Here is a 54038-nt window from a genome sequence, read left to right on the forward strand (position 1 = left end):
TGCGGGTCAAGGCCCGGCGGGCGCAGATGGAAGCGCGCAACGCCCGTATGCGACTCACCGTTCCGGTGGTGGCCCACAGCGAGTTCGACAACATCTTCCACTGCACCGTCCGCAAGACCGGCAGCCAGTGGATCAAGGCGTTGTTCAGCGACCCGGCCGTCTACCGCTACAGCGGGCTGCTGCCCTACGACCCGCGCTTCTACTCCGGCGGCGCGACCGCCCCGGTGCCGGCCGGCCGCATCGGCCTGGCGATCTTCCTCTCCCACAAGCGGTTCGAGGCGGTGCCCAAGGCCGGCGGCTACCGCGCGTTCTTCGTGATCCGCGACCCGCGCGACGTGGTCGTGTCCAGCTACTTCTCGCTGCGCAACTCACACGCCCCGATGGGCGACATCCCGCAGGCGCGCAAGGCCCTCCAGGAACTGCCGAAGAAGGAGGGCATGCTCTACGTCATCGACCGCCTGCGCGACAAGAAGCAGTTCGGGCAGATGCGGTCCTGGGCGGTCGCGCCGAGCGACGAGACGTTCCGGCTGTTCCGCTACGAGGACCTGACCGGCGAGCGGCAGGCCGACGAGGTCGACCAGCTCCTGCGGCACTGCGGCATCACGCTGCCCCCGGCCGAGCTGGAGGCCCTGCTGGCCCGCTACAGCTTCACCAGGATGAAGAAGTCGAAGGAGACGCCCGGGCGGATCTCCCACTACCGCAAGGGCGCGTCCGGCGACTGGCGCAACCACTTCGACGACGACATCTACGCCGCGTACACGAAGGCGGCCGGTGACCTCGCGGAGATCCTCGGCTACCCCGCCCGGGACGACGAGCGGAACGGGCAGGAATCCGCCGCACGGTAGAGCGGTGACGGCGGTACGGTGTTCGTCCCGCTCGGAAGGGGACGCATCACGAGCCTGCCTGCCCGAACCACAGATCGTGGACAGACTGCAAGCCGTCGTGCGTCGAGTCGGTCACTCGGAAGAACTTCCACGCATAGCCGAAGGGGTCCTCGAACTCGACGTACCTCTCTCCCCACGGTGCGTTCGCCGGACCGGCACTGATGACGCAGCCGGCAGCTTCACACCGCAGGGCGGCTTCGTCGATGTCGTCTACCTCGAGCCCGATGACAACGCCGAGCCCGCGCGGGCCGGTCTTCGTCTGACGTTCCCGGGCGCTGTCCGGGAACGGGATGCCAACCAGCGCGTCGACCAGCAACTGCAACGGACCCCGCCGGAGGATTGCCATGGCGAGACCACCGTCAGCGCCAGGCACCGTGCCCACCGGGACGAAACCAAAACTCTGATACAACGTCGAGGCCGCCGTTACGTCATTGACCCGCAGCGCGACCCGTACCGGTGGCTCGTCGGTCATCCCGCGACGGTAGCGATTCGGCACACTGCGCGCAACGCTCACCCAACCGGTCCATTCCACCTCCGTATCTCGACGGTCCTTTCCGGAACGCGAAGGATCGTGCGAGGCGGTGAGCGAATGATCCCCACCTGGACCGCCGTATGCTCTTGCCGTGGAGCTGCGGTTCACCACCCGGACGTCCGACTCGGACTGGATCGACACCGTGTGGACCTGCACCAGCGATCGGGTCGACGAGATGACGTCGGTGGCGACCCCGTGCTGGGGACTCGTGTTCTGGCAGCGCGACGGGCGCTCGTACGCGGCCGTCTCCGGCCCCGAGACCGCGACCGGCACCGCGCCGGTGCCCGAGGGCGCCACGTTCGTCGGCATCGAGTTCGCGGTGGGCACCTCCCTGCGGCTCGTACCCACGCCCGCGCTGGTCGACGGCGGCGCCGAGCTGCCCGACGTGAGCCGCAGCACGTTCCGGCTCGACGGCGGCCGGTGGCCCACACCCGGCCCGGACGACGCCGAGGCCCTGGTGGACCGGCTGGTCCGTGCCGGTGCGGTGGTCCGCGACCCGCTCGTCACCGAGACCCTGCGCGGCGGCCGCCCACCGGCCTCACCCCGTACCCTCGAACGCCGGTTCCGCGCCGCGACCGGCCTGACCCGGGGCGCGGTGCGGCAGATCGACCGCGCGCGCCGCGCCGCCGTGCTGCTGGCCGCCGGCGGCCCGCCCGCCGACGCGGTCACCACCTTCGGGTACGTGGACGAACCGCACCTGGCCCGCGCGCTGCGCCGGTACGTCGGACGGACGGCCGGTGAGCTGCGTGCGGGCGCCGGTGGTGCGATAGCGCTGGACCCGGCTCAGCGGGTCACGTCGTAGATCAGCTTGACCACGCCGTTGGGGTAGGCGGCGGAGTCGCGCAGACGCAGCGTCTGCCGGTCCCGGTCGGCCTGGCTGAACAGGCTCTTGCCGGCGCTGAGCAGCACCGGGAAGACGAGCAGGTGGTACCTGTCGATCAGGTCCGCCTCGGCGAGACGGCGGGCGAGTTCCGCGCTGCCGTGGATGAAGACGTCGCCGCCGTCGCCCTGCTTGAGCGCGGCCACGCCGGCGGTGCTCCGCAGGACCGTCGTCGGCCCCCAGCCGTCGACCAGGGCGTCCTCGGGTAGACTGGACGACACCACGTACTTCGGCAGGTCCCGGTAGGCGGCGTGGTCCTCGGAGTCGCGCCAGGTCGGCGCGAACGCTTCGTAGCTGCGCCGGCCGAACATCAGCGCCGTGGTCTGCGCCAGTTCCTCGCCCTTGAGCGAGAACGCCTCCGGCAGGAACTCGACGTCCTTGACGACCCAGCCGCCGCTGCGGTGCTCCTCGCCCGGGCCGCCGCCGGGGGAGTCCACGACGCCGTCGAGCGACATGAATCCGGTGTACACGAGATCACGCATGCGGGCCATGCTAGGAACGGCCGCCATCTGCCGTCTTGTACGGAACCGACACGCCTCAGCAGCCGCACGAGACGCCGGCCGGGGCGGTGAGGTCGTCGGCGGGCCGCCGGACGAGCCCCGCCCCGGTGCGCACCGGGAAACCCTCCCGCACCCAGTACTCGTACCCGCCGATCATCTCCTTGACCGGCCGGCCGAGCCGGGCGAACTCCAGCGCCGCGCGGGTGGCGCCGTTGCAGCCCGGCCCCCAGCAGTAGGTGACCACCGTGGCGTCCGGCGGGACCAGCTCGCCCGCCCGGGCGGCGATCTCGGCGGTGGGCAGGTGCACGGCGCCGGGGATGTGCCCCTGCCGCCACGCCGGAAGGGAGCGCGAGTCGACCACGACCAGGCCGGGGACGCCCGCCTCCAGGTCGGCGTGCACGTCGCTCACGTCGGCCTCGAACGAGAGGCGGGCCGCGAAGTGGGCGAGGGCGTCGGCGGGTCGGGCGGCGGGAATGCGCAGGACGTTCGACATGGCACCCATCGTGGTGGCCGCCGTCCGGCCGCTCCAGTGGCGCCAGCGACGCCCTTCGCTAAGATCCCGCCATGAACCGCGCCACCGTGTCGGTGCTGGCGTACGAGGGCATGTCGGTGTTCGAGACCGGCATCGTCACCGAGGTCTTCGGCCTGCCCCGCCCCGAGTTCGACGTGCCCTGGTACGAACTGACCGTCTGCGCGGAGACCCCCGGCACGGTGCGGCTGGTCGGCGGCGCCACCCTGCACACCGGCCATGGCCTCGACGCGTTCGCCGCCGCCGGCACGCTGATCGTGCCCGGGGTCGCCGACGTGCACGCCGACCCGACACCGGCGCTCACCGGCGCGCTCCGTGCGGCCCACCGGCGCGGCGCCCGGATCGTGTCGATCTGCTCGGGGGCGTTCGCGCTGGCCGGCGCGGGCCTGCTCGACGGCCGCCGGGCCACCACCCACTGGCGGTACGCCGACCTGCTCGCCCGGCGCCACCCGGCGGTACACGTCGACCCGGACGTGCTCTACGTGGACGACGGCGACATCCTCACCGGCGCGGGCAGCGCGGCGGGTCTCGACCTCTGCGTCCACCTGGTACGCCGCGACCACGGCCCGACGATCGCCAACGCGGTCGCCCGCCGGCTGGTCGTACCGCCGCACCGGGAGGGCGGCCAGGCGCAGTTCATCGAGGCGCCGGTGCCCGGCGACCCGGAGGACGACCGGCTCGCCGCGAGCATGTCCTGGGCGCTGGCGAACCTCGACACCCCGATCACCGTCGACCGGCTGGCCCGGCAGGCCCACATGTCGGCGCGTACCTACCTGCGGCACTTCGCGCGGGCCACCGGCACCACCCCGATCCGGTGGCTGATCGACCGGCGCGTCCAGGCCAGCCTGCCGCTGCTGGAGACGACCACCGCGCCGATCGAGGAGGTCGCCACGACCGTCGGGTTCGAGACGGCGGTGACGTTCCGGCACCACTTCACCGCCGCGATGCGGACCTCGCCGTCGGCGTACCGCCGGGCCTTCACCCGGCCCGGCGGGCGCCGCGCTCACGACCCGGCGGACCCCAGCGGTACGACGTAGGAGTCGACGCGGGCGATCAGCCCGTCGCGGAACGTGAACAGGTCGTTGAAGGCGAACCGGAACGGCCCGTGCTCGACGCTGACGCCCCGGCCCTCGCCCGTCACCACGACGACCGGCCCGTCCTCGTGCACGCGCTCGACGTCGAGCCGCGGGCTGCCGCTGAACGCCGGGTTCTCGATCTCGCCGTCGAACTCCGCCCGGCCCCGCGTGGTGCGGTGGCCGTGGATGACCCACTCGACATCGTCGGTGAGCGTGGCGAGGATGCGCTCGTGATCGCTCGCCCGGAAGCCGTCGAAGTACTCGGCGACCAGGTCACGCTGGGTTGCTCGGGTCACTGTCGTCTCCATCGTCGTGGTGTCGGAGGTGGGCGGCGAGGGCGTCGAGGATCGAGGCGAGCCCGTCGGCCGCCTGGTCGGTGCGCAGCTCGGGCGGGAGCTTGCGCTGGTGCACGGTGAGGTCGGTGCCGTCCCCGGCGGGCCGCAGCGTGACTGTGGTGCGCAGGCCGGTGACCGGCTCGTCGAACACCAGCTCACGCAGCGGGTCGACGCGTACGTAGACGAACCGCAGCCGTCCGGTCCGGCCGTCCGGCGCGCGCGTGTCGAGGGCGAACTCGCCGCCCGGTCGCAGGTCGACAGTCACCGACGTCCGCGGCACCGTGGCGTGCGAGCCGCCCCAGAACGCCGCGATGCCCGCCGGTGAGGTGAAGGCGGTCCACACCCGGTCCGGCCCGGCCGGCAGGTGGCGCCGGGCGATCAACTCGTCGCCGTGCCGTTCGGTGCGGGCCCTCACCGGGTCGCCTCGGGTTCGGCGAGGTGGGTCTCGAGCGCGTCGAGACGGTCGTCCCAGGCGCGGCGCTGCTCGTCGATCCACGCACTCAACCGGTTGAGCCGGTCGACGCGGAGCCGGCACGGTCGCCGCGTGCCCTCCCGTCGCTGCTCGACCAGGCCGCACCGGCGCAGGACGCCGACGTGGTGGGAGATGGCCTGCGGGGTCAGGTCGAACGGCTCGCCCAGCTCGCCGACTGTGGCCTCACCGCGGGCGAGGCGGGTCACCAGGGCGCGGCGGACCGGGTCGCCGAGGGCGGCGAACGCGAGGTCGAGGTCCGGATCGGAGCGCATGCCCCTCACGCTATCGCAAACATCCGTTTGCGCAAGTGACCCTTTGCGAATCCCTGGCAGGCGGGTGGGCTCCGCGCCGGAACGCGGCCGGGGGTGCGGGCGTTGGGGAAGCAGGGGGAGTGGCGGTGCCGTTTCGTGCGGCGTGGCATCGGGAACGTCGTCGGGACGGACACGGGACGGAGGGTCGACGTGAGGACACCGAGTCGCCGTAGGCGGATGCTTGGCGTACCCCTGCTCGTCACCGCGCTGCTGGCCGGCGCTTGTGGCGACGGCGGTGAGAACGACGGCGGCACCGCGGGGACCACCTCGCCGCCGGCCCCCGGCTCGACCGCAGCGACGCCGTCGGCGTCGCAGTCGTCCGGCGGGCGCGTGACGATCCCGACGTCCGCCTTCGCCGACCTGCCGCCGGAACTACACAAGTCCGACGCGCAACCGATGGAGGTCACCGACGCGCTGCCCGGGTTGTGCGACCAGGAGTTCCGCAGCGGCGGACGGTCGGTCACCGCGAGCGCCGCCATGATGAGCGCCTACAAGCAGCCGAAGGACCCGCCGGAGAACGTCCCCTACGGCACGCTGCACCAGACCGTCTTCGCCTTCGAGGGCACCGGCGCGGCCGACTACCTGCGCCGGGTCCGCGGCGCGGTGGCGGACTGCCGGTCGTTCCAGGCCTCGGGCGGCACCGTCACCGTCCGGTCCCAGCCGATGGCCGGGACCGGGGACGAGGCCCTGCTGGTCACCGTGAGCCGGCCGGCGACCGGTCTGGACGGCAGCCCGGCCGAGGGCCGGACCACCAGCCAGATCCTCGTGATCCGGGTCGCCGACGCGGTCACGGTCGTGCACGACCAGGGCTGGGAGGGCACCAGCAACGACCCCGGCCTGGCCGACGACATCGCCCGGTCCGCGGTCCGCGGCCTCGACTCCTGGCAGCGCTAGCGTCGGCGGCGCGCCATCCGGCGTACGAGCAGGAACGCGACGCCCCCGGCCAGCAACCAGGGCGCGGCGACCACGACCGGGTCGAGCGGGTGGTGCACGCGGTCGACCCGGTTGCCGCGTCGGGACGACAACCCGTGGTGGGTGAACTCGCTGCGCACGCCCGTCTCGGCCACCGGGTTGTCCGGGTTGCGGCGCAACAGCGACCCCAGCCTGCTCTCCGCGGTGTCGACGCGGTCGGCGGCGAGCAGCAGCAGCCAGTGCGCCGCGCGGCCCTCGCTGAACCGGCGGTACGAGTAGCGGCGGATCACGCCGGAGAGCCCCTTGGGCGGGCACGAGGTGCCGAAGACCGGGGTGAGGAACTTGTGCTCGATCGACCGCTCGCGCGGCCACTTCTCCGGCTGCCGCTCGGGGAACTCCCAGTGCGCTCCGGTGATCTCCGGGGCGAAGCGTTCCTTCGGCACGGAGGGCCGGTCCGCCGGGTCGAGGTCCGCGCCCCACCCGGGGATGCGGGCACGCAGCTCGTCCGGGGACTCGGCGAGTTTCGGTTTGTCCGGCGTGTACGGCATGGTGGGCTCCCGGTCCTCTCAGGCGGCGTTCGGGACGATGAGCGGCTTGATGCAGCCGTCGAGCTTGGCGGAGAAGATGTGGTACGCCTCGGCGACGTGCTCCAGCGGGATCCGGTGCGTCACGATGTCGCTGGGCTTGAGGTAGCCGTTGCGGATGTGCTCGAACAGGCGCGGCCACTGCCGCTTCACCGGGCACTGGTTCGTCCGCAGGGTGAGCCCCTTGTTCATCGCGTCGCCGAACTTCACCGCGCTGAACATCGGCCCGTACGCGCCCATCACGGAGATCGTGCCGCCCTTGCGTACCGAGTCGATGGCCCAGTTCAGCGCCACCGGCGAGCCGCCCTGCAACTTCAGCTTCGCCGCGGTGACGTGCTGGAGCAGGTTGCCGTCCGCCTCCGCGCCGACCGCGTCGATCGCCACGTCCGCGCCCAGGTGGTCGGTGATCTTCTTCATGTGCACGACGATGTCGTCGTACTCGGCGAAGTTGTACGTCTCGGCGTGGGCGAAGGAGGCGGCCTTCTCCAGCCGGTAGTCGAGGTGGTCGATGACGATGACCCGGCCGGCGCCCATCAGCCACGCCGACTTGGCGGCGTAGAGGCCGACCGGGCCGGCGCCGAAGACCACCACCACGTCACCCTCGGCGATGTCGCCGAGCTGCGCGCCGAAGTAGCCGGTGGCGAGCGCGTCGGTGAGCAGCACGGCGTCGTCGTCGTCCATCCACTCCGGAATCGGACTCGGCCCGACGTCGGCGAACGGCACCCGGACGTACTCGGCCTGGCCGCCGTCGTAGCCGCCGCAGGTGTGCGAGTAGCCGTAGATGCCGCCCACGGCGGTGGCGTTCGGGTTGACGTTGTGGCAGTTGCTGTAGAGGCCCCGGGCGCAGAAGAAGCACGACCCGCAGTACACGTTGAAGGGCACCATCACCCGGTCGCCGGGCTTGAGGTTGCGCACGGACGGCCCGACCTCGTCGACCACGCCGACGAACTCGTGACCGAACGTCATCCCGACCCGGGTGTCCGGCATCATTCCGTGGTAGAGGTGCAGGTCGGAGCCGCAGACGGCGGCCCGCGTCACCCGCACGATCGCGTCGTTGGGGTGCTCCACGACGGGCCGGTCCTTCTCCTGCACCCGCACCCGGTACGGACCGCGGTAGACCATTGCTCGCACTCGACGCCTCCCGGATGCCCGTGCCCCTGTACGACCCACCCCGGATCCTCCGGAGCACTGGAAGGGCTACCCGCGGAGATGCGGGACAAACGGGAGCGGGATCACCGGGCAGAATGGGCGGGCGACCACAGCCGTGACGCGATGGGAGCCCGCCATGGCCGCACGTCCGGACGTCGTCGTCCTCGGAGCCGGGGTCAGCGGCCTCAGCACCGGCATCCGGCTGGCCGAGAGCGGCGCCCGGGTGCTCGTCCGCACCGCGGCGCCGCCCGCGCACACGACGTCGGCGCTGGCCGGGGCGATGGTCGGCCCGAACCTGTCCCCACCCGGCGACCCGCAGCGCGCCTGGACCGACGAGACGCTGCGGGTGCTCGGCGCCGAGCCGCTGCCGGGCGTGGCGTGGCGTGGCGGCACGCTCGCCGCCCGGCCGGAAGGGGCGACGCCCCCGTTCGCCGACCAGACGCCGGGCTTCCGGCAGCTGGGCGACGACGAGCGCCCGGCCGGCTTCGGCACCGCGTTCACCGTCCGGCTGCCACTGGTCGACATGCCGGTCTACCTCGCATACCTCCTCGAGCGCTTGCGCGACGCCGGCGGCGAGGTGCGGGTCGCGCCGGTGGGCTCGCTCGACGAGGCGGCGACGTCGGCCCCGGTGGTGGTCAACTGCGCCGGGCTGGCGGCGCGGACGCTGACCGGGGACACCGGCCTGCACCCGGTGCGCGGCCCCCGGATCGTGGTGCGCAACCCCGGCCTGGACCGGTTCTTCATGGAGGCGCCGATGGCGCCGGCATGGGCGTCGATCTTCCCGCACGGCGACCACGTGGTGCTCGGCGGCGGGCAGCGGCGCAGCGACGACACGACTCCCGACCCGGCCGAGGAGGCCGACGTGATCGCCCGGTGCGCCGCGATCGAACCGTCCCTGGCCGGCTCCGAGGTCCTCGACCACCGCGTCGGGCTGCGCCCCGGCCGGTCGGCGCCCCGCGTGGACGCCGAGCGGCGTGGTGACGCGCTCGTCGTGCACAACTACGGCCACGCGGGCAACGGCGTCATGCTGTCCTGGGGCTGCGCCCGCGACGCCGCGGCGCTCGCCCTCGGGGCTGCGCCGCCGACCTGACGGGCGCCGGCCCGACGGCACGGTCAGGAGACGGCGGCCCGCACCAGCTCGGTGATCCTCTTCTCCACCTCCGGGCTCCACTTCACCAGCGCGAACGACGCCGGCCACATGTCGCCGTCGTCGAGGTTGGCCGCGTCCTGGAAGCCCAGCGTCGAGTAGCGGTAGTTGAACTTCCCCGAGTCCTGGAAGAAGACGACGATCTTTCCGGCCGCGTTGGCGTACGCCGGCATGCCGTACCAGGTCTTCGGCGACAGATCCGGCGCGGCGGACGTGATCGTCATGTGCACGCGCTCGGCCAGCTCGCGGTCGGCCGGCGCCATCTGCGCGATCCGGTCGAGCACCGCCTGGGGGTCGTCGGCCTTCTTCGCGCCCTTGCGCCCCTCGGCGCGCAGCTCGGCGGCGCGCTCCTTCATCGCGGCGCGTTCCTCGGCGCTGAAACCGTCGGACATCTCGATCCCCCTCGTGGCTCGCGGTCCGCGTGGTGCCGACCGCCCGGGGACAACGCTATGGCGCGGTGGTGACGGTGCGCTTCTCGATTCCTGATCACCTGCCGGGACCACGGCGACCGGGTGCGGCACCTACCATCGCCGGCATGGCAACCCGGCTCGTACAGATCAACATGAAGGCGCACGACGAGGTCGCGCTCGGTGACTTCTGGGCGAAGGTGCTCGACTGGGAGATCTCCAGCGAGGCACCCGGCGTGACGAACCTCGAACCCGAGGGCTTCAGCTACCCGGACCCCAGCGCGGTCTGCATCGACCTCGTCGTCTCCTCCGAACCGAAGACGGTGAAGAACCGCGTCCACGTCGACCTCGCGACCACGTCGGCCGCGCACCACGCGGAGGTGGTCGCGCGCCTGACCGCGCTCGGCGCCACCCCCGCCGACGTGGGCCAGGGCGACGTGCCGTGGACGGTCCTGGCGGATCCGGAGGGCAACGAGCTCTGCGTACGGGAGCCGAACCCGCGGCACGCGGACACCGGGCCGATCGCCGAGGTGGTGGTCGACTGCGCCGACCCGCGCGCCATGGCCGGCTTCTGGAGCCGGGCCACCGACTGGACCGTGCACGAGGTGACCGACCAGGAGGCGGTGCTGCGCTCCGCCAAGGGCGTCGGGCCGTACCTGCGGTTCGCCCGCACGGCCGACGCGAAGACCGGCTGGAACCGCGTCCACCTCGACGTCCGCCCGTACGCGTCGGACGACCTGGACGCCGAGACCGCGCGCCTGCGGACGCTGGGCGCCACCGACGCGGACCTGGGTGGGGCCGACATTCCGTGGCGGGTGCTGGTCGACCCGGAGGGCAACGAGTTCTGCGTCCTCACCCCGGGCTGACCGGCCACGGCGCCGGGCGGGCGGTCGCACCCGCCCGGCGCCGGTCAGGCCGTCCGTTCCGGCCGGAACTCGTGGACCACCTCGATCGGACCGACGATGTGCCTGTTGAACTCGTCCAGCTCCTCGGCCGGCACCCACAGCTCCAGGATGTCCCGGCCACCCACCTGCCGGACCGGGTAGCGGGCGGCGAACGTGCTGTCCACGTGGAAGCGCGTCACGTAGCCGACGCCGGAGGCCGGCACGTTCCAGTCCCGGGCGATCATGACGGCGTACTGCTCGTTGAGCACCGGATAGAAGATCGGCTGGTCCGGCAGCCGCGGCGGCCAGGCCCGCCAGCCGGAGGCGCGGACGAGGTCCAGCTCCCGCGGGCCGGTCGGGCGCCACAGCGTCGTCGTCTCCGTCATCACGTACCCCCTTCTGCCACGGTCGTGGCACCGTACCGGCGGCGCGCCGCGACCGGCCATCGGGTTTCGGCCGCAGAATCGACATCGGGTGCGATGAGTTCGCGAAGCCTCGGCGGTCCACCCGTCGACATCCCCAGACAGACAGGTAGGGAGCACCGTGATGGCCACTGTCATCTCCACGCTGTTCATCTCGGCCGACGGTGTCGCCGAGATCGACCCCGACTGGCACTTCCCGTACTTCGACGACAACATGGGCCGCGCCGTCGGTGAGGACTACGACACCTCCGACGTGCTGCTGATCGGCCGGGAGACGTACGACAGCTTCGCCGGCGCCTGGCCGGACCGGGAGGCCGCCGGCGGCGAGGACGCGCCGTTCGCCAAGCAGCTCGGCGACATGCGCAAGGTCGTCGTCTCCCGCCAGCCGCTGGAGTTCTCCTGGCGCAACTCCGAGCTGATCCAGGGCGACCTGGTGGACGCCGTGCGCGCGCTCAAGGCCGACGCCGGCATCAAGGGCATCCTCATCCCCGGATCGATCTCGGTGGTGCAGCAACTGCTCGCCGCGGGCCTGGTGGACGAACTGCGGCTGCTGGTGCACCCGGTCGCCGCCCGCAAGGGCCGCCGGCTGTTCGACGAGGGCGACGCGCCGTACCACCTGCGGGTGACCGCGACCGAGGCGTACCCGACCGGCGTGATCCGGGTGATCTACACCCCGGCGCCGGCGCCGGGCGCGGTCGGCTACGACGACGTCAAGGAGCAGGTGCCGGCCGGAAGCTGACGATCACGGGCCGCGGCGGGCCGGTGCGTCGTGAAAGGATCCGCCGGTGCGTCGCGCTCCGCTGCTGCTGATCCTCGCGGCGGTGTCCGCCGTCGCCCATGTCGCCGGTGTCCTGGTGGCCGCCCCGCTCTGGCGCGGCGCCGAGGTGCTGAGCCTGGCGCTGCTGCTCGGCTACGCCGTCGCCGCCGGGCTGCCGGCCCCGCGCTGGGCGGTACCGGCGGCACTCGTACCGCTGGTCGTGGCCGCGGTCCGGACCATGCCGGCCGAGCCGGGCGCCGGGGACTTCGGCTGGACGGTGTACGGCAGCGGCGACAGCGGCTTCGACGTCACCGCCAGCTTCGACGCGGCGTTCGCCGCAAGCTGGGCGGCGCTGATCGCGGTGGCGGTGCTGCTGGTCGCGTTCCGAGGGCGCGGACGGCGCCGGCACCTGATCGCCGCGGCGGTCGCCGCCGCGCCCGTCGTCGGGTACGCGGCGGTCCGGGTCACCGACGTCGGCGCCGCGGCCGCCGCGAGCACCCGGGTCGTGGAGGTGCGCACCGAGACCACGCTGACCCGGGTCGGCGGCCCCGGGTACGACCAGGCCGACGTCGTGCCCGCGCTCGTCCTCGCGGTGCTGCCGCCGCTGGCGCTCGCACTCGCCGCGCTGGCGCTCGCCGTGCTGCTGGCCGGGCGGGGCCGGCGGCTCGCCGCGACCGGCGCCGCACTGCTGGCGGTGCTCGCGTTGCCGCTGCTCGACGCGGGCATGGAGGCCGTCCCGCTGCCCTACTCGGCCGACGGCACCGCCCTGTTCGCCTGGTACGCGATCACGCCCACGGCGGCCGTGCCGCAACCGATGGCGGCGCTGACGGCGGTGGTGGAGCTGGCCGCGTACCTGCTGCTCGTCACCGGGCTGACCGGGTCGGACCGTGCCGAACCGGCGGCGCTCGCCCCGGCGGGGGCCGGATGACGTCAGGCGGTCGACTCCAGCTCGTCGAAGGCCATGTTCCACCACGACTCCGGATCCGCGAACGCGGCCGGGTCGACCGGGAGCAGGTCGTCGCGGATCGCCGCCGCCCGCGCGGCCCGTTCCCGCCCGCCCGGGTCGGTGGCGATGAGCTGCCCGAGCCGGTAGAGGAACTCCACGAACGCGGCGAACGTGCTGTTCACCGTCTCCAGGTTCGGTGTCTCCAGGTCCAGCAGGATCACCGCGCCGGTGCCGGCGTCCAGGCAGAACAGCAGCGCCGGGTCCTCCGGGGAGGCGCCCAGCACGACGTACGGGCGGGGGCCCTGGTCGCCCAGCTCGATCGACAGCGTGGAGAACAGTTCGACGTCCGGGACCGAGACGTCGACGGTGAACAGGATCGGCACCTCGACCGGCAGCGCCCCGTCGGGCGGGAACACCTCCGGCCCGAGCGGCCCGAGGATCGCGTCGAAGCGCTGGTCGGGGAAGTAGATGACGCCCCGCTCACCCCAGAGGGCGGTGAGCTGCTCCCGGGTGACGGTCACGGCTGCGCCTCGTCCTCGTCGTCCGGCTCGTCCTCGTCCGCCTCGTCGAGCAGGCCCTGCCGGTCCAGGAACGCGTACCACCCGTCGTCGTCGGTGACCAGCTCGGCGTAGCCGGGGCCGAGCACGTAGTAGTGCACGAACGAGTCGAGGTCGGGCGCCAGTTCCTCGAACGCGTCGCCCATGAACCACTCGGTGCCGGTCGGCGGGAAGTACCAGACCGCGCCGGTCGCCCGCTCCAGGAAGATCGGCTCGTCGCTGCGGGTGCCGACGACGAGCCAGCCGGTCTTGTCCTGCCGGACGGGGGAGAAGTCGGGCGCGTAGTCGAGGAAGTACTGCATCCCGGCGAGCCGGCCGGCCGAGGCCAGCTCGAACGCGCCGGCCCGCAGGCCGTCGGCGGCGAGCAGCAGATCACGCAGGCCGGCCGGCAGCTCCGCCGGCACGTCACCGGCGTCGGCCGGGTCGCCGATCTGCGCGTACGCGAGACTGGCCGGCTCGTCCGCGGCGAGGTCCGCGCGGAGTTCGCCGAGAAGCTGCGCGAGATCGGAAGTCAATCCACTACCTCTATTCGGATCGGGGTTCCGTCCGGCAGACTCTGGATCTGCCCCCAGATCTGGGAGCCGATGTCCGTGTTGGTTCTACCATGCAGCAGCTTGAGGTTGTCGACGGTGTCCGGCCCGCCGAGCTGGAGTTCCCACACGTGGTCGGGGTGGTAGTCGCTGAGCCGTTGACTGAGCCGGTTGGCGAGGTCCTTGTCGTGCGGCCAGTACTTGTCCCAGATCTTCTGCCGGATCCGGTCCTTGTACCCGTCGGTGATGCTCTTGTCGCGCTGCACCGGGTTGGTGGCCTTGTAGAGCTTGCCCTCGTCGCTGAGCTTCTTCAGTGCGGCCATCTTGCGCCGGAACTGGGCGGTGGCGTGGAAGTCCCGGCGCTCGACCCGGACGACCTTGGTGGGCAGGCTGCGGTTGGGCCCGGTGACCCGGACGATCGGCTTCTCCAGCTTCTCGACCGCCTTGCGGACGATCTTGCCGGCCGCCGGTTTCGCGGCGGCGCCCCGGCCGCGCCTCGGGCTAGGCATCGAGCAGTCTCCCGATGACCTGGTCGATCAGCGCGCCGACGATCTCCCGGGTGATGATCTGGAAGATCGGGATCTCGGCCAGCGAGGCGCCGAACGTGACCACGGCCGTGGCGATGGCCTGGGCGACCTGGAACGCGAGGATGGCGAGCTGCACGATCACCGCGATCTTCAGCGCCAGCACGATCGCCGCGCAGATGATCAGCCCGGCGCCGAGCAGCACGGCCGCGGGCATGCTGTCGTGCAGCACCAGCGGCCCGTTCTGCTCGCCGCCCCACCACTTCTGGAACGCGGCGATCGCCGGGCCGACGTTCTGCGTCCAGACCTGGGCGGCCGCCGCGTCCGCCTCGCCGACCGCCGCCCCGATCCGGCCGCCGAACTCCAGCCACGCCTGGCCCATCTCGAAGAGCTTCTCCTCGTCGGCCTGCGGCCAGGTGTAGCCGATCCAGCCGAGCGCGGTGACCAGCTCACTGGGTAGTTGCAGTCCCACGGCTCACCCCAGCCCGCCGGCGAGCGAGCGCATCGTGCCCGCGCCGTCCTCGTCGACCCGCTCGTACGCGTCGGCCATCCCGGCGATGTCGGCGCCCGCCGAGGTGAACTCGTCGGCGGCCATGCCGACGCAGTCGAAGATGTAGTTCGCCACCTCGGTGTACGCGATGCCGATGAGCGACCCGATGTCGTCGGCGCCCCACGGTTCGCCGTAGCCCTGCATCCGCGCCTCGAACGCCTCCAGCTCGCCGGTGAACCGCTTGGCGAGGTCGGTGACGCCGCGCCCGGCGGCCCGGATCAGCGGCGGGTGCACCTCGAAGCCGTCGCCGCTCATCGCTGCCCGCCGCGCGCCAGCCGCTCCTGCGCCTCGGTGAGCGCGTCGAGGAACGACCCGAGCCGGGGTACGGCGGTGTCCCGCACCTCCTGCAACTGCTCCCGCAACTGCGACATGTCCGCGACCTGCGGCGCCGGGCCGGTCCGCAGCCCGTCGATCGCGGCGTTCACCGCGTTGACGATGTGCGCGGTCAGCTCCTCGGAGCCGAGCCGCATCAGCCGCGGCTCGACGTGCAGCGACTGGAGCTTGCCGTCGCGCCCCATCTCGGCGCGTACCTGCCCGTCGGCGGCTTCGCCCACCGCGGGCGTCTCCGCCTCGCCCTCCGGCGGCGGACCGACCGTCCGAAGTGCCGCCATCGTCGCGTCGAGCATGCGGGTGAAGTCGCCGCTCATCGAAGGATCCGCAGTCATGAGCCCTCCCCAAGGCCAAACGCCACGAGCGTAACCGAGACGGACAAAGCGATTCCGCCCCGTACGACGGCACGGTCCACGACGGACCCGCCGACCGGCCTACCGTCGCGGGCGTGAACCGTCCGGACGCGAGCAGCGGACAACAGGTGACACGTTCCCACTCGCCGAAAGGCCGCGCATGAGAAGACTGAGACGGGCGAAGGATGTCGACGTCGGCGCGCTCACCGACGCCGAGGTCGTCGCCCGGTCCGTGCGGGTGCCGGAGACCTTCGCCGCGATCTTCGACCGGCACGCGCCGCACATCCACCGCTACCTGGCGCGTCGCCTCGGCTCCGCGGCCGCCGACGACCTGGTCGCGGAGACGTTCCTCGCCGCGTTCCGGCGCCGGGACCGGTACGACACCGGCCGCCCGAACGCCCGCCCCTGGCTGTACGGGATCGCCACCAACCTCGTCGCCCAGCAGCGGCGGACCGAGGAACGGGAGTACCGGCTGCGGCAGGCGTACCACCCGGCGACGTCCGAGGCGTCCCCCGCCGACCGGGTCGCCGCCGAGGTGACCGCGCGATCGCTGCGCCGGCACCTGCTGGACGCGCTGGCCGGGCTCGCCGACGGCGACCGCGACGTGCTGCTGCTCGTCGCCTGGGAGGACCTGACGTACGAGGAGGTCGCCGCCGCGCTGGCCATCCCGGTCGGCACCGTGCGGTCCCGGCTGAACCGGGCGCGTCGGCTGCTGCGGGAACGGCTCGGCGGCGAACCGGCCGACACCATCGAGGAGGTACTGAGCAATGGATGAGATGAGACTGCTCCAGCGGCTCGGCGACGAGACCGAGCTGCCGGCCGACGAACGACTCGGCGCCGCGCGTACCCGGCTGGTCGGCGCGCTGACCGCGACGGAGGCCGCGCCGGTTCGGCGGGCGCGACGGCCGGCCTGGCGGCTGGTCCTCGCCGGCGTCGCGACGGCGTCGGTGGCGGCGTCGCTCGCGGCGGTGCTGGTGCTGGCGCCGGACCGGATCGGCGGCAGCGCGCCGGCCGCCCGGGCCGACGCCCGGCAGGTGCTGCGCGACGCGGCGGCGGCGGCGTTGCGGCTGCCGGACGTCGAGCCCCGGCCCGACCAGTTCGTCTACACGCGCTCGCAGGGCGGCCCGGAGCTGCGGGAGAGCTGGGCGTCGGTGGACGGGACCAGGGACGGCCTGGTCGTCGAGTACCCGCCGGGCGGCCGACAGGAATACGTGCTCCCCGGCTGCCGGGACGGCCGCGCGAAGATGTACAAGGGTCAGCAGCTCATGCCGGGCACCGAGCCGTGCGTGCCGGAGCCCGCCTACGATCCCGCCGTGCCCACCGACGCCACCGCGATGCGCGCCTACCTGGACAAGCACCGCAGCGGCGAGCCCGGTGACGTCAACGCCGCCGCCAAGGACATGCTGTTCCTGCTCAACGACTCGTACCTGAGGCCACGGTCGCGGGCCGCGCTGTTCGAGGCCGCCGCCGCGACGCCGGGCCTGAAGGTGGTGGAGAAGGCCACCGACGGTGCGGGCCGCTCCGGTGTGGGCGTCAGCTGGTCCTCCCCGGGGAACCCGGCCCTGATGGTGCTGGTGTTCGACCCGCGGACGTACGCGTTCCTCGGCGTGGGCGGGCAGGCGGGCACGTCCGCGGTGCTGTCCGTCGCGGTCGTGGACCGGGTCGGCCAGAAGGGCTGAAGCCCGCCGGGCGGGTCGCCTCCCTGGGCGGCCCGCCCGCTCCGGTCGTGCGTCCGGGGCCTGCGCCATCATGGGCGTCATGACGAAGGCGGACGTGGTGGTGGTCGGCGGCGGAGTGATCGGCATGACGACCGCGCTCACGCTCCAGCGGCGGGGCGCACACGTCACCGTGCTGACCGCCCACGACCCGGCCGACACGGTGTCGACGGTGGCCGCCGCGGTCTGGTATCCCAGCCACACCGAGGAGGATCCCCGGGTGCTGCGCTGGGCCCGGGACACCCACGCCGAGCTGCGCCGCCAGGCGGCCGACGGCGTGCCGGGGGTGGTCGACCGGCCCACCCGGATGTGGCTGCGCCACCGCTACGCCGAGCCGCCCTGGTGGGCCGACGCCTGCGGCGACCTGGTGGCCGAGGCGGCGGAGCCGCCGTACACCGCGCTGCTGCGGTTCACCGCCCCGTCGGTGGAGATGACCAGCTATCTCACCTGGCTGCGGCAGCGCCTGGAGGCGGGCGGGGGCCGGATCGTCCGCCGCGCGGTGGGCACGCTCGCCGAGGCGTACGAGTTCGCACCGGTCGTGGTGAACGCGACCGGCCTGGCCGCCGGCCGCCTCGCCGCCGACCCGGCCGTGTACCCGGCGCGCGGGCACGTCCTGCTGGTGGCGAACCCGGGCCTGACCGTGTCGGTACGCGACGAGGACGACCCGGCCGGCATCACGTACGTGCACCCGCGCCGCCACGACGTGGTGCTCGGCGGCACCTACCAGGCGGGAGTCGGGCACACCCGTCCCGACCCGGAGGAGGCGGCGGCGATCCGGCGCCGGTGCGTGGCCCTCGTGCCGCAGCTCGCGGACGCGCCGGTGCTGGGGGAGCGGATCGGGCTGCGACCGGCCCGGCACGGCGGCCCCCGGGTCGAGGTGGACGCGGCGGACCGGCGGCTGGTGCACGCGTACGGACACGGCGGAGCGGGGGTGACGCTGTCCTGGGGCTGCGCCGCCGAGGTGGCGGATCTGGCGCTGAGCATCTGACCGCCCCGGCGTGGGCGCTCCGGCGGCCCCCCGCCGGAGCGCGCGGGCGGTAGCCTCTGCCCGGTGTCCGCCCGCCGCGCCGCACTGTCCGCCCTCGTCGCCCTGATCGCCGTACACATCGGGTGCGCCCTGGTCGCGCTCGCGGCCTACAGCCACCGGATCGGCCTGGTGACCCACGACGGCGCCAGCATCCCGGTGGAGCTGCTCGACGCCGTGGTGCCCCTCCGCGACCTGCTGCCCGCCGTGCTCTGGCTGCTGCCGGTCACGCTGCTCGTCACGGTCGCGGCCCTCGGCTGCTGGGCCGCCCGGCGGACCGCCCGTCCCGGCGACGAGCGGCTACCGAGGGCGGCCTGGACCGCCGGCATCGCCGCGGTGCTGCTCAACCCGCTCGCGGCCGTGCGCTACGCGTCCGCGACCGCGAACGGCGGCGAGTACATGCGTACGGTGCAGGTGGAGACCACCCTCCTGGTGCTCGCCGCTGCCGTGGCCACCACGATGAGCGCGCTCGCCGTCGCCCGGGTCGTCCGGCAACGATGACGGGGGCCGACCGGTCAGGAATCGAGAAGCAGCGGGCGGGTGGGCGGACCTAGCGTTTCCGGCACGGGCCTCCCACGGGGGCGGCCACCGGGGAAAGGTCGTCGACCCATGGACACGCGCATCCGTCAGCTGCACCGCTGGTTCTCCATCGCCTTCACCGTGACCGTCGTGGTCACGTTCGTGGCGCTGGCCCAGAAGGACCCGATCGTGTGGGTTTCCTACGTGCCGCTGCTCCCGCTCGCCCTGCTCCTGATCAGCGGCCTCTACCTGTTCGCGCTGCCGTACCTGCGGCGTCGCCGCGCCGCCGCGCGTACGCGCTGACCTGGGGGATTACCGGGGCCGGTCAGCGGGCAACACTGGCGGATGGACCAGAAGGTGATGGTGTTCGCCCCGGCCCCGCTGCTGACAGTGACCATCGAGCAGCAGGGGGAGGCGACCGAGCTGCATCTGCACCCGGGCGGGCAGGGGGTGTGGCAGACCCGGATGATCGCCGCGCTCGGCGTACCGGTGACCATGTGCGTGGGCCTCGGCGGCGAGGTCGGCGACGCGGTCCGCAAGCTGCTCGACGACGAGGACGTCACGGTACGGGTGGTGCGGCGGGAGTCCGGCACCGGCTGGTACGTGCACGACCGGCGCGACGGTGAGCGGACCGAGATCGCCGAGCACCCGGGCGCGCCGATGGTGCGGCACGACATCGACGAGCTGTACACGGTGACGCTCACCGAAGGGCTGCGCGCCCCGGTCAGCGTGCTCAGCGGACCGGCCGACCCGTGTGTGGTGGATCCGGACATCTACCGCCGGCTCGCCACCGACCTGAGCGCCAACGGCGGGACGGTGGTGGCCGACCTGTCCGGGCCGTACCTGGAAGCGGTGCTCGACGGCGGCGTGAGCGTGCTGAAGGTCAGCCACGAGGAGCTGCTCGACGACGGCCTGGCCAAGGACGACAGCGTCGAGGCGCTGCGCGACGCCGGCCGCCGCTGCCAGGAGCGGGGTGCGCGGACGGTGCTGATCAGCCGGGCCGGGGAGCCGGCGCTGGCGCTGCCGGAGGACGGCGAGGCGCTGCTGGTGCACGCCCCGCCGCTGGAGCTGGCCGACCACCGGGGCGCCGGTGACTCGATGACCGCCGGGGTGGCAGCGGTGCTGGCGCGGGGCGGGGACATGCGGGAGGCGCTGCACGTCGGCGCCGCCGCCGGTGCGCTGAACGTGACCCGGCACGGGCTCGGCACCGGCCGGGCCGAGGCGGTACGCGAACTGGCCGGCCGGGTGCGGCTGACCCCGCTGGACGGTGGCGATCATGACGGCTGACCGGCCGTCCCGGGTGCTGGTGACCAACGACGACGGCGTGCACGCCCCCGGCATCCGCGCGTTGGCCCGGGCCGCGTACGAGCGCGGGCTGGACGTGGTGGTCGCCGCGCCGGAGGCCGAGGCGAGCGGGATGAGCGCGGCGCTGTCCGCGGTGACCGAGGACGGGCGGCTGGTGTTCCGCGAGACCGAGCTGGACGGGCTGCCCGGCGTCCCCGCGTACGCGGTGGCCGCCTCCCCGGCCTACATCGCGGTGCTGGCCGGGCTTGGCGTGTTCGGGCCGGTACCGGACCTGTTGCTCTCCGGCATCAACCGGGGCGCGAACGCGGGCCACGCGGTCCTGCACTCCGGCACCGTGGGGGCGGCGCTGACCGCCGGAAACAACGGCATCCGCGCGCTCGCCGTGTCGCTCGACGTGCTCACCGCGGCGGCGGCGAGCGCCGGCAGCGGTGGCGCGGCGATCGCGGTGCTGGACAGCGTGGACGACGAGTCCCGCCACTGGTCGAGCGCCGCCGAGCTGGCCGCGACGCTGCTGCCGTGGCTGGCCGAGGCGGACCCGGGCACCGTGCTCAACCTCAACGTGCCCGACCTGCCGGCCGACCAGGTGGCCGGGCTGCGCCGGGCGACGCTGGCGCCGTTCGGTCAGGTGCAGGTGTCGATCGCCGAGCGCGGTGAGGGCTTCGTGCGGACGGCGGTCGAGGAGAACGCGGTCCGCGCGGTACCCGGCACCGACATCGCCTGGCTGGCCGACGGGTACGCCGCCGTGACCGCGATCCGGGCGCTGGGCCACCTGCCCGACGTCGAGCTGCCGGTCGAGGGCTGAGGACGGCTCCGCCCCGCCACCGTGGTACGGGTGGCGGGGCGGAACCGGTCGTTCACTCGCCGGCGGCGCGCCTGCGGTCGGCCTCGGCGTCGGCGGCGCCCACCGGGGTGCCGTCGCTGTCCCGGTCGGCCCCGGACAGGTCCACGTCGGCGCCGGCCCGGGCGGCGTCGGCAGCGGCGTCGTCGGCGCCGACGACCTCACCGCCGCCGGTCTGCCCGTCGTCGGGGACCAACTGCCCGGCGGCGGCCAGCCCGATCGGTGCGTACCTGGGGTCCGTCATCTCGTCCTCCTCACCGGTGCTCCTGTGCAAGCGGTACCCCGGGGCGGGACGCGGCACACGCGCCGGGGTCAGCGGCCCCGGTCGAGGAAGTCCAGGGTGACCGCGGCGAACAGCGGCGACTGATCGATGTCGTAGTGGGTCAGGCCGGGCAGGATCGCCAGCGCGTGCCCGCCCGCCGGTCGGCCCTCGCCCGTCCAGCCGCCGTCGCGCCGCCCGCCGTCGAGCAGCCCGAACACCTCGACGAAGTGGCTCGGCGGGGCCATGTCGGCGTCGGCGGCGACCACGAGTGTCGGCACCCGCAGGGCGCGTACCTGCTCGGTGAAGTCGAAGTCCTTCCGCATCGCCTCGCCGATCTTGTCGAGCAGCCGGGGGAAGTCCTCCGGACGCGGCGCGACCCGCTGGTACAGCTCGTACATCGGCGTGTCCTTCATGTATTCGGCCGCTGCGGCATTGACCTGGCCCTGCTGCGCCAGCAACTCCGGGTAGACGGCGTCGCGGCGGATGTGCGCGGACGCGGCGACCAGCCGGCCCACCTTCTCCGGGTGCCGGAAACCGGTGTGCAGGGCGACGCCGCCGCCGAGGGAGAAGCCGACCACGTCCGGCCGGTCCAGCCCGAGGTGGTCGATCAGCGCGGCGACGTCGTCGGCCATCAGCGCCATGTCGAGCGGCCGGTCCACGTCGGCGGTGCGGCCGTGTCCCTGGAGGTCCACCAGGATCACCCGGTGCTTCGCGGTCAGCGCGGGCAGGATCGGCGCGAACATCTCACCCGAGGTGAGGCCGCCGTGCAGCAGGATCATCGGCCGGCCCTCGCCGTGCGTCTCGTAGTAGAGATGCACGCCGTTGACGTCGGCGTACCGCCCCGGGGCGTGGGTCTCGTCGCGCTGCGCTGTGGTCATCGGTGCTCCTCGGACGTGGTGACCTGACGACGGTTGGACCGCGCGGGCCGGGCGAACTCATCGGCACGGGCTCGAACGTGCTCGCGTTCACGCAGCATGTGGGCTAGTTTCAGCCAGGTGAGCGAGGTGGCGAGCGTCCCCGTCGAGGCGCAACTCGAGGCGTACCGGTCGGAGCTGACCGGCTACTGCTACCGGATGCTGGGTTCGGCCTTCGAGGCCGAGGACGCGGTCCAGGACACGTTCGTCCGGGCCTGGCGCAACTTCGACAAGTTCGAGGGGCGGTCCGCGCTGCGGACCTGGCTCTACCGGATCGCGACGAACGTCTGCCTCACCATGTCCACCAGCGCGCAGCGCCGGGTCCGGCCGATGGACCTCGGCCCGGCCGGCGTCGGCACCGCCACCCACCCCGGCGAGCCGCGCCCGGAGCAGATCTGGCTCGGCCCGGCGCCCGACGACCGGGTGCTGCCGGAGGTCGCCGACCCGGCCGAGGTGGTCGCCGGCCGGGAGTCGGTCCGGCTGGCGTTCGTCGCGGCGTTGCAGCACCTGCCGCCGAAGCAGCGGGCCGTGCTGATCCTGCGCGAGGTGCTGGCCTGGTCGGCCCAGGAGGTCGCCGACCTGCTCGACACGTCGGTGGCGAGCGTCAACAGCGCGCTGCAACGGGCGCGCGCCACGATCGCCTCGGCCGACACCGGGGCCGACGTGCGCCGGCCGCTGGACACCGAGCAGCAGGCGCTGCTCGCCCGCTACGTGCGCGCCTTCGAGGCGTACGACCTGGCGGCGCTCACCGCGCTGCTGCACGAGGACGCGACGCTGTCGATGCCGCCGCTGCCGCTGTGGCTGCGCGGCCCCGAGCACATCGCGGCGTGGATGGCCGGCACCGGCAGCGGCTGCCGCGGCTCCCGCCTGGTGCCGACCGCCGCCAACGGGATGCCGGCGTTCGGGCACTACCGGCGCGACCCCGACGGCTCAGGGCACGTGCCCTGGGCGCTGATCGTGCTCGGCGTCTCCGGCGGCCGGATCACGTCGCTCAACAACTTCCTCGACGTCGACCGCCTGTTCCCGCTGTTCGGGCTGCCCGCCCGGCTGGAGGAGGGCGCCGGCCAGCCCGAGCAGTCCGGCCAGCTCGCGTAGGTCGTCGCCCGCGCCGCGTACCTCCATCCGCCAGCCGAACCGCCGGGCGGTCAGGCGCATCCGCGCCAGGACCTCGACCGTGACGAGGTCGGGCGCGGTCACCGCGGACACGTCGCACACCACCACGCCCCGGTCGCGGCCGCGCAGCGCCTCGGCCAGTTCGGCGCAGCGGGCCGCGATGTCCGCGCGGGTCGGCGTCCCGTCGGCCAGGCAGAGCAGGTGCGTGATCACACGCATTGGACCGCCGTACCTCCCGGCTCTCATCGGTACGCGCGCGGCCCGCGCAACTTGCCTCGAACACCTTGTTGCTAGCAATTACATCGACGTTAACTGCTATACCAATCATCGGTGCTCGGCTATATGATCCCGGTAGTTCACCCCGAAGCCTCACGAAACCGCAGCTCCCGCACCCCTCGGGTCGAACTCCGCAAGCCAGGTGCCTCCGCAACGTCGTGCCTGGCTACCGCCCGGCGTTGTGGTTCGGCCTGCCGGAAAGGTGGGAACGGATGACAGGGCTCCCGTCCTTGGTCATCGGCATCGCGTCATCGTCGGCCGAGCGCCGGCAGCTCGCCCAACTGCTCGGCGGCACCGAGTCGTTCCTGATCGTCTCCAGCGCCCACCAGGCCCGTCGCTTCCTCGACCTGGTACGCCGGCCCGCGCTCGCCCCGCCGCCGCATCCGCCCGCGAGTGACGGGGCGCCGGCCGAGCCGCCCGGGCGGGAGTTGGCCGTCGACTCCGACCGGCGGGTGCTGCGCTGGCGGGAGCGGGAGATCGGTTTGACGCCGCTGGAGCACGACCTGCTCGTCTGCCTGACCGGCACGCCCGGCCAGGTGTGGACGTACGCCCGGCTGCACCGCGCGGTCTGGGGCAACGATCATCTCGGGCGGGGCTCGGACATGCACTCGGTGGTACGCCGCCTCCGCCGCAAGCTGGGCCGCCTCGACGCCCCCGCCACGATCCACGCCGTAAGAGGCGTGGGCTTCCGCCTGACCCCCTGACCCCCCTTTTGCCGCTGATCTTGCAGTTGCGGCCTTTCGGATGGGGCTTTTGTGTGCCCTTGCCGGGGCGGAAAGTGCAAGATCGCCGAGAAAGTGGGGCGGCCCGCCCGGTGCGGTTGCGCCGGGCGGGCCGTCCTCGTCGGATGCTGGGTCAGCAGCGGGTGGGGGAGAGGGTGAAGTCCTCAACGGTGGGCGTGCTGCTGTTGATCTTCGTCTGGCGCGTCTGGGGCTTCCAGCCGTCCTTCGCGACGATCAGCGTCAGCGGGTTGTTGCGCCGGTCCATCCAGTAGGCGTACCGGCCCTCGGCGTCGGTGGTGAACGTGTACGAGTTCGCCCAGGAGTCGACCTGCACGGTCACACCCGCCAGCGGCGCGGTGGCGCCCTGGCAGCTCTTGCCGGAGACCGTGCCGGACAGCTTGCCCCAGGTGGTCGGCGGCTGCGCGATCATGGTGACCGCCACCGGCTCCACCGTGTACGGGGTGTTCTCCTTGATCACCACGGACGCGGAGTACGTGCCGGGCTGGTCGACGTTCGCGGTCATGCCGACCGTGACGGTGACCTTCTCACCCGGCGCCAGCGTGACCTTCGACTTGTCGACGGTCAGCCAGCTCACGTCGGCCGCGCCCTCGGCGCACTCGCCGAACCCGGGCAGGACCTCGCTGTCCTTGGTGGCCGTGAAGCCGCCCGACGAACCGCCGACCTTGTAGAACCCGCAGGCCGCGCCACCCCGGTAGCGGGGGGCGTTGGCGTTGGGCAGGTTGGCCCACGAGCTGGTGGCCGGGTCGAAGGCGAAGCCGGCGTTGGTGATGGCGCCGCCCTGCGACCCGCCGACGACCAGGAGCTTGCCGTTGGCCACCGCGTACGAGGCGGCCCAGCTGTCGGCCGGCGCGTCCGGGATGGCGGTCCAGGCGCCTGCACTCGGGTCGAAGGCGTAACCGGCCTTCTGCGACGTGGTGCCGTCGTTGCCGCCGGTGCAGTAGACGGTGCCGTCGATCCCGCCGCAGGACAGGAACGCCACCGACTTCGGGTACGCCGGCAGCGTCTCCCAGGCGTCGGCGCCCGGGTCGTACCGGACCACCGAGTTGGCCATGGGCGTGCAGCTCGCGGTGGTGCAGCCGCCGATCGCGTACAGCTTGCCGTCCGCGACCGCCTGGCCGGCCGCCGCGCGCGGCGCCGGGTTGTCGGCCTTGCGGGTCCACGTGTTCGCCGCCGGGTCGTACGAGAAGGTGGCGGCGTCCGGACCGGCGGCGCCCCAGCCACCGGTGGCGATGATCTTGCCGTCGATCACGCCGACCGTCATGGCGTTGCGCGCGCCGGGCAGGTCGGCGATACCGGTCCACGTCTGGGTGATCGGGTCGTACTTGTAGTTCTTGGCGCTCGACGCGGTGCCGTCACCACCGGCGATGGAGTAGACGGTGCCGTCGACGTTGACGACCCGGTTGTCCATCACGTTCGCCGGGTAGCCCGGGATGGTGGTCCAGGGGTCCGCCTGGGGTGCGGCGGCGGCGATCGCGTTCGACGACTTGCCGGACGAGCGGGCCGCGAACGACGTGGCGGCGGTCAGCCGCTGGACCGGCGCGCCGGTGGAGCCGAGCAGGGCCTGCTCGGACAGCCGGGAGCCGTCGGCCCGTTGCAGCACGAACCCGCCGTCACGTTCGCTGAACTCGGCGGTGACCGGGGCCCCGCCGGTGTTCGTCACCGTGAAGGTCTTGCTGACCTTCCCGCTGGGCATCCGGACCGTGCCGGTGATCGAGGTCGGCTTCACCGACAGCCGGCCGGCGGCGAGCTGGAAGTTGGCCGTGGTGGCCCAGTCCTCCTCGACCGCCACCTGCTTGGTCTGGCTCACGTAGTTGCCGGCGGCGGCGGTGAACGGGTGCGTCCCGGTCAGCGACGAGAACATCCAGTAGAAGCCGTCGGGCAGCTCGGTGTCGTCCGGCGTGGCCACGGTGGTGGCCTTCTCCGCCGGGCGGTCCTTGCTGGTCACCGTGGCGCCGTTGACGTAGCCGTTGTCGTTCTTGTCGCGGACGTGGCCGAGGACCAGGCCGCCCTTGACCGGCTTGCAGACGAGCTTGCTGCCGATGAGGACGTTGTCGACCTGCCACCACCATTCCCAGCTCGCCTCGTAGTAGTGGAAGCGCACCCGCACCTGCGACTGGCCGGCCGCCTGCGGGATCGCCACCTCGGTCACCCGCGGGCCGCGCACGTCGGCGGCCTGCCGGAGCACGTTGCTCCACGTGGTGCCGCCGTCCAGGCTCAGGTCGACGTCCGCGCGGTCGCTGTTGAGCCAGTTGTAGTCCTGGTTGAACCGGATCACCGGCGCGGTCACGCCGGTCAGATCGACCACGGGGCTGACCAGCGACGTGTCCTGCCGCCCGCCGCTGCCGTAGTTGTCGCTGTCGATGATGGCGAAGTTGCCGCTGCCGCCGGTCAGGTTGCCGCGCTCACCGGCGTCGGTGAACTCCCAGACCTGGCCGGTGCCGGCGTTGTCCACCACGGTCCAGCCGTCCGGGACACCGGTGCCGTCGAACGTCTCGTACTCGCCGTCGGAGCTGACGGTGTAGCCGGGGGCGGTGGTGCACGCCTCCGGGTTCGCCTGCACCGCGATGTTGGCGGTCACGTTGGCCGTGCCGACGGTGATCTCCTTGGTGGTGGTCAGGTAGCCGGCGTACTGCGGCTCGACCGTGAGCCGGTACGTCGCCCCGGACGGCAGCGACAGGCTGTAGCGGCCGGTCGACGGCGTCGTGTAGTCGGAGATCGGCGTGCCCTCGACGCTCACCTTCGCGTACAGCGGCCAGCCGTGCCCGGACCCGTCGGTGACCTGCCCGCTGACCGTGACGCTCGCTACCGCGCTGAGCGCGACGTCGAGCGTGGTGGTCGTGTTCGCGGTGATCGTCGCCGACAGCGTGCGGGTCGCGTACCCGAACGCCGAGACGACCACCTGGTAGTCGCCGGCCGGCAGGAGCGAGGAGTACGTCCCGTCCGCGCCGGTGGTCAGCGTGCGGTCCGCCGGGCCGGTCAGGGTGACCGTCGCGCCGGCGATCCCGGCACCGGTGGCGGCGTCGGTGACCTTGCCGGCCAGCGTGCCGTTGTCGCCGATCGGGGCGGCGGCGAGCAGCGCGAGCGCGTCCAGGCGGCCCTCACCGTAGACGTTGTTGTCGTCGGTGGTGCCGCCGCACTGCGAGTCGCCCTTGTCGATCGCCGTGTCGTCGAGCAGCGCGCGGGTCGCCGTGACGTCGCCGACCAGTGTTGGCGCCGCCGACCAGAGCAGCGCGATCGCGCCGGCCAGGTGCGGCGCCGCCATCGAGGTGCCGCTGATGCTGGCGTACGAGTTGGTCGGCACGCTGGAGCGCACGTTCACACCCGGCGCCGAGATGTTCGGCTTGATCTCGCCGTTCTGCCCGGTGCCCCGGGACGAGAAGCTGGCGATGTTGTTGTTGACGTCGTACGCGCCGGCCGAGTAGTTGCTCGCCAGGCTGCCCGGTGAGCCGCTGGTCTGACAGGACGGGCCGTTGTTGCCGTTGGACCAGACGCCGAAGATGCCGGAGGCGGTCCAGGCGTCGGTGACGTCCTCCATGAACGGCTCGTTGGACGGCGCCGTGGTGCCCCACGAGTTGTTGATGATGTTCGGCCGCTTGCTGGCGTCCGGGTTCTGCCCGCTGAGGTCGGTGGGCTCCAGCATCCACTGCCCGGAGGAGATCAGCGCGGCGTCGGACGGGCAGCACCCGTTCGCGGCGATCCACTTGACCTCGGGGGCGACGCCGATCTGGTTGGCCCCGTCGGCGCCGGCCATGGTGCCCATGGTGTGCGTGCCGTGGCCGTCGGTGTCGCACGGCGCGGTGGCGCACTCGCCGGCCGCGTCGAACCAGTTGTAGTCGTGGTCGAAGGTGCCGTCACCGTTGTTTCCGCGGTAGGCGTTCACCAGCGCCGGGTGGTTGAACTGGACGCCGCTGTCGATGCTCGCCACGGTGATCCCGGCGCCCTTGACGCCGTACTGGGACCAGACGTCGTCGGCGTTGATGTTGGCGATGCCCCACTCCAGGGCGTTCGCCGACTTCTCGTCGGTGCCCGGGGTGGTCTCCGGCAGCTTGTACTCCACCGGCGCGTACAGGCCGTCCACCTCTGAGTGGGCGGCGAAGTTCTGCGCCATGGTCAGCGACCCGTCGGTGACCTTGATGGCGTTCGTCGCCCAGAAGGTCTGGTACTTCGTGCCCGAGCGGTCCAGCTCGGCGCGGATCTTCGACTGGCTGTCGGCGGCGGTCTTCTTCAGCGCCGCGGCGACGGCGGCACCGCGCTCGTTCCAGTCCTTGATCGCGGCGGCCTTGCTCAGGTCCGCCTTGGCGGCGAAGTGGATCCAGAAGTCGCCCTCGCTTTTGCCCTGGAGCTGACGGGTGAGTTCGGGGCGGATCTTGTCGCCGGCCGACGCGCCCGCGCCCGTCTCGGCCTGTGCCGCCGTGCCGGTCGCGGCCAGCGCGGTGGCGGCGAGCACCAGGGCGGCCCCCGCGCTCACCAGCCGCCGGGCCGGGCCCCATCTGTGTGGACGTCTCAGCATCGGTGCTGCCTCCTGTTCCGATGACCCGCTGATGATCGAGCCATGGCAGAAGGGCCAGGAGACGTGCTCTCCCGACTGCTACACCGGTGTGAAAAGAACCCCCCAGGCCCCCTAGGCGCCGTGCGGGTCTGCGCCGGACGCCTGAGTGGACACTATGATCGACAGTAAGGAACGATCAATAACCGTACGTGAGCAACATGTCACCAACAGGCCCCCGGATCGGGCGGCCTGTTGACAGTTTTTGTCACGGTGGGGCGCGGTGACGACTGACGGCACGAACGCGGCGAACTCCGGCACCGACCCGTCGGAGCGCCCCTTCTCGCTCGTCATCGGGGTGACGTCGTCCCCGTCCGAGCGGCTCCGGCTGACCGAGTTGCTGGACGGCGTCGCGCCCCTTCTGATGGTCGCCGATCTGGACGAGCTGCGCGAGTTGATCACCGAAGCGCCGGCCACTGCCGACGCGCCGACCCGGCCCGTACCCCGGGACAGGCCCGCGCCGGACGGCGCGCTGGTGATCGACGCGGCCCGGTCGACCGCCCGGTGGGGCAACCGGGAGACCGCCCTGACCCGGCTGGAGCGTGACCTGCTGACCTGCCTGACCGCCGAGCCGGTACGGGTCTGGAGCTACGCCGAACTGCACCACGCGGTCTGGCACGACGCGCCGACGCACGGCCGGGCCGACGTGCAGTCCCTGGTCAAGCGATTGCGCCGCAAGCTCGACGAGCTGGGCACCGGCGTGACGATAGCGGCGGTACGCGGGGTCGGCCTGCGGCTCACCGACCACCGCCACCCCCGGGTACGCGGCGACTGACCCACCCTGGTTCCGCTGTGGAGGACCACACGTCGGCCCGGGCGTCGCGCACGGCCGGACGGCGACAGCCGGTGACCCGATCGGTGGAGCCGCGCTGCCGGTGTGGCCGAAATTGATGGCGACCGGTCGATTACCGGTGCGGCGCGTATCGCGAGAAGTCTTTGCCTCCTACGGTGGCGTCCGGCACGCGGACGGAGGGGACTCGGGAATCACCCGAGGGGGCCGTCCCGGCGGACAGGGAGAGTTGTCTCGATGCGAGTTTGGCTTCGCGCGGCGGCGGTGCTCGCCGCCGGCGCGGTCGTGGTGGCGGGAGTGCCGGCGCTCGCCGCCACCGTCACCGTGCGGGACGCCGGCGTGGCCGGCCAGACCGGCGCACAGGCGACGGGAAGCAGCGCCGCGCTGGGCGCCGCGCGTACCACCGCGACCCGTGCGCTGGTCACCCCCGGGGACACCCGGCTGATGCCGACCACGCCCCGCACCGACACGCCGCGGATCAACAACGGCGAGATCACCGACATCGAGGTGATCGGCAACCGCGTCTTCATCGCCGGCACGTTCACCTCGATCGCGAACGTCGGCGGGTCCACGATCGCGCAGAAGTCCCTGGCGTCGTACAACCTGGACACCGGCAAGGTGGACACCGGCTTCAAGCCGGTCGTCGACGGCGCGGTCGCCGCGGTGGAGGCGTCGCCGGACGGCTCGTCGCTCTACATCGCCGGCTCGTTCAACACGATCAACGGCGTCACCAAGCGCAAGATCGCCCGGCTGAACCCGGCCACCGGCGCGCCGGTCGCCGCGTTCACCGCCACCGCGAACGCGCGCGCCACCGCGCTCGCAGTCAGCGGCAACGCCGTCTACGTCGGCGGCCAGTTCGCCACCGTCAACGGCGTCAGCCGCAGCGGCCTGGCCGCGCTCAACCCCACCACCGGCGCCGTCGACACCGGCTTCAACCTGCCCCTCACCGGCGGCATCGGCGTCGGCGGCATGCTCACCGTGCAGCAGCTCAAGCTCACCCACGACCGCAGCAAGCTGCTGGTCGTGCACACCGGCCGCCAGATCGCCGGCCAGGACCGCTACGGCGTGGCCCTCATCGGTACGGCGAGCAAGGCGCTGCTGCCCTGGCGTACCCGGCTGTGGGAGGACAACCTCTCCTTCGTCGGCGGCATCCAGCGGGTCTTCGCCGGTGACATCGCGCCGGACGACTCGTACTTCGTCGTCACCAGCGGCTCCGGCGGCGACCGTCCGCCGATCAACGACACCGCCATCGCGTACCCGCTGACCGGGAACGACCACGTCGAGCCGCTCTGGATCTCCCGGCACTTCGACAGCATCTACTCGGTCGCGATCACCGACACCGCCGTCTACGTCGGCGGCCACTTCAGCTGGCAGGAGTCGCCCACGTCGAACGTGCCGTGGCCCGGCCTGGACAACGTCGGATACGGCACCGGCCAGGGGCTCAGCGGCTACGGCCTCGGCGACCAGGTGGTCCGCCGCGACCACCTCGGCGCGCTGGACCCGCTCACCGGCACCGCGCTGGAGTGGAACCCCGGCTCCAACTCGTACGAGGGCGAGAAGGCGATGCTCGCCACCTCGCGCGGCCTGCTCGTCGGCGGCGACGGCAACGTCAAGGGCGGCAAGACCACCGGCCGGGTCGCCTTCTTCGACCTCTCCTCCCAGCCCGCACCCGCGCCGCTGGACACCACGATCACCACGCCGATCGAGGGCGCGGTGAAGCCGGCCGGCGAGTCGTTCACGATCAGCGGCCAGGCGCTCGCCCCGGCCGGCGTGGCCCGCGTCCAGCTGGAGATCCAGGACCGCAACAGCGGCAAGTACCTCCAGGCCGACCTGACCACCTGGGGCGCGTTCAAGGCGATCAACACCACGCTCGCCGCGCCGAACGCCACCTCCACCACGTGGAGCCTGCCGGTGCCGCTGCCGGCCGGCGTCTACCAGTTGCAGGCCAAGGCGTTCGACCGCAACGGGGCCGGCGACACCACCAAGGCGGTCAAGAAGATCGAGGCGTTCCGCTTCGACGACCTGCCGCCGACGACCCGGATCAGCTCGCCGTCGGCCGGCCTGCTCGCCACGCAGACGTTCGTGGCCTCCGGCACCGCCACCGACGACAAGGGCGTCAACTCGCTCATCTACTCGTTCCGCACGTCGGACAACCGGTACCTCCAGGACGACGGCACCGTCGCCGCGGTCTACAACACCTTCCGCGGCGAGCCGGACGTGATCGGCGCGACGTCCACCTCCTGGCAGTACGAGGTCACGCTGCCCGTCGAGGGGCAGTGGAAGATGACCGCCACCGCCGTCGACACGACCGGGCAGAGCGACCTGCGCGGCGACACCCGCGACTGGACCGTCTCGGCCAACGGCGTACCGCCGACCGTGGCGATCACCTCGCCGGTGGCGATGACCCCGCCGGGCAACCCGGCGCCGTTCACCGTCGCGCCCGGCGGCGCGGTGACGTTCGCCGGTACGGCGAACGACGACGACGCCCTGAAGTCCGTCGAGATCTACCTGCGCAACAACACCACCCGCGAGGCGCTCGCCAGCGACGGCACGTGGGGCGCCGACTCGGTCGCCGGCTACCACCGGATCTCCCCGACCAACCTCGACGCCGCGACGTTCGACTGGTCGTTCACCACGGTGCCGCTCACCCCGGGCGTCTACGACTTCCGGGTACGGGCGACCGACAAGCTCGGCCTGACCACGTCCAGCACCAACATGGGCCGGCTCACCGTCACCGCCCAGGTGCCCGGCGACGCCTTCCCGAACGGGCTGCTCAGCTTCACCGGCACCAACCAGGACATCGACCAGCTGCACCTGGACCTGGCCGGCACCGCCACCGACGACAAGGGGGTCCGGGCGGTCCGGATCGCGCTGCGCGACCTCGACACCGGCCGGTACGTGCAGCCCAACGGCACCATGGCCGCCGCGTTCGCCACAGTCGACGCGACGCTCGCCACGCCCGGCGCGACCAGCACCGCGTTCACGCTCTCGATCGACCTGCCCACCCGGGGCACGTACAGCGTCGAGGCGTGGGCCGTGGACACCGCCGGTCAGCAGGACAACTCCACCAGCGGCGCGACCGCCCGCTACCTGGTCTACCCGGGCGACACCGACCCGACGCTGGAGCCGAGCATCACGCCGGTCGAGGGGCAGGCGTACACCGGTGGCCGGATCGTGATCACCGGCCGGGCGGTGGACGACGGCGGGATGCAGAAGGTCGAGGTGCAGATCGGCAACAGCGCCGGGCAGGGCATGAACTCCGCCGGCACGTTCGGCCGCGCGGGTGCGCCCACCAGCTGGCCGTGGATCGCCACGTTCCTCACCAGCCCGGGCTCGCCGGGGTCGAACTTCGCGTACACGTCGCCGGTGATCCCGGCGGGCACGTACACGGTGACGATCCGCGGCATGGACAACCGGGGGCAGTACCAGCAGCCGCCCCGTACCGTCACGGTGACCGTCACCGACTGACCGGACGGCCTCGCGGGCCGGTCCGCGCCGGGTCTCCGGCGCCGGACCGGCCCGTGCCGGTTCAGGGACGGATCAGGCACATCCCGGCGGTGGCCGGCCGGTCCATTGTGGCCAGCGCGCCGGGCGCGGCGTCCAGGTCGACGGTGCGGGTGACCAGGTCGGCCGGGCGCAGCACCCCGGCGGTGACCAGCCGCAGCATCTCCGGGTACGCGTGCGCCGGCATGCCGTGGCTGCCCCGCAGCTCCAGCTCGTACGCGATCACCAGGTCCATCGGCAGCGCGGGCCGGCCCTGCGCGGCGGGCAGCAGCCCGACCTGCACGTGCCGGCCACGCCGGCGCAGGCCCTCGATCGACGCCACGCAGGTGGCATGGCTGCCGAGCGCGTCCAGCGACAGGTGGGCGCCCCCGCCGGTGGCCTCCCGGATCGCGGCGGCCACCTCGCCGGGACCGCTCAGCGCGCTCGCGTCCACGCACACCGCGGCGCCGCTGCGGCGGGCCAGCTCCAGCGCGCCGGGCGACACGTCCACGGCCACCACGCGCGCACCGCTCGCCGCCGCGACCATGACCGCGGACAGGCCGACACCGCCGCAGCCGTGCACGACCGCCCACTCGCCCGCCGCCACCCGGCCCTGCGCGACGACGGCCCGGAACGCGGTGGCGAACCGGCAGCCGAGCGCGGCTGCCGCCACCTCGTCCAGCTCGTCCGGCAGCCGGACCAGGTTGACGTCGGCGTGCCGCACCGCGACCAGCTCGGCGAACGAGCCCCACCCGGTGAAGCCCGGCTGGGTCTGCCGCTCGCAGACCTGCTGGTCGCCCGCGAGACACGAGGGGCACCGCCCGCAGGCGCAGACGAACGGCGCGGTCACCCGGTCGCCGGGCCGCCACCCGCGTACGTCCGCGCCGACTGCCACGACGACACCGGCGAACTCGTGCCCCGGCACGTGTGGGAGGCGGATGTCCGGGTCGTGGCCCTGCCAGCCGTGCCAGTCGCTGCGGCACAGGCCGGTCGCGCCGACCCGGACGACCACCCCGTCCGGCGCCGGCACCGGATCGTCCACCTCCCGGACCTCCGGCCGCACCCCGAACCGCTCGAACACCACCGCACGCATGCCCCGATCCTCACACCCCCACCCCGCGCCGCCCTCCGCGCCCCCGCCCCCGCCCGCTCCCGCTCCCGCTCCCGCTCCCGCTCCCGCTCCCCGCGATCTTGCACTTGCGGCCCTGTCGATGTCGCAGATGCCGCATCTGACCGGGCAGAAAGTGCAAGATCGCCGGCGAGGGCCGGTCCCGCCGCGTCATGTCCCATCACCCGAGATCCGTGGTCCGCTCCCGGGAGCAGCCGTAGATCTTGGTACGAGAGCGCCCTCATGGGGGCCGTTCCCTACCAAGATCTACGGGCGGCTCGGGGTCGGCGAATCTAGCAGTCAGAGGGCGGGGATCCGCTCTCACGCCTCGACCCCCTGACCCCGGTGATCAAGGAGTTTGTGTCCTCATCAGGGCCGTGTCAGTCCGCAAACTCCTTGATCACCCGGGGAGGGGGACGGGAGAGGGAGGGAGAAGGAGCGGGCTACAGGCGGCGGCCCTGGGGGTCTCGGGCGGTGATGCCGTCGAGCGGGGTTCCCGGAGCGAGGGTCGCCGGGTCGAACCAGAAGATCACCACCTGTCGGTCCTCGCTCCACCTGGCCAGCTTTGCCTCGACCTGCCGGCCGTCGACTGTCCCGACGATGCGTGCCGCCGGGCCGACGAAGTAGCCGAAGGTCGGTACCGACGTGTCGGTGGGCACCCGCTGCTGGTCGTACCCGATCTCGTGGAACCCCGGCCGGCGGTCGCTGCCGGACACGTCGTTGACCAGGAAGTCGGAGGTCAGGTGGCCGTCCGGCGCGCGCCGCCCGGCGACCAGGCCGATCGTCACACGCGGCAGTTCCGGCACGTCGACCGGGACCATGAAGAACACGCGCGCGTCGGCGCCGTACCGGATGCCGCTGTCCACCACGGTCCCGAGCGGCCGCAGCGGCGACTCGGTCGGGGCCGGCGCGGCGGTCGGCGCGGGTGGGGGAGCGCCGGTGGACGCGGTGGCGACCGGCTCCCCGGCCGGAAGATCCGGCGGGCCGGGCCGCGTCGCCACGGCGTCGACCCCGACCGCCACCGCGATCGTCGCGACCGCCGCCGCGACCCCGGCGCCGACCCGTCGGCGGCGGCGCAGCCGGCGTCCCCGGCGCATGATGTCCGCGATGTCCAGGCCGTCGGCCCGTTCGGTCTCCCGCATCGCGCGGCGCAGCTCGTCCATCTCGGTCACCGGCACGTCTCCTGCGGTCGGGGCGCGGACAGACCGGCGGTCCGCAGCTTCTCCAGCGCCCGGGACGAGGTGCTCTTGACGGTGCCGACGGACACGTCGAGTTCGCGGGCCACCTGGGCCTCCGGCAGGTCGAAGTAGTGGCGCAGGACGACGACGGCGCGTTCGCGCGCGGTGAGCGTGCCGAGCGCGGTGACCAGCCACCGCCGCGTCGCCACCTCCTCGGCCACGTCGCCGCCGCGCCGCTCCGGGAGGTCGTCGCTCGGGTACTCGCGGATCGGCCGCCGCCAGGTGTCGACGAGGTGGTTCACCAGCACCGAACGGGCGTAGCCGTACGGGTCGCCGTTGCGGATCCGCGACCAGGACGCGTACGTGCGCACGAGCGCGGTCTGGGCGGCGTCCTCGGCGTGGTGGTGGTTGCCGGTCATGAGGAAGGCGGCGTGCGTCAGCCGCGCGGAGGACGCCTGCGCGAACTCGACGAACTCCGCGTCACCCCGGGCCATGCCGGTCCTCTGCACCTCTCACCCCGGTAGGGACGTGCGGGACGCGGAAAAGGTTGAGTCCCCGCCGGACCAACTTTCGCGACGGGTCACCCGTCCTCATCCCCGCGCCCCCGACCGGGCGCAGAGGGGAGACGAGATGACCGGGACCGTGGACCGGACACGCAGCGGCGCGGCGGTGGTCGCGCTGGCGGTGTCGCTGGCCGGCTGCACACCGGCAGTGGCCGACCAGCCCGCAGCCACGCCGGACCGGCCGGCCGGGACGTCCGCCGCCGGACCGGCCGGACCGTCCGTCGCTGCGCCGGCCGCGCCGGCCGCGTCGGCGCCGGTCCGGTCCCGGCCGGCGCGGATCGGCTATCCCGCCGACGGCGGCAACCGATGGCGGTTCGCCGCCGCCGAGCCGGCCACCGCAAGGGGTACGGGCCGGCTGCTGCGCTACCGGGTGGCGGTGGAGCGCGACATCACCGGTCTGCCCCCGGCCGAGTTCGCGGCGCAGGTCACCGGCATCCTCGCCGGTCCGGGTGGCTGGACGACCGATGGGCAGATCGCCCTGCGCCGCGTCGGCGCCGGCGGGCCCGCCGACTTCACCGTCTACCTCGCCACCCCCGGTACGCGCGACGACCTGTGCGGGGACGGGCCGGACCGGTACACGTCCTGCCGGCGCGGGGACCGGGTGGTGGTGAACGTGGCCCGCTGGGTGCGCGGCGCGCCCGCCTACGGCAGCGACCTCGCCGCCTACCGCCGGTACGTGGTCAACCACGAGGTCGGCCACCGCCTGGGTCACGGGCACGAGCGCTGTCCGGGGCGGGGGCGTCCGGCGCCGGTGATGCAGCAGCAGACGCTCGGCCTGCACGGCTGCACACCGAACCCGCTGCCGTTCCTGCGCGGCGAGCGGTACGCGGGCCGGTCCGGCGCGTACGACGACCGCCTGCCCCCGCCCGAGGGCGGCCGGCCGGGCTGAGGCCCGATCCGGCATCAGGTCCGTGCGGCCTGGCTGCGCGGCCGGGCTGAGCGGGCCGCCCGGCCGAGCACGCTTGTGCCGGGCCGGCACCGGCGATCCCCCCGGCGCTCAGAACAGCGTGGCCGGGCCGACCGGCTCCGGCTCGGGCAGCGGCGCGAGCCCGGGCACCCGCTCGCGGACCTGGTCGTGGAAGCGGCGGGCCAGCTCGGGTGCGTCCGCGTTGTCCGGCGTGTGCACGAACATCGTCGGCGACCGGCCCTCCCGCAGCCAGACGGTGACCACGTCCAGCCACGGCTGCCAGCCCTCGGCGGTGCGGGCCGGGTCGTCCCGGCCCAGGTAGCGCACGATCGGCCGGTCCGTCAGCGCCCGGGTACGCAGCGGCAGGCGCGGCTTGCGCGTCCACGCCTCCCGCTCCGCGTCGCTCGTCGGCGGTGTCCGGAAGAACGCTGTGGTGTCGAACGGGATCCACTCGGCGCCGGCCCGGCCGAGCGTCGCCTCCAGCGCGCGTGCCGCACCGGCCTCGGTGAAGAAGGCGGGGTGGCGGACCTCGACGGCGTACCGGTGACCGGCGGGCAGCGTGCGCAGGAACCGGTCGAGGTCGGGCACGTCACCGGGGCCGAACGAGCCGGGCAACTGGATCCAGAGCGCGTCCGCCCGGGGGCCGAGCGGCTCCATCGCGTGCAGGAACGCCCGCAGTTCCGCCTCGCCGCCGGTGAGCCGGCGCTCGTGCGTGACCACCTTCGGCAGCTTCGGCAGGAAACGGAAGCCCGGATCGGTCTGCTCGGCCCAGGACGCCACCGTCTCCCGGGCCGGGGTCGCGTAGAACGTGGTGTTGCCCTCCACGGCGTCGCACCACCCGGCGTACGCGCGCAGCCGTTCGTGTGCGGGCAGCGGGTGCGGCAGGAAGCGGCCGGACCAGGACTTGTGCGTCCACATCGCACATCCCACGTGCAGGCGCAGCCCGGTCACCGGTAGGGCCAGCTCGTCGAGCGGGTTCACCGGACGCGGTCCATGTCGCAGGCGCCGTCGGTGACGAACGTGACGACGCCGTCGCCGTCGTAGTCCCCGACCGACAGATCGCTCACGCCCCGGGGGAACTGCCCGGTCTCCTGCTTGACGGACACGGCCTCGCGCATCGCGTCGCGGAGGTAGGTCTCGGGATCGGTGCCGGCGTCCCCGCCGCCGCGGGAGGCGAGCGAGAGCACCAGCGTCGCCGGACCGGTCCTTCTCCGTCGCATCCGTCCCTCCTCACGCGCGCTACGTCGGCGGGCCGGGGCCGCCCGTCCGCCGCGCCCACGGTAGCCGGGGCGGTCACGGACGACGGACCGGGTCGCGGCCGCCGGGGCGTCACCGCGACGGACCGGGCCGCGACCGCTGGGCCGTCGGCGCGACGGACCGGGCCGCGACCGCCGGGGCGTCACCGCGGCGGATTGGGCCGCGACCGCCGGGGCAAGAGGAGGCCGGAGGTGGTGACGATGACCGACGGACCGGGTCTGCGGCTGTGCCAGGTGGTGCTGGACTGCACCGACGCGCGTGCCCTGGCCGAGTTCTACCGCGCGCTGCTGGGCCTGGTCTACCGGCCCGGTGACGAGCCCTCGGCGGCCGGGGAACCGGACGAGCGCGGCCGGGACTGGCTGGTGCTGCGGACCGCGGAGGGCGTGCCGCAACTGGCCTTCCAGCAGGTCGACCGGCTGCCGGAGGCGACCTGGCCGGAGGGCGTGGTGCCGCAGCAACTGCACCTCGACCTGACCGTGCCGTCCGTGGCCGAGCTGGACCGGCAGCACGAGCGGGTGCTCGCGCTCGGAGGGCGGCTGTTGCGGGACCGGTCCGACGACCCGGACGAGCCGCTACGGGTGTACGCCGACCCGGCCGGTCACCCGTTCTGCGTCTTCGTCGCGTGAGGCGGGGCGGACACGTTACGGCCGCTCCACCCGTACCGGGTCGCCGCGGACCAGCTCGTCGTGGACCCACCAGCGGGCGTCGACACCCGCGCGGCGGGCCGCCTCGTCGTCGGCGGCGATCCGCTGCCGCAGCAGCTCGACCGCGATACGGCGGTTGAGGTGCAGGTGCCGTTCGGTGTCGACCACCACGGTCCGGCCCGACGGCCGGTGCGTGGCCCGGACGGCGGTGCTGGCCTTGTTGCGGTGCTGGCCGCCCGGCCCGCCGGTGCGGCACGGCACGAACTCGACGTCGGTCTCGTGGAACGGCGTGACCGCCACGTCGGTCCGGCACGTCCGCGCGGCGACGTACCAGTTCTTCCGTCCGTGGCCCGTCCGGTACGGGCTGGGCGCCTGCCAGCAGAGCGTGCCGGTCCACCCGGCCGCGAAGCCCTCCGCCCCGGCGCCGGTGATCCGGACCAGCACCGACCGGTAGGTGCCCGCCCGGTCGCCGGGCACCGCCTCGACCCGGTCGGTACGCAGGCCACGCCGGGCCGCCTCGCCCTCCAGGCGGGACAGCAGCCGGGCCAGCGCCCACGCGCACTCGGCCGGTCCGCGCCCGGCGGACAGCAGCAGCTCGGTCACCGCCGGCCCCTCCGCCGCTCGTCGCGACGACCCACGTCCGGCGTCTTGTAGGTGACCAGCGGAACCGTCGTGGTGACCGGGGTGGCGAGGTCGTGCGCCACCAGGTCGCCGACGACCTGCTCGATGCGCTTGTACGCGGTGGGCGCCTCCTCGAACAGCAGCTGCCGGTCGCCGCACACCACGATCGAGCCGACCGGCGTACGCCGCAGCTCCTCGACGGTGTGCTTGGCCCGGCCCCGGCGCAGCGCGTCGGCGCGGGACATCTTGCGCCCGGCGCCGTGCGCCACCGAGTAGCCGGCCTCCGGCCCGGCGTGCGCTGCCACCAGGTAGGATGGCGTGCCACGGGTGCCGGCGATCAGCACGTCCCGGCCGTCGCCCGGCGCCGCGCCCTTGCGGTGCAGGTAGCGCCCGTCGCGGATCTCGACCAGGTTGTGGCACTGGTCGACGACCGGTTCGGTGGGTTCGGCGCCGAGCGCGTACGCGACCCGCGCGGCCAGCAGCCGCCGGTTGAGCGAACCCCACCGCACCGCCGCGTCGTGCCGGGCCAGGTAGGCGTCCGGGTCGGGCGCGGGACCGGCGCCGTGCGCCTCGGTGTGCTCGCGCAGGATCCGTTCGCCCAGCCCGCGCGACCCGGAGTGCACCACGAGCACCAGGTCGCCGGCGTCCAGCCCGAGCCGCGCGGCGTGCTCCGCCGCGAGGACCGGCCCGACGCGGGCCAGCTCGACGAAGTGGTTGCCGCGCCCGACCGTCCCGAGCCCGTCGAGGTGACCGGCCGGGATCTCGCCGTCCAGCACCGACCACGCCGGGTCGTCGGCGTCCGGGTCGAGCGCCCGGTCCAGGTCGGGGAACCGGGCCGCGAGCCGTTCGGGTACGACCCGGCGCAGCGCGATCGGGAAGACCGCGATGCCGCAGCCGATGTCGGAGCCGACCAGGAACGGGTAGAGCACCGTCGAGGACATCGCGGCGCCGATCGGTGCGCCCTTGCCGGGGTGCAGGTCCGGCATGGCGGCGACGTGCGTCATGCCGTCCAGGGCGGCGACCTGGCGGCACTGGTCGAGCGCGGCGGACTCGATCCAGCTGCCGGGGGAGGAGAAGACGGAGACGGTGGCGGGCACGACGGCCCGCCCGGAGGGGTACGCGGACACAGACGCTCGTTTCTGGGGAAGAACGCGGAGAACGGCGGACGGCAGGCGGCGAGGAGGGCCTGCGGGCTGGGGTGCGATCCGTCAGAACGTCATGCCGCTCAGCCTCCCGGAGGCGGCCCCGGGGCGGCAACCGACTTTCGGCCCGCGGGGCGTGCGCGTCGACATCGGGTCACCCGGTCCATAGACTCCGGTCGTTCTGGTACCACGAGTCCAGGGAGGACCACCGTGTCGAGCGAGACCCGAACGCACGCCGCCTTACCCCTGCTGGCCCGCCTCGCCGGGGTCAGCGTGGCCGCCGCGACGATCGTCGCCGCCGCAGGTGTCGCCGCGACCGCGGCACCCGCCGCCGATCCCGCGCCGACCAAGGGGCCGTGCGCGTACACGCCCACGCCGGACGAGCCGGCCGCCCGTCCGGTGCCGCTGCCGCCGGATCCGCGCCGGACGCCGGACCGGGGCACGGTGCGGGTCACGCTGCGCACCAACCAGGGGCCGATCGGGCTGACGCTGGACCGCGAGCAGGCGCCGTGCACCGTGCAGAGCTTCCTGCACCTGGTCCGGAAGCGCTTCTACGACCGGACGCCCTGCCACCGGCTCACCGCGTACCCGACGCTGACGGTCCTCCAGTGCGGCGACCCGTCCGGCACCGGCGAGGGCGGCCCGGGCTACCGCTACCGCGACGAGCTGCCCACCGACCTGCCGCCCGCGCCGACCGACCCGACCGGCGTGCGCCGCCTGTACGCGCGCGGCACGCTGGCCATGGCCAACGCCGGCCCGGACACCAACGGCAGCCAGTTCTTCCTGGTCCAGGCCGACTCGGCGCTGCGCCCGAACTACACGGTCTTCGGCCAGGTCGACGCGGCCGGGCTGGCCACACTGGACCGGATCTCGGCCGGCGGCATCGCGCCCACCCCCGAGGATCCGGCCCCGGTCGACGGCGCCCCGGCGGTGCCGGTGGAGATCTGCCGCGCCAAGCAGGGACGCTGACGCGACGGCCCGGCGGGACGGCCGTCCGGGCCGCCCGCCGGGCCCGCGCCGCCGCCGGTAGCCTGCGGCGATGACGCATGAGCGGGAGATCACCGAGCCGGTCGACCTGTGCCGGCCGGACGGGCGGCTGAACCCGGACGCGGTCGGCTGGAGCCGCCGGCCGCTGCACCGGGCGAACCTGCGCGGCTGGGGCCGGGCCAAGCGGTGGGAGCACTGGGGCGTGGTCACGCCGACGCACATCCTCGGTCTGGTCGCGTCGTCGCTCGACTACGCCGGAGTGCAGAGCCTCTACCTGCTCGACCGGCGTACCGGCCGGGAGACCACGGCGGAGGCGGTGGTGCCGTTCGCCCGGGGCACCGTGCTGCCGCCGGTCAGCGGCGCCGGTCCGGCCCGCGCCCGGGGCGGGAAGCTGACCGTCGCGGTGGACCAGGGCCCGGACGGCAGTACGCTGCGGGCCTCCGCGCCCGGCGTCGAGGTGGACCTGACCGTGCCGCTGCCGCCGGGGCACGAGTCGCTCGGCGTGGTGGTGCCGTGGAGCACCCGCAGGTTCCAGTACACGGTCAAGGACATCGGCCGGCCGGTGCACGGCACCCTCACCGTGGACGGCACGGCGTACCCGGTGGGGGAGGGTTCGTACGCGGCGCTCGACCACGGCCGGGGCAAGTGGCGGTACGCGGTGCGGTGGAACTGGGCGGCCGGCAGCGGACCGGGCCGGGCGATCCAGCTCGGCGGCAGGTGGACCGACGGCACCGGCTCGACCGAGAACGCGGTGTTCGTCGACGGACGGCTGCACAAGATCGGCGCGGACCTGACCTGGGAGTACGACCGCGCCGACTGGCTGCGGCCGTGGCGGATCACCGGCGACCGGGTGGACGTGACGTTCCACCCGTTCCACGAGCGGGTGGCGCGTACCAACCTGCTCGTGCTGGCCGGGGAGACGCACCAGTGCTTCGGGCACTTCACCGGCTGGGCGGCGACCGACGACGGTGAGCGCGTGGACCTGGACGGCCTGGTCGGCTGGGCCGAGGAGGCCCGCAACCGCTGGTGAGGCCGGTCCCCGCCGAGCCGGGCGGCCCGGCGGGGGAGCCGCGGTCAGGCCGGCAGCCGCCAGACCTGGTTGGCGCCGCCGAAGCAGTCCCAGATCTGCAACCGGGTGCCGTTTGCGGAGCTGTTGCCGGTGGCGTCCAGGCACCGGCCCGACGCCGGGTTGCGCAGGGTGCCGTTGCTCTGCGCCTGCCAGACCTGAGCGCCGGTGCCGTTGCAGTCCCAGAGCTGGATCTTGGTGCCGTTCGCGGTGCCGGCGCTCGTCACGTCCAGGCACTTGCCCAACGCCCGCAGCGTGCCGTCGCCGCCGACGGTCCAGCTCTGCGCGGTGGTGCCGTTGCAGCCGTAGAGCTGGATCGCGGTGCCGTTGGCGGTGCTCGCGGCCGCCACGTCCACGCAGGCGCCGCCGATGCCGGTGATCGGCCCGGTACGCCCGGACGGCGGCGGGTTGCCACCGCCGGTGACGGTGTCGTAGATCGCGCTGACCAGCGAGGTCGAACCGGTGGTGTCCTGCGACAGCTCCCAGTTCATCATCCCGCCGGCGTTCGCCATGGCCCACTGCGTCTTGCGCTTGACGGTCGGTACGCCGTTGTAGCACTGCTGCGCGCCGCCGACCGTGGTGCAGTCCCGGTTGGCGTTCGCCGGGTCCATGCCGACCAGCGCCGAGTAGGTGTAGTAGCCGGGCCGGCTGTAGAAGGGCACGCCGAGCACCGCCTTGGCGGCGGGCAGGCCGCGCGACTTCCACCTGTTGACGCTGGCGATCGACCAGTCGTAGTTGGCGTGCGGGCTGCCGCCGTCGTACGCCATGATGTTCAGCCAGTCCACCGAGCCGAAGACGGCTGTGGGCACCCCGTCGACGTGGTAGCCCTCGGAGACCACGGCGGCGGTGAGCAGTTTGCCCCGGCTGTGCAGGGCGCTGCCGAGCTGCTGCATGAGCAGCGTGTAGTTGTTCGCCGAGGCGCCCGGGTCGGGGTACTCCCAGTCCATGTCGTCGCCGTCGAGGTTGTACTGGTTGACGAAGGCGATCAGGTTGTTGACGAACGCGCTGCGCGAGCCGGAGTTGGCGGCGAGCGCCTCGAACGCGGAGTCGTCGCCGTCGTTCCAGCCGCCCACGGCGATGGAGACCTTGACGTTGTTGGCGTGCCCGAGCGACACGAGCGAGGAGAGCTTCGCCGGGTTCTCCACCGGGCGCAGGCTGCCGTCGCCGTTGGGGAGCACGAACGCGTAGTTGATGTGGGTGAGCTTGCCGTACTGGACGGTGTTGACGTTGCCGCTCCAGGACGGCATGTAGCCGACGCTCTTGAAGTTGTTCGGCAGCGCCGCGGCCTCGGCGGCGGCCGGGGCGAGGGTGAGCGTCGCGGCGGTGGTGGTGGCCAGTGCGAGCGCACCGGCGGCCAGGCGCCTCCGGAGGTGAGGTCTGGGCATCGAGGGCCTTCCCGGAGGGCGGGGGCGGATGGGGGTCTTCCTCGAGGTGGCCCAAATATTAAAGAGTATTAACTAAGGCGTCAACGACATACTTCGATACGTGACCCGGCGTTCGCCCTCGGTCAGCGCAGCAGCACCGGCCCGGCGCCGATCGGCACCCGGAACAGCGCGTACGGCTTGCGCCGCAGATCCCGTCCGCCCTGGTAGGTCGCCTGCCGATGCAGCTGGTTCGCGGTGACGTAGAGGTGGCCGTCGACGGCGACCGACATGGTGTCCGGCCAGAGCAGGCGCGGATCGTGCGCCACTGTCTCGAACTCGCCGTCCGGGCGGCGTCGCAGCACCGCGTCGTGCTCGTACGCGGTCAGGTAGAGCGCTCCGGAGTCGTCGGTCTCCAGACCGTCGGAGCCGGTGCCCTTGTCGCCCTCGTCCACCACCGTGGCGGCGACCTGGTCGTCGCCGAGCGACCGGTCGGCGAGCGCGTCGGTGGCCACGCTGTACCAGCGGCGTGAGGCGAGCGGGCAGTAGTACAGCCGGGTGCCGTCGGCGGAGATCGCGATGCCGTCCGAGCCCATCGACACCGGCTTCGCCGGCCCGTCGGCCGGGCGTTGCAGGAACGGCCGCCCCTCCACCACCGGCCGGAACGCCGACAGCGGTTCGGCCTTGGTGGACGGGTGCTCGTGCAGCCGGCGCCAGGACTCCCCGGTGGCGAGGTCCACCACGACGAGGCCGTTCGGACCGGAGTCGGAGGAGTCGGTGATGTAGGCCAGGCCCGCCTCGCCGCGGCGCAGGTCGAACCGGACGTCGTTGAGGTACGTCGTGGGCAGCGCCACGTCGGCCGGGAAGGTGATCACCTGTCCGACGGAGTCGGTGTCCAGGTCGACGCGGACCAGCTTCGGCCCGCCCGGCTTCGTGGGCTGGAACATCGGGCTGCCGGTGTCGAGCACCCAGAGACGGTCGGCCGGGTCGACCACGATGCTCTGCACCGAGACGAACGCGCCCGCGTCGTCGTCGCCCGACGGATCGTTCCAGTCCCGGTCGGGGAACGGCACCTCGCGGCCGTCGCGCAGCTCCACGACGGTCGCGGGCACCTCGTCGCCCCACTTCGGGAAGTTGACGAAGATCCGGCCGGTGTGCGACACGCTCACCCCGGTCGGCATCGCCCCGGTGAAGGTGTGCACCAGTTCCAGCTCGCCGACCGGTTCGTCGGCCACAGGCCCGTTCATCCACTGCTCGTTCCCGGGCGCGAGCGCGGCAAACGTGGGCGTGGGGCGGTCCCGGATCCGGGACCGCCCCACGCACTTCGACGAGATCAGGCGACCGAGGCCGGGAACCTCTCCCAGACCCGGTGCACCGCCATCAGCCGCTGCACCTCGGTGAGCACCTCGGCCCCGGAGCCGCCGGTGACCACGCCGGGCGTACCGGTGACACCGGCCTGGTGCAGCACCTCGGCGCCCGCGCCCCAGGCGCCGATCACCTTGGCGTGCCGCCACGCCTCCTCGACCAGCAGCAGCACCCGCGGGTCGACGGTGGGGGAGCCCGGCGCGCCGGCCTTGGCGTCGCGGGCCGGCAGCGCGTCCGGCGCCGGGGCCGGCGCGCCCGCCAGCAGCACCGCGTCGAACTCGACCGAGCGGCCGGTGGCGAACGTGCGCTGCACCGGAAGCCCGTCGACGGTGCCGCCGTGCGCGGCGATCAGCAGCGGCACCATGCCGGCGGCGAACACCGCCCGGCGCACCTCGTGCACGTCGCCCAGGTCGCCCTGGGCGTCGACCACGATGCCGACCATCCGGCCGTCGGCCGGCCACTCCCGGCCGACCTGGGACAGCGCCGGGCTGGGCTGCACCTCCGCCAGCGGCACGGTGGGCTGCGGCACAGGCAGGCCCAGGCCGATCGCCACCTGCTCGCACAGCACCGGGTCGACGTTGGCCAGGCACTGGAGCTGCCGCTCCTTGATCGCCTGGTGGTAGCACTTGCCCAGCTCGAACGTGTACGCCCGGATGATGTGCTCCTTCTCCACCGGCGACATGCTCTGCCAGAACAGGCGTACCTGGCTGTAGTGGTCGTCGAAGGAGGCCGGCGCGGCGCGCACCTTCGGCGCCTCGGCCACCGTCACCGGGGTGTCCACGAACGCGTGCTCCCGGTCGCCGGCCGGGAACGGGTTGCCGCCGTCGAGCGAGTTCGGCCGGTACGGCGCCACGCCCGCGTGCACCGCGTGCTGGTGGAAGCCGTCGCGCAGCATGTCGTTGACGTCGGCGTGCGGCCGGTTGATCGGGATCTGGGTGAAGTTCGGCCCCCCGAGGCGGGTGAGCTGCGTGTCCACGTACGAGAAGAGGCGGCCCTGCAACAGCGGGTCGTTGGTCACGTCGATGCCCGGCGGCAGGTGCCCGACGTGGAACGCCACCTGCTCGGTCTCGGCGAAGAAGTTGCGCGGCGTCTTGTTCAGGGTGAGCTTGCCGATCGGCTGCACCGGCGCCAGCTCCTCCGGCACGATCTTCGTCGGGTCGAGCAGGTCGATCCCGGCGAACGTCTCCTCCGGCGTGTCCGGGAAGACCTGGATGCCCAGCTCCCACTCCGGGTACGCGCCGGCCTCGATCGCGTCGTACAGGTCGCGGCGGTGGTAGTCCGGGTCGATGCCGCCGATGAGCTGCGCCTCCTCCCAGGTCAGGGAGTGCACGCCCAGCTTCGGCTTCCAGTGGAACTTGACCAGCACCGTCGCGCCGGCCTCGTCGACCATGCGGAACGTGTGCACGCCGAAGCCCTCCATGGTCCGGTAGGACCGCGGGATGCCCCGGTCGGACATGTTCCAGATGGTGTGGTGCTGCGCCTCGGTGTGCAGGGAGACGAAGTCCCAGAACGTGTCGTGCGCGCTCTGCGCCTGCGGGATCTCCCGGTCCGGGTGCGGCTTGCCGGCGTGGATGACGTCGGGGAACTTGATCGCGTCCTGGATGAAGAAGACCGGGATGTTGTTGGCGACCAGGTCGAACGTGCCCTCGTCGGTGTAGAACTTGGTGGCGAAGCCGCGGGTGTCGCGGACCGTGTCGGCCGACCCGCGCGAGCCCAGCACCGTGGAGAAGCGGACGAAGAGCGGCGTCTCGCGTCCCTTCTTCAGGAACCCGGCCCGGGTCACCTCCTCGGCGGTGCCGTACGCGACGAACGTGCCGTGCGCGCCCGCGCCCCGGGCGTGCACCACCCGCTCCGGGATCCGCTCGTGGTCGAAGTGGGTGATCTTCTCCCGTAGGTGGTGGTCCTGGAGCAGGACCGGGCCGCGCGGACCGGCCTTCAGCGAGTGGTCGGTGTCGCGCAGCCGGGCCCCGTTGGCCGTGGTGAGGTACGCGCCCTGCTGCCCCTTGGCGATCTTCGGCACGCCGGTCTCGGCGCCGGTCGGGGTCCGGGTGTCCGGCGCGCCCTGCTCGTCCTTGGGCGGCAGCGGCCCGTGCGGGGTGGTCGGCTCCTCCAGTGGTGGTGGCGCGCTGCCGGGTGCGCCCGGCACGTCCGGAGTCAGCGCGTCGCCGACCTTCTCGACGGCGGCTTCGACGACACCCTTGACGATCTGGGTGGGCTTGCTGGATTCCATCAGGACCTGTCCTCCTACAGCTAAATGTCCAGGCCCCTTCGGCCCTACCCCAGGTCGGGGCGGGCAAACCGGAACAATCGCGGTATCCCTGGTCAGGATCGGTGCGGCACGGCCACGGCGGTGAGCAGCAGCCCGCCGGCGACCAGCCAGCGGCCGTCCAGGACGTCCAGCGGCGGGCCGCCGTCGGTGCGGGTGCCGTCGACGAGGATCCGGGCGGCGAACCGGCCGGACCGGTCGAACGTCAGCTCCGCGTCCTCGAACCCGAGCCAGCGCCCGGTCAGCGGGTACCACGCCTTGTAGACCGACTCCTTGGCGCTGAACAGCAGCCGGTCCCAGTGCGTCGCCGGGTCGGCGGCACGCAGCGCGGCCAGCCGCTCCGGCTCGCCTGCGGTGAGGACCACCCCGGCCACGCCGTCGGGCAGCGGCTCGTGCGCCTCCGCGTCGATGCCCAGCCCGGCCAGCGCCCCGGCCGGTGCCACCGCCGCCGCCCGGTAGCCGGTGCAGTGCGTGATGCTGCCCACCACGCCGGCCGGCCAGACCGGCTCCCGCCGGGAACCCGGACGAATCGGCGCCGGGGCGTACCCGAGTCGGGCCAGCGCCTCCCGCGCGCAGCGGCGGGCCGTGACGAACTCCTGGCGGCGCGCGGCGACCGCGCGCGCGACCAGGTCCTCCTCGCCCGGGTACGGCGCCTCGTCCGGCACGTCGGCGAACGCCTCGACGGCCAGCGCCCCGGCCGGCAGCAGCGTCCCGATCATCCGAGGATCCGCTTCATCGGCGCCGGCTCACCGCCGCGGCGCCGCCACTCGCGCGGGTAACCCAGCGACACCTCCTCGAACCGCACCCCGTCGTAGTGGGTGGTGCGCGGGATGTGCAGGTGGCCGTAGACGGCGACGGCGGCACGGTGGCGCACGTGCCAGTCGGCCGTCTGGTCGGTGCCGCACCACTGCGCGAACTCCGGGAACCAGAGCACCTCGGTCGGCTGACGCACCAGCGGCCAGTGGGTGGCCAGCACTGTGGGCAGCGCCGGGTCGGTGGCCTCCAGTCGCCGCCGCGTCTCGGCCAGCCGGGCCGCGCACCAGGACTCCCGGTCCGGGTACGGGTCGGGGTGCAGCAGCATCTCGTCGGTGCACACCACGCCGGCGTCGTACGCCGCGCGCAGCGACTCCTCCTTGTTCGTCGTGCCGGGGGCGCGGAACGAGTAGTCGTAGAGCAGGAACAGCGGCGCCACGGTGACCGGCCCGCCCGCGCCCCGCCACACCGGATAGTCGTCCTCCGGGGTGAGCACGCCCAGCTCACGGCACATCGCCACCAGCGCGTCGTAGCGGGCCACCCCGCGCAACGTCACCGGGTCGTTCGGGTGGGTCCACAGCTCGTGGTTGCCCGGCGCCCACACCACGGTCGCGAACCGGTCGCGCAGCAGCCGCAGCGTCCGTTCCACGTCGGCGAAGACCTCGCCGACGTCGCCGGCCACGATCAGCCAGTCGTCCGCCGTCTGCGGCCGCAGGCCGTCCACCACCGCGCGGTTCTCCGCGTACGACACGTGGAGGTCACTGACCGCGTACAGCGCACCCGTCACCCGGCCGATCCTGCCAGCGGCGGTCGCCGATGACCAGGCGCGGACCGGTGGGGGTCCGGCGCCGGTCAGCCGACCCTCGCGGTCACCTCGTCCAGGGCGCGCAGCACCTCCCGGGTCACGCCCGGCTCGGCCGCGGAGTGCCCGGCGTCCGGCACGATCCGCAGCGCCGCCTCCGGCCACCGGCGGGCCAGGTCGTACGCGGACAGGGGCGGGCAGCACAGGTCGTAGCGGCCGTTGACGATCACGGCGGGCAGGTGCCGGATCCGGTCCACGCCGTCGAGCAACTGGCCGTCGGTGAGGAAGCCGCCGTGCACCGCGTAGTGCGACAGGATCCGGGCCACGGGCAGCGCCTGGTCGTCGGCGGTGAAGTGGGCGAGCAGCTCCGGGTCGGGCCGCAGCGACGAATTGACCGCCTCCCACCGCCCCCAGGCCCGCGCGTACTCCCGGGCCCGCGCCTCGTCCGGGCCGTGCAGCCGTCTGTGGTACGCGCCCAGTACGTCGTCGCGCTCGTCCGGCGGGACCGGCGCGACGAACCGTTCCCACTCCTCGGGCTGGAGGTGGCGCAGCCCGCCCTGGTAGAACCAGTCGCGCTCACTGCGCCGCAGCAGCAGCACGCCGCGCAGGACCAGGCCGGTCACCCGCTCCGGGTGCGTCTGGGCGTACGCCAGGCCGAGCGTGGTGCCCCACGAGCCGCCGAACACCAGCCAGGAGCCGATGCCCAGCCGCTGCCGGATCGTCTCCAGGTCGGCGACCAGGTGCCAGGTGGTGTTGGCGCGCACCTCGCCGTGCGGGGTGCTGCGCCCGGCGCCGCGCTGGTCGAACAGCACGGCCCGGTGGCGGGCGGGGTCGAAGAACCGGCGGGCCACCGGCACCAGCCCGCCGCCGGGCCCGCCGTGCAGGAACACCACCGGCACGCCGTCCGGCCGGCCGACCTCCTCGACGTACAGGACGTGGCCGTCGCCGACCGGGACGCGGTGGGTGGCGTACGGCTCGACGGGCGGGTGCAGGCCGGTCATGCCCGGTCATTCTGCCCGCCGAAGGGCCTCCCGGTGGTCCCGGTCAGCAGGCGACGTTGCCGCCGAGGTTGTCCAGCAGCGCGTCGGCGACCCAGCCGGAGACACCCGTGGTGACGTCCCGCAGGTACGTCCACGTGTAGGTGGTGTGGCCGTTCGCGCTGACCCGGTCGCCGCTGGCGAAGCAGTGGAAGTCGACCGTGTGACTGAGCTGCCCGTAGCCCAGGGAGGCGCAGGTGGTGTGCGGGCCGGTGCGGATGTTGACGTTCGTGGCGTTGAACAGCTGACCGAACTTGCTGTCCACGTTGGAGTGCGAGTGGCTGCACCCGGCGCTGGCCGGTCCGGCCGTACCGGCCACCACGGCGCCCGCCGAGGCGACGGTCAGGACGACGGCGGCACCGATCGAGGAAATCTTCCGCATACCCGTCAACCCCCGAATGAAGATCGAGATGCACCAGCAGATCGATCCAAATATTTGCATATAGCAAGGTCGATGGGCAAGATGCGGCGCCGCCGGCCCGGCCCGGACCGGCGGCGACTGACGCTCAGGCGGTGGCCGGTACGCCGTTGTCGGTACCCGTGGTCTCCGCCTCGGGCACCCCGCGCGGGGCCGGCGTGCGGACCGCGAACGCGTCGAAGCTCGGCCCGTCCAGCCGCTCGACGAACGGCTCCACCGCGGGCGGCTCCGACCGGTCCGGCTCGATCGCGTCCGGCTCGGCCCGTGCGTCCACGGCCCGGGGCGTCACCTCGGCCGGGACGGTGATCGGAGGGCGCGCCCCCACCTGCGGGTACTCGGCGGTCTCCCCGCCGCCCGCCGCGGCCGCCATGACCGCCGCCGCGGCCAGGTCGGCGACCCGCTTGGCCTCCCGCTGCACCCGGGCCCGGGTCTCCTTGGCGTGCTGCTCGGCCAGGTCCGCCGCGCGCCGCGCCTCGTCGAGCCGCTTGCTCTCCGTGGCCAGGTCCCGGCGTACGCCGACCAGCCGCTCCTCCAGCTCCGCGCCGGTCCGCTCGATGGTGGCGATCTCCCGGCGGGTGTCCTCCAGCTGCCGGCCGGCCGTCTCCAGTTCCGCCTTGAGCTGGGTCAGCGTCTCCTGCCGCTGCTGGATCTCCCGCTGCACGCCGGCGAGCTGCTCCTGGTGCGCCGCCGTCTCCTCGTCGGCCCGCTCCCGGACCTCGGTGGCGTACTGCTGCGCCTCGGCGACCAGCGCGGCGATGTCCTTCTCGGCGGCGGCGGCCCGGTCGGCCAGCTCCTGCTCGGCGGCGGCCCGCCGCTCGTCCAGTTCCTTGGCCATCGTGGCCTGCCACTGGGCCAGCTCCTGCTGGGCCTTGCTGCGGTTGGCCTGGACCTCCTGCTGGATCTGCGTCCGCGCGGCCTTCACCAGCGCCTCGGACGCCGAGCGCGCCTGCTCGACCTGCTGCGCGCTCTGCTCGGTGATCCGCTTCGCCTCCTGCTGGGCCCGGTCGTGCGCGGCCTGGCCCTCGACGCGAAGCTTCTCGGCCAGCTCCCGCACGGCGGTCAGCTCCGCCTGCGCGGCGGCCCGCCGCTCCTCGTCCACCCGCTCCTGCTCGGCCCGGCGGGCGGACAGCTCCTCGTCCAGCTCACGCCGCTCCCGCGCGGCCTGCTCCTGCGCCGCCGCGAGCAGCTTCTCCGCCTGCCCCTGGACGTCCTCCGCGCGCCGGGTGGCCACGTCGGTGATCTGGCCGGCCTGCTTCTCGGCCAGGTCCAGGATCTGGTCGACCATCGGGCCGAGGTCGCGGAAGGACGCCCGGTCCACCGCCGTCGGACGGTCGCGCAGCTCCACCGCCTCGGCCTGCGCCCGCTGCACCTGCGCGGTCAGGTCGCGCACCTGCGCGTACGCCCGGTCCCGCGCGGCGGTCAGCGCGCTCACCTCGGCGTCGACCTGCTCGACGTACCGGTCCACCTGACGTTTGTCGTAGCCGCGCAACGCGGGATCGAACCGCGGACGCGCGGACAGGTCGTCGTGGGATGCGAACGGCTCGGCACCGTTGGACATGCGCCATCCTCCGTCGGTTCGCCAGCGCCAGGCCGGCGGATGACCGCCCCGCAGGGCACGATGAGGCGCTACGGTACCGCGTCCGCGCGCGGGGCTCGCCCCGCCCCGCCCCCTGCCCGCCGACCGGCGGCGCGGTCAGACCGGGAAGTGCGGGTTCCCCGCCGTCAGGCGGATGGTGAAGCCGCCCGCGTCCCGGTGGTACGTCACGTGGTCGCAACTCTGGTGGCTGATCCACAGGCCCAGCCCGCCGTCGGAACCGTCGCCCGCCGGCAGCAGCCCGGCGTACGGATCCTTGGGGCCGCTGCCCCGATCGTGGACGGTCACCACCATCCGGTCCGGCGCGCGCCACAACCGCAGGCACACCGGCGGCTCACCGTGGCGCAGCGCGTTGCTCACCACCTCGCTGACGGCGATGACCAGGCCGTCGAGGCCGTCCGGCGTGAGCAGACCACGGTCGGCGGCGCGCACCTCGGCGCGGGCGCGGGCCGGCGTCGGGTCGACCAGCTCGACCAGCGGCACGGTCCGCTGCACCGGGTCCGCTGGCGCCGGCCGGAACTCGGTCAGGTAGCTCGTCGGCTCGGTGTAGAGATCCGCCGCCTCGTGCCCGCCGTCCGGCCGCGCCACCAGCGGATGGGTACGCGCCACGTCGGCGAGCACGTGCGCGGGCGTGCCCCGGCGGTCGTAGGCGCAGATGCCCCAGAGCGGGAAGTCGTCGTAGGCGTGGTTGATCGCCGACTCGTAGCGCGCCCACCAGTCCCAGGTCGCGCCGAGCAGCACCGGAGGCAGTTCGCCGACCACCCGGATCTGCGCCGCCCCCGCCGCCACGTACGAGGCGAGCAGCTCCCGGTAGGAGCGCAGCGCGACGCTGGGCCGGGCGTAGAGGTCGCCGACCGGCAGGAACGTGACCTCCGCGCCCGGCGGCAGCGCCCGGCGCACCAGCTCGGCGTTGCGCTCGTCGAGGTTCACCGCCGTCGGCTCGCCGGCCGCGATCCCGTCCAGCAGGAACGGCAGCGCCACCGCCAGCAACTCCTCGTCGGAGTCGTAGACGAACGCCTCGTGGAAGTAGCCCACGTGACCGGAGGCCGCGCCGCTCCTCATCGGACGACCTCCACCCGTACCTCCGACAGACCGAGCAGGTCGACCAGCCGGGCCGGGGCGTGGCTCGGCGTGCGCAGCACCGCGACGGCGTCGTGCCGGCGGGCGTGGTCCCGCAGGTGCAGCAGGCTGCGGTGGTCGACGAACCGCAGCTCGGCGGCGTCGAACACGACCCGGCCCGCCACCGGCCGCGGGTCGGCCCGTTCCAGCGCGGCGGCGAAGTCCCGGTGATTGGACGGGTCCAGCTCGCCGGCCAGCGCCACCACCGAGTCGCCTCCGCCGGCGTGCAGCCGGAACAGCACGCCCGCGTTGGTCTCCGGGTGCAGGCAGGCCAGCTCGGCGATCGCCGCGTCGTCCAGTTGCCGGCGGTCGTAGGCGCAGACCGCCGACATCGGCCGGTGCCGCATCCAGTGGTCGATCCGGTGCTCGTAACGGGCGAACGCGTCCCGCTGGGCCGGGGTGCGGACCAGGCTCGTCGCCTCGGCCACCACCCGCAGGCCGGTGTGCCCGGCGGTCAGCGCCTCGGTGGTGGCCCGCACGTACGCCCGGACCTGCCGTTCCGGGTCGACGACCTCGTCGTGCCGGTACGCCTCGCCGACGGGAACAAGCCGCAGCGCGTCCCGCCGGCGCGCGGCGCCGACCCCCGGGACCGAGGCCAGCCAGCCGGTGATCGTGGCGCGATCCTCCGGACAGACCACCCACACCTGCTCACCGGCGGACAGACCGGCCCTTACCTGCTCGACGGCCAGCGCGCGCAGCGCGGCCGGGTCGTCGTAGGCGAGGCAGCCATGGGTGTAGCCCGGGTGCGACA

General features: G+C 73.5%; 59 protein-coding genes and 1 pseudogene (2 of these 60 cut by a window edge). 23 read left to right on the forward strand and 37 right to left on the reverse strand.

Going from position 1 to position 54038, the window contains the following annotated elements; genetic code table 11:
- Window positions 1-845, forward strand: the 3' portion of a protein-coding gene (locus tag V6U82_RS17090; protein WP_334462335.1) for a sulfotransferase domain-containing protein. Its footprint begins 49 nt before the window's first position; the window shows 845 of its 894 coding nt (coding positions 50-894); the start codon falls outside the window, past its left edge; its stop codon occupies window positions 843-845.
- Window positions 846-891: 46 nt separating this feature from the next.
- Here the strand turns inward: V6U82_RS17090 and V6U82_RS17095 are convergent, their stop codons facing one another.
- Window positions 892-1356: a VOC family protein gene (locus tag V6U82_RS17095; protein WP_121683115.1), complete on the reverse strand. Its 465-nt coding sequence runs from the start codon at window positions 1354-1356 to the stop codon at window positions 892-894.
- 151 nt (window positions 1357-1507) lie between these two features.
- Here V6U82_RS17095 and V6U82_RS17100 point away from each other — a divergent pair, with 151 nt between their 5' ends.
- Entirely contained in the window at window positions 1508-2218 is a 711-nt protein-coding gene (locus tag V6U82_RS17100) for a helix-turn-helix domain-containing protein (protein ID WP_334462339.1), read from the forward strand.
- Here V6U82_RS17100 and V6U82_RS17105 read toward each other — a convergent pair.
- Both V6U82_RS17105 and V6U82_RS17110 read right to left on the reverse strand, forming a co-directional pair.
- Window positions 2200-2778, reverse strand: a complete 579-nt coding sequence (locus V6U82_RS17105; protein ID WP_128137199.1) for a dihydrofolate reductase family protein — start codon at window positions 2776-2778, stop codon at window positions 2200-2202. The genes V6U82_RS17100 and V6U82_RS17105 overlap by 19 nt on opposite strands.
- Before the next feature lie 55 nt (window positions 2779-2833).
- Complete coding sequence (locus V6U82_RS17110) at window positions 2834-3298, reverse strand: rhodanese-like domain-containing protein (protein ID WP_334462340.1); 465 nt, start codon at window positions 3296-3298, stop codon at window positions 2834-2836.
- A gap of 62 nt (window positions 3299-3360) precedes the next feature.
- On the opposite strand from V6U82_RS17110, the gene ftrA reads away from it, so the two are divergent.
- Entirely contained in the window at window positions 3361-4362 is a 1002-nt protein-coding gene (gene ftrA, locus V6U82_RS17115; RefSeq protein WP_334462341.1) for a transcriptional regulator FtrA, read from the forward strand.
- Here the strand turns inward: ftrA and V6U82_RS17120 are convergent.
- The 3 genes from V6U82_RS17120 to V6U82_RS17130 are packed head-to-tail and all read right to left on the reverse strand — an operon-like array spanning window position 4329 to window position 5480.
- Complete coding sequence (locus V6U82_RS17120; protein WP_334462343.1) at window positions 4329-4697, reverse strand: nuclear transport factor 2 family protein; 369 nt, start codon at window positions 4695-4697, stop codon at window positions 4329-4331. The two genes, ftrA and V6U82_RS17120, sit on opposite strands and share 34 nt — an antisense overlap.
- A complete protein-coding gene (locus tag V6U82_RS17125; RefSeq protein ID WP_334462345.1) occupies window positions 4675-5151 on the reverse strand; it encodes an SRPBCC family protein in 477 nt (158 codons plus the stop codon). Before V6U82_RS17125 ends, V6U82_RS17120 begins: the two co-directional genes overlap by 23 nt.
- Window positions 5148-5480, reverse strand: coding sequence for an ArsR/SmtB family transcription factor (locus tag V6U82_RS17130; RefSeq protein WP_128137203.1), 333 nt, complete (start codon window positions 5478-5480; stop codon window positions 5148-5150). The genes V6U82_RS17125 and V6U82_RS17130 overlap by 4 nt, the downstream gene beginning before the upstream one ends.
- A 216-nt stretch (window positions 5481-5696) precedes the next feature.
- Between V6U82_RS17130 and V6U82_RS17135 the strand changes: the two genes are divergently transcribed.
- Entirely contained in the window at window positions 5697-6413 is a 717-nt protein-coding gene (locus V6U82_RS17135) for a hypothetical protein (protein ID WP_334462348.1), read from the forward strand.
- Here the strand turns inward: V6U82_RS17135 and V6U82_RS17140 are convergent.
- Together V6U82_RS17140 and V6U82_RS17145 are read right to left on the reverse strand one after the other, a co-directional pair.
- Window positions 6410-6979, reverse strand: a complete 570-nt coding sequence (locus tag V6U82_RS17140) for a hypothetical protein (protein ID WP_128137205.1) — start codon at window positions 6977-6979, stop codon at window positions 6410-6412. The two genes, V6U82_RS17135 and V6U82_RS17140, sit on opposite strands and share 4 nt — an antisense overlap.
- Window positions 6980-6997: 18 nt before the next feature.
- Complete coding sequence (locus V6U82_RS17145; RefSeq protein ID WP_258544854.1) at window positions 6998-8137, reverse strand: zinc-dependent alcohol dehydrogenase; 1140 nt, start codon at window positions 8135-8137, stop codon at window positions 6998-7000.
- A gap of 163 nt (window positions 8138-8300) precedes the next feature.
- On the opposite strand from V6U82_RS17145, the gene V6U82_RS17150 reads away from it, so the two are divergent.
- Window positions 8301-9254, forward strand: coding sequence for an FAD-dependent oxidoreductase (locus V6U82_RS17150; protein WP_334462351.1), 954 nt, complete (start codon window positions 8301-8303; stop codon window positions 9252-9254).
- 23 nt (window positions 9255-9277) lie between these two features.
- On the opposite strand, the gene V6U82_RS17155 is transcribed toward V6U82_RS17150, so the two are convergent.
- Window positions 9278-9703, reverse strand: coding sequence for an iron chaperone (locus V6U82_RS17155; RefSeq protein WP_334462354.1), 426 nt, complete (start codon window positions 9701-9703; stop codon window positions 9278-9280).
- A gap of 143 nt (window positions 9704-9846) precedes the next feature.
- Between V6U82_RS17155 and V6U82_RS17160 the strand changes: the two genes are divergently transcribed.
- Complete coding sequence (locus V6U82_RS17160; RefSeq protein WP_334462356.1) at window positions 9847-10584, forward strand: VOC family protein; 738 nt, start codon at window positions 9847-9849, stop codon at window positions 10582-10584.
- A gap of 44 nt (window positions 10585-10628) precedes the next feature.
- On the opposite strand, the gene V6U82_RS17165 is transcribed toward V6U82_RS17160, so the two are convergent.
- A complete protein-coding gene (locus V6U82_RS17165; RefSeq protein ID WP_128137209.1) occupies window positions 10629-10988 on the reverse strand; it encodes an ADP-ribosylation/crystallin J1 in 360 nt (119 codons plus the stop codon).
- A gap of 160 nt (window positions 10989-11148) precedes the next feature.
- On the opposite strand from V6U82_RS17165, the gene V6U82_RS17170 reads away from it, so the two are divergent.
- The gene (locus V6U82_RS17170) at window positions 11149-11763 is read left to right on the forward strand and encodes a dihydrofolate reductase family protein (RefSeq protein ID WP_334462358.1); all 615 of its coding nucleotides are present in this window, start codon (window positions 11149-11151) and stop codon (window positions 11761-11763) included.
- Window positions 11764-11809: 46 nt separating this feature from the next.
- Window positions 11810-12709, forward strand: coding sequence for a hypothetical protein (locus tag V6U82_RS17175; RefSeq protein ID WP_334462359.1), 900 nt, complete (start codon window positions 11810-11812; stop codon window positions 12707-12709).
- Between the two features lie 2 nt (window positions 12710-12711).
- On the opposite strand, the gene V6U82_RS17180 is transcribed toward V6U82_RS17175, so the two are convergent.
- Genes V6U82_RS17180 through V6U82_RS17205 form a run of 6 tightly spaced genes read right to left on the reverse strand, consistent with a single transcriptional unit; the run spans window position 12712 to window position 15553 of the window.
- Window positions 12712-13248, reverse strand: coding sequence for an SUKH-4 family immunity protein (locus V6U82_RS17180; RefSeq protein ID WP_334462361.1), 537 nt, complete (start codon window positions 13246-13248; stop codon window positions 12712-12714).
- The gene (locus V6U82_RS17185) at window positions 13245-13799 is read right to left on the reverse strand and encodes a hypothetical protein (protein ID WP_334462363.1); all 555 of its coding nucleotides are present in this window, start codon (window positions 13797-13799) and stop codon (window positions 13245-13247) included. Before V6U82_RS17185 ends, V6U82_RS17180 begins: the two co-directional genes overlap by 4 nt.
- Window positions 13796-14323, reverse strand: a complete 528-nt coding sequence (locus V6U82_RS17190) for an endonuclease (protein ID WP_334462365.1) — start codon at window positions 14321-14323, stop codon at window positions 13796-13798. The genes V6U82_RS17185 and V6U82_RS17190 overlap by 4 nt, the downstream gene beginning before the upstream one ends.
- Window positions 14316-14810 carry a WXG100-like domain-containing protein gene (locus tag V6U82_RS17195; protein WP_334462367.1) on the reverse strand — a complete coding sequence of 165 codons (495 nt, stop codon included), beginning with the start codon at window positions 14808-14810 and terminating at the stop codon, window positions 14316-14318. The genes V6U82_RS17190 and V6U82_RS17195 overlap by 8 nt, the downstream gene beginning before the upstream one ends.
- A 3-nt stretch (window positions 14811-14813) precedes the next feature.
- Complete coding sequence (locus V6U82_RS17200; protein WP_334462370.1) at window positions 14814-15143, reverse strand: hypothetical protein; 330 nt, start codon at window positions 15141-15143, stop codon at window positions 14814-14816.
- Window positions 15140-15553 carry a YbaB/EbfC family nucleoid-associated protein gene (locus tag V6U82_RS17205; RefSeq protein WP_128138730.1) on the reverse strand — a complete coding sequence of 138 codons (414 nt, stop codon included), beginning with the start codon at window positions 15551-15553 and terminating at the stop codon, window positions 15140-15142. The genes V6U82_RS17200 and V6U82_RS17205 overlap by 4 nt, the downstream gene beginning before the upstream one ends.
- A gap of 178 nt (window positions 15554-15731) precedes the next feature.
- Here V6U82_RS17205 and V6U82_RS17210 point away from each other — a divergent pair, with 178 nt between their 5' ends.
- From V6U82_RS17210 to surE, 7 genes are all read left to right on the forward strand, one after another.
- Window positions 15732-16346, forward strand: a complete 615-nt coding sequence (locus V6U82_RS17210; protein ID WP_128138731.1) for an RNA polymerase sigma factor — start codon at window positions 15732-15734, stop codon at window positions 16344-16346.
- On the forward strand, window positions 16339-17250 hold the full coding sequence (locus V6U82_RS17215; RefSeq protein ID WP_334462372.1) for a CU044_5270 family protein: 912 nt from the start codon (window positions 16339-16341) through the stop codon (window positions 17248-17250). Before V6U82_RS17210 ends, V6U82_RS17215 begins: the two co-directional genes overlap by 8 nt.
- 70 nt (window positions 17251-17320) lie before the next feature.
- The gene (locus V6U82_RS17220; protein ID WP_334462373.1) at window positions 17321-18274 is read left to right on the forward strand and encodes an FAD-dependent oxidoreductase; all 954 of its coding nucleotides are present in this window, start codon (window positions 17321-17323) and stop codon (window positions 18272-18274) included.
- 63 nt (window positions 18275-18337) lie between these two features.
- On the forward strand, window positions 18338-18811 hold the full coding sequence (locus V6U82_RS17225) for a hypothetical protein (RefSeq protein ID WP_334462375.1): 474 nt from the start codon (window positions 18338-18340) through the stop codon (window positions 18809-18811).
- A 108-nt stretch (window positions 18812-18919) separates the two neighbouring features.
- Window positions 18920-19132, forward strand: a complete 213-nt coding sequence (locus V6U82_RS17230) for a hypothetical protein (protein WP_128138722.1) — start codon at window positions 18920-18922, stop codon at window positions 19130-19132.
- Window positions 19133-19174: 42 nt separating this feature from the next.
- The gene (locus V6U82_RS17235; RefSeq protein WP_334462376.1) at window positions 19175-20116 is read left to right on the forward strand and encodes a 1-phosphofructokinase family hexose kinase; all 942 of its coding nucleotides are present in this window, start codon (window positions 19175-19177) and stop codon (window positions 20114-20116) included.
- Window positions 20106-20936 carry a 5'/3'-nucleotidase SurE gene (gene surE, locus V6U82_RS17240; protein ID WP_334462377.1) on the forward strand — a complete coding sequence of 277 codons (831 nt, stop codon included), beginning with the start codon at window positions 20106-20108 and terminating at the stop codon, window positions 20934-20936. The genes V6U82_RS17235 and surE overlap by 11 nt, the downstream gene beginning before the upstream one ends.
- Before the next feature lie 52 nt (window positions 20937-20988).
- Here surE and V6U82_RS17245 read toward each other — a convergent pair whose 3' ends face one another.
- Together V6U82_RS17245 and V6U82_RS17250 are read right to left on the reverse strand one after the other, a co-directional pair.
- Window positions 20989-21216: a hypothetical protein gene (locus V6U82_RS17245; protein WP_334462378.1), complete on the reverse strand. Its 228-nt coding sequence runs from the start codon at window positions 21214-21216 to the stop codon at window positions 20989-20991.
- 68 nt (window positions 21217-21284) lie between these two features.
- Window positions 21285-22112: an alpha/beta fold hydrolase gene (locus tag V6U82_RS17250; protein ID WP_334462380.1), complete on the reverse strand. Its 828-nt coding sequence runs from the start codon at window positions 22110-22112 to the stop codon at window positions 21285-21287.
- A gap of 96 nt (window positions 22113-22208) precedes the next feature.
- On the opposite strand from V6U82_RS17250, the gene V6U82_RS17255 reads away from it, so the two are divergent.
- Entirely contained in the window at window positions 22209-23243 is a 1035-nt protein-coding gene (locus tag V6U82_RS17255; RefSeq protein WP_334462381.1) for a sigma-70 family RNA polymerase sigma factor, read from the forward strand.
- 30 nt (window positions 23244-23273) lie between these two features.
- On the opposite strand, the pseudogene V6U82_RS17260 reads toward V6U82_RS17255, so the two are convergent.
- Window positions 23274-23507: pseudogene (locus V6U82_RS17260) on the reverse strand (hypothetical protein); the annotation flags it as partial.
- 242 nt (window positions 23508-23749) lie between these two features.
- Here V6U82_RS17260 and V6U82_RS17265 point away from each other — a divergent pair.
- Complete coding sequence (locus tag V6U82_RS17265) at window positions 23750-24241, forward strand: winged helix-turn-helix domain-containing protein (protein ID WP_128137287.1); 492 nt, start codon at window positions 23750-23752, stop codon at window positions 24239-24241.
- A 151-nt stretch (window positions 24242-24392) separates the two neighbouring features.
- On the opposite strand, the gene V6U82_RS17270 is transcribed toward V6U82_RS17265, so the two are convergent.
- Window positions 24393-28790, reverse strand: a complete 4398-nt coding sequence (locus V6U82_RS17270) for a S8 family serine peptidase (RefSeq protein ID WP_334462382.1) — start codon at window positions 28788-28790, stop codon at window positions 24393-24395.
- A 259-nt stretch (window positions 28791-29049) separates the two neighbouring features.
- Between V6U82_RS17270 and V6U82_RS17275 the strand changes: the two genes are divergently transcribed.
- A complete protein-coding gene (locus V6U82_RS17275) occupies window positions 29050-29601 on the forward strand; it encodes a winged helix-turn-helix domain-containing protein (RefSeq protein WP_334462384.1) in 552 nt (183 codons plus the stop codon).
- 252 nt (window positions 29602-29853) lie between these two features.
- Window positions 29854-33084, forward strand: coding sequence for an Ig-like domain-containing protein (locus tag V6U82_RS17280; protein ID WP_334462386.1), 3231 nt, complete (start codon window positions 29854-29856; stop codon window positions 33082-33084).
- A 61-nt stretch (window positions 33085-33145) separates the two neighbouring features.
- Here the strand turns inward: V6U82_RS17280 and V6U82_RS17285 are convergent, their stop codons facing one another.
- From V6U82_RS17285 to V6U82_RS17295, 3 genes are all read right to left on the reverse strand, one after another.
- Complete coding sequence (locus tag V6U82_RS17285) at window positions 33146-34192, reverse strand: zinc-dependent alcohol dehydrogenase family protein (protein ID WP_334462388.1); 1047 nt, start codon at window positions 34190-34192, stop codon at window positions 33146-33148.
- 458 nt (window positions 34193-34650) lie between these two features.
- Complete coding sequence (locus V6U82_RS17290; RefSeq protein WP_334462451.1) at window positions 34651-35370, reverse strand: hypothetical protein; 720 nt, start codon at window positions 35368-35370, stop codon at window positions 34651-34653.
- 5 nt (window positions 35371-35375) lie between these two features.
- Window positions 35376-35879, reverse strand: a complete 504-nt coding sequence (locus V6U82_RS17295; RefSeq protein WP_334462390.1) for a SigE family RNA polymerase sigma factor — start codon at window positions 35877-35879, stop codon at window positions 35376-35378.
- A 136-nt stretch (window positions 35880-36015) separates the two neighbouring features.
- On the opposite strand from V6U82_RS17295, the gene V6U82_RS17300 reads away from it, so the two are divergent.
- On the forward strand, window positions 36016-36837 hold the full coding sequence (locus tag V6U82_RS17300; protein WP_334462392.1) for a DUF3152 domain-containing protein: 822 nt from the start codon (window positions 36016-36018) through the stop codon (window positions 36835-36837).
- 108 nt (window positions 36838-36945) lie between these two features.
- Here V6U82_RS17300 and V6U82_RS17305 read toward each other — a convergent pair whose 3' ends face one another.
- Window positions 36946-37773, reverse strand: coding sequence for a DUF72 domain-containing protein (locus V6U82_RS17305; protein ID WP_334462453.1), 828 nt, complete (start codon window positions 37771-37773; stop codon window positions 36946-36948).
- A 59-nt stretch (window positions 37774-37832) separates the two neighbouring features.
- The gene (locus V6U82_RS17310; RefSeq protein WP_334462393.1) at window positions 37833-38075 is read right to left on the reverse strand and encodes a hypothetical protein; all 243 of its coding nucleotides are present in this window, start codon (window positions 38073-38075) and stop codon (window positions 37833-37835) included.
- A 237-nt stretch (window positions 38076-38312) separates the two neighbouring features.
- Here V6U82_RS17310 and V6U82_RS17315 point away from each other — a divergent pair, with 237 nt between their 5' ends.
- Window positions 38313-38738: a VOC family protein gene (locus tag V6U82_RS17315; RefSeq protein WP_334462395.1), complete on the forward strand. Its 426-nt coding sequence runs from the start codon at window positions 38313-38315 to the stop codon at window positions 38736-38738.
- Between the two features lie 15 nt (window positions 38739-38753).
- Here the strand turns inward: V6U82_RS17315 and prfH are convergent, their stop codons facing one another.
- On the reverse strand, window positions 38754-39359 hold the full coding sequence (gene prfH, locus V6U82_RS17320) for a peptide chain release factor H (RefSeq protein WP_334462397.1): 606 nt from the start codon (window positions 39357-39359) through the stop codon (window positions 38754-38756).
- The gene (locus V6U82_RS17325) at window positions 39356-40504 is read right to left on the reverse strand and encodes an RNA ligase RtcB family protein (protein WP_334462399.1); all 1149 of its coding nucleotides are present in this window, start codon (window positions 40502-40504) and stop codon (window positions 39356-39358) included. Before V6U82_RS17325 ends, prfH begins: the two co-directional genes overlap by 4 nt.
- A 225-nt stretch (window positions 40505-40729) precedes the next feature.
- On the opposite strand from V6U82_RS17325, the gene V6U82_RS17330 reads away from it, so the two are divergent.
- Together V6U82_RS17330 and V6U82_RS17335 are read left to right on the forward strand one after the other, a co-directional pair.
- Window positions 40730-41488, forward strand: a complete 759-nt coding sequence (locus V6U82_RS17330) for a peptidylprolyl isomerase (protein WP_013474698.1) — start codon at window positions 40730-40732, stop codon at window positions 41486-41488.
- Window positions 41489-41558: 70 nt separating this feature from the next.
- Window positions 41559-42536 (forward strand): DUF2804 domain-containing protein, encoded by a 978-nt coding sequence (locus tag V6U82_RS17335; RefSeq protein ID WP_334462402.1) that lies wholly within the window; start codon window positions 41559-41561, stop codon window positions 42534-42536.
- 44 nt (window positions 42537-42580) lie between these two features.
- On the opposite strand, the gene V6U82_RS17340 is transcribed toward V6U82_RS17335, so the two are convergent.
- From V6U82_RS17340 to V6U82_RS17385, 10 genes are all read right to left on the reverse strand, one after another.
- Window positions 42581-43957 (reverse strand): glycosyl hydrolase family 18 protein, encoded by a 1377-nt coding sequence (locus V6U82_RS17340; RefSeq protein ID WP_334462404.1) that lies wholly within the window; start codon window positions 43955-43957, stop codon window positions 42581-42583.
- 122 nt (window positions 43958-44079) lie between these two features.
- Window positions 44080-45180 carry an L-dopachrome tautomerase-related protein gene (locus V6U82_RS17345; protein WP_128138843.1) on the reverse strand — a complete coding sequence of 367 codons (1101 nt, stop codon included), beginning with the start codon at window positions 45178-45180 and terminating at the stop codon, window positions 44080-44082.
- Window positions 45181-45266: 86 nt separating this feature from the next.
- Complete coding sequence (locus tag V6U82_RS17350) at window positions 45267-47528, reverse strand: catalase (protein ID WP_334462408.1); 2262 nt, start codon at window positions 47526-47528, stop codon at window positions 45267-45269.
- 92 nt (window positions 47529-47620) lie between these two features.
- On the reverse strand, window positions 47621-48283 hold the full coding sequence (locus tag V6U82_RS17355; protein WP_334462410.1) for a 4'-phosphopantetheinyl transferase family protein: 663 nt from the start codon (window positions 48281-48283) through the stop codon (window positions 47621-47623).
- A complete protein-coding gene (locus V6U82_RS17360; protein ID WP_128138307.1) occupies window positions 48280-49104 on the reverse strand; it encodes a metallophosphoesterase family protein in 825 nt (274 codons plus the stop codon). The genes V6U82_RS17355 and V6U82_RS17360 overlap by 4 nt, the downstream gene beginning before the upstream one ends.
- A 65-nt stretch (window positions 49105-49169) precedes the next feature.
- Entirely contained in the window at window positions 49170-50120 is a 951-nt protein-coding gene (pip, locus tag V6U82_RS17365; RefSeq protein WP_128138308.1) for a prolyl aminopeptidase, read from the reverse strand.
- Between the two features lie 43 nt (window positions 50121-50163).
- On the reverse strand, window positions 50164-50538 hold the full coding sequence (locus V6U82_RS17370; protein WP_120570752.1) for a hypothetical protein: 375 nt from the start codon (window positions 50536-50538) through the stop codon (window positions 50164-50166).
- Window positions 50539-50662: 124 nt separating this feature from the next.
- Window positions 50663-52132, reverse strand: a complete 1470-nt coding sequence (locus V6U82_RS17375; protein WP_334462416.1) for a hypothetical protein — start codon at window positions 52130-52132, stop codon at window positions 50663-50665.
- A gap of 135 nt (window positions 52133-52267) precedes the next feature.
- On the reverse strand, window positions 52268-53230 hold the full coding sequence (locus V6U82_RS17380) for an anti-sigma factor RsbA family regulatory protein (protein WP_128137727.1): 963 nt from the start codon (window positions 53228-53230) through the stop codon (window positions 52268-52270).
- Window positions 53227-54038, reverse strand: the 3' portion of a protein-coding gene (locus V6U82_RS17385) for an MEDS domain-containing protein (protein ID WP_128137726.1). It continues 16 nt past the right edge of the window; 812 of the gene's 828 nt are visible here — the last part of the coding sequence; its start codon lies beyond the right edge, outside the window — the gene reads right to left on this strand; the stop codon is at window positions 53227-53229. Before V6U82_RS17385 ends, V6U82_RS17380 begins: the two co-directional genes overlap by 4 nt.

Origin of the sequence: Micromonospora sp. CPCC 205554, assembly GCF_036902745.1 — a bacterium.
In the GTDB taxonomy this organism is placed as follows: domain Bacteria; phylum Actinomycetota; class Actinomycetes; order Mycobacteriales; family Micromonosporaceae; genus Micromonospora; species Micromonospora tulbaghiae.

Coding starts and splice junctions, on each gene's coding strand:
- V6U82_RS17375 (WP_334462416.1), bottom strand. CDS start 52,132: ATGTCCAACGGTGCCGAGCCGTTCGCATCCCACGACGACCTGTCCGCG.
- V6U82_RS17105 (WP_128137199.1), bottom strand. CDS start 2,778: ATGCGTGATCTCGTGTACACCGGATTCATGTCGCTCGACGGCGTCGTG.
- V6U82_RS17165 (WP_128137209.1), bottom strand. CDS start 10,988: ATGACGGAGACGACGACGCTGTGGCGCCCGACCGGCCCGCGGGAGCTG.
- V6U82_RS17205 (WP_128138730.1), bottom strand. CDS start 15,553: ATGACTGCGGATCCTTCGATGAGCGGCGACTTCACCCGCATGCTCGAC.
- V6U82_RS17265 (WP_128137287.1), top strand. CDS start 23,750: ATGACAGGGCTCCCGTCCTTGGTCATCGGCATCGCGTCATCGTCGGCC.
- V6U82_RS17290 (WP_334462451.1), bottom strand. CDS start 35,370: ATGGACGAGCTGCGCCGCGCGATGCGGGAGACCGAACGGGCCGACGGC.
- V6U82_RS17315 (WP_334462395.1), top strand. CDS start 38,313: ATGACCGACGGACCGGGTCTGCGGCTGTGCCAGGTGGTGCTGGACTGC.
- V6U82_RS17095 (WP_121683115.1), bottom strand. CDS start 1,356: ATGACCGACGAGCCACCGGTACGGGTCGCGCTGCGGGTCAATGACGTA.
- V6U82_RS17235 (WP_334462376.1), top strand. CDS start 19,175: ATGGACCAGAAGGTGATGGTGTTCGCCCCGGCCCCGCTGCTGACAGTG.
- V6U82_RS17295 (WP_334462390.1), bottom strand. CDS start 35,879: ATGGCCCGGGGTGACGCGGAGTTCGTCGAGTTCGCGCAGGCGTCCTCC.
- V6U82_RS17155 (WP_334462354.1), bottom strand. CDS start 9,703: ATGTCCGACGGTTTCAGCGCCGAGGAACGCGCCGCGATGAAGGAGCGC.
- V6U82_RS17345 (WP_128138843.1), bottom strand. CDS start 45,180: ATGAACGGGCCTGTGGCCGACGAACCGGTCGGCGAGCTGGAACTGGTG.
- V6U82_RS17335 (WP_334462402.1), top strand. CDS start 41,559: ATGACGCATGAGCGGGAGATCACCGAGCCGGTCGACCTGTGCCGGCCG.
- V6U82_RS17190 (WP_334462365.1), bottom strand. CDS start 14,323: ATGCCTAGCCCGAGGCGCGGCCGGGGCGCCGCCGCGAAACCGGCGGCC.
- V6U82_RS17340 (WP_334462404.1), bottom strand. CDS start 43,957: ATGCCCAGACCTCACCTCCGGAGGCGCCTGGCCGCCGGTGCGCTCGCA.
- V6U82_RS17135 (WP_334462348.1), top strand. CDS start 5,697: ATGCTTGGCGTACCCCTGCTCGTCACCGCGCTGCTGGCCGGCGCTTGT.
- V6U82_RS17150 (WP_334462351.1), top strand. CDS start 8,301: ATGGCCGCACGTCCGGACGTCGTCGTCCTCGGAGCCGGGGTCAGCGGC.
- V6U82_RS17355 (WP_334462410.1), bottom strand. CDS start 48,283: ATGATCGGGACGCTGCTGCCGGCCGGGGCGCTGGCCGTCGAGGCGTTC.
- V6U82_RS17140 (WP_128137205.1), bottom strand. CDS start 6,979: ATGCCGTACACGCCGGACAAACCGAAACTCGCCGAGTCCCCGGACGAG.
- V6U82_RS17200 (WP_334462370.1), bottom strand. CDS start 15,143: ATGAGCGGCGACGGCTTCGAGGTGCACCCGCCGCTGATCCGGGCCGCC.
- V6U82_RS17130 (WP_128137203.1), bottom strand. CDS start 5,480: ATGCGCTCCGATCCGGACCTCGACCTCGCGTTCGCCGCCCTCGGCGAC.
- V6U82_RS17305 (WP_334462453.1), bottom strand. CDS start 37,773: ATGTGGACGCACAAGTCCTGGTCCGGCCGCTTCCTGCCGCACCCGCTG.
- V6U82_RS17280 (WP_334462386.1), top strand. CDS start 29,854: ATGCGAGTTTGGCTTCGCGCGGCGGCGGTGCTCGCCGCCGGCGCGGTC.
- V6U82_RS17160 (WP_334462356.1), top strand. CDS start 9,847: ATGGCAACCCGGCTCGTACAGATCAACATGAAGGCGCACGACGAGGTC.
- V6U82_RS17220 (WP_334462373.1), top strand. CDS start 17,321: ATGGGCGTCATGACGAAGGCGGACGTGGTGGTGGTCGGCGGCGGAGTG.
- surE (WP_334462377.1), top strand. CDS start 20,106: ATGACGGCTGACCGGCCGTCCCGGGTGCTGGTGACCAACGACGACGGC.
- V6U82_RS17230 (WP_128138722.1), top strand. CDS start 18,920: ATGGACACGCGCATCCGTCAGCTGCACCGCTGGTTCTCCATCGCCTTC.
- V6U82_RS17285 (WP_334462388.1), bottom strand. CDS start 34,192: ATGCGTGCGGTGGTGTTCGAGCGGTTCGGGGTGCGGCCGGAGGTCCGG.
- V6U82_RS17380 (WP_128137727.1), bottom strand. CDS start 53,230: ATGAGGAGCGGCGCGGCCTCCGGTCACGTGGGCTACTTCCACGAGGCG.
- V6U82_RS17270 (WP_334462382.1), bottom strand. CDS start 28,790: ATGCTGAGACGTCCACACAGATGGGGCCCGGCCCGGCGGCTGGTGAGC.
- V6U82_RS17145 (WP_258544854.1), bottom strand. CDS start 8,137: ATGGTCTACCGCGGTCCGTACCGGGTGCGGGTGCAGGAGAAGGACCGG.
- V6U82_RS17110 (WP_334462340.1), bottom strand. CDS start 3,298: ATGGGTGCCATGTCGAACGTCCTGCGCATTCCCGCCGCCCGACCCGCC.
- V6U82_RS17250 (WP_334462380.1), bottom strand. CDS start 22,112: ATGACCACAGCGCAGCGCGACGAGACCCACGCCCCGGGGCGGTACGCC.
- V6U82_RS17255 (WP_334462381.1), top strand. CDS start 22,209: ATGTGGGCTAGTTTCAGCCAGGTGAGCGAGGTGGCGAGCGTCCCCGTC.
- pip (WP_128138308.1), bottom strand. CDS start 50,120: ATGACCGGCCTGCACCCGCCCGTCGAGCCGTACGCCACCCACCGCGTC.
- V6U82_RS17215 (WP_334462372.1), top strand. CDS start 16,339: ATGGATGAGATGAGACTGCTCCAGCGGCTCGGCGACGAGACCGAGCTG.
- V6U82_RS17170 (WP_334462358.1), top strand. CDS start 11,149: ATGGCCACTGTCATCTCCACGCTGTTCATCTCGGCCGACGGTGTCGCC.
- V6U82_RS17300 (WP_334462392.1), top strand. CDS start 36,016: ATGACCGGGACCGTGGACCGGACACGCAGCGGCGCGGCGGTGGTCGCG.
- V6U82_RS17370 (WP_120570752.1), bottom strand. CDS start 50,538: ATGCGGAAGATTTCCTCGATCGGTGCCGCCGTCGTCCTGACCGTCGCC.
- V6U82_RS17350 (WP_334462408.1), bottom strand. CDS start 47,528: ATGGAATCCAGCAAGCCCACCCAGATCGTCAAGGGTGTCGTCGAAGCC.
- V6U82_RS17245 (WP_334462378.1), bottom strand. CDS start 21,216: ATGACGGACCCCAGGTACGCACCGATCGGGCTGGCCGCCGCCGGGCAG.
- V6U82_RS17210 (WP_128138731.1), top strand. CDS start 15,732: ATGAGAAGACTGAGACGGGCGAAGGATGTCGACGTCGGCGCGCTCACC.
- V6U82_RS17310 (WP_334462393.1), bottom strand. CDS start 38,075: ATGCGACGGAGAAGGACCGGTCCGGCGACGCTGGTGCTCTCGCTCGCC.
- ftrA (WP_334462341.1), top strand. CDS start 3,361: ATGAACCGCGCCACCGTGTCGGTGCTGGCGTACGAGGGCATGTCGGTG.